The 57,671-nt window shown below is 43.1% G+C and carries 51 protein-coding genes (2 of these 51 cut by a window edge); 16 read left to right on the forward strand and 35 right to left on the reverse strand.

The window, feature by feature from the left end:
- Positions 1 to 1,397, forward strand: the 3' portion of a protein-coding gene (locus L2W36_RS08555; RefSeq protein ID WP_236109812.1) for a calcium-binding protein. Its footprint begins 1,087 nt before the window's first position; 1,397 of the gene's 2,484 nt are visible here — the last part of the coding sequence; the start codon falls outside the window, past its left edge; it ends in the stop codon at positions 1,395 to 1,397.
- A 69-nt stretch (positions 1,398 to 1,466) separates the two neighbouring features.
- Here the strand turns inward: L2W36_RS08555 and L2W36_RS08560 are convergent, their stop codons facing one another.
- From L2W36_RS08560 to L2W36_RS08570, 3 genes are all read right to left on the reverse strand, one after another.
- Complete coding sequence (locus L2W36_RS08560) at positions 1,467 to 2,102, reverse strand: SanA/YdcF family protein (RefSeq protein WP_236109882.1); 636 nt, start codon at positions 2,100 to 2,102, stop codon at positions 1,467 to 1,469.
- A gap of 71 nt (positions 2,103 to 2,173) precedes the next feature.
- A complete protein-coding gene (locus tag L2W36_RS08565) occupies positions 2,174 to 2,497 on the reverse strand; it encodes a DUF3392 domain-containing protein (protein WP_006070787.1) in 324 nt (107 codons plus the stop codon).
- A gap of 99 nt (positions 2,498 to 2,596) precedes the next feature.
- Complete coding sequence (locus L2W36_RS08570) at positions 2,597 to 4,285, reverse strand: NAD-dependent malic enzyme (RefSeq protein WP_236109813.1); 1,689 nt, start codon at positions 4,283 to 4,285, stop codon at positions 2,597 to 2,599.
- 192 nt (positions 4,286 to 4,477) lie between these two features.
- Between L2W36_RS08570 and L2W36_RS08575 the strand changes: the two genes are divergently transcribed.
- Positions 4,478 to 6,832 carry a DEAD/DEAH box helicase gene (locus L2W36_RS08575; RefSeq protein WP_236109814.1) on the forward strand — a complete coding sequence of 785 codons (2,355 nt, stop codon included), beginning with the start codon at positions 4,478 to 4,480 and terminating at the stop codon, positions 6,830 to 6,832.
- Positions 6,833 to 7,073: 241 nt separating this feature from the next.
- On the forward strand, positions 7,074 to 7,460 hold the full coding sequence (locus L2W36_RS08580; RefSeq protein WP_006070783.1) for a hypothetical protein: 387 nt from the start codon (positions 7,074 to 7,076) through the stop codon (positions 7,458 to 7,460).
- A gap of 71 nt (positions 7,461 to 7,531) precedes the next feature.
- Here L2W36_RS08580 and L2W36_RS08585 read toward each other — a convergent pair whose 3' ends face one another.
- From L2W36_RS08585 to L2W36_RS08610, 6 genes are all read right to left on the reverse strand, one after another.
- Positions 7,532 to 8,638: a phosphoribosylaminoimidazolesuccinocarboxamide synthase gene (locus tag L2W36_RS08585; protein ID WP_006070782.1), complete on the reverse strand. Its 1,107-nt coding sequence runs from the start codon at positions 8,636 to 8,638 to the stop codon at positions 7,532 to 7,534.
- A 245-nt stretch (positions 8,639 to 8,883) separates the two neighbouring features.
- A complete protein-coding gene (locus L2W36_RS08590; protein ID WP_088877478.1) occupies positions 8,884 to 9,294 on the reverse strand; it encodes a hypothetical protein in 411 nt (136 codons plus the stop codon).
- Between the two features lie 286 nt (positions 9,295 to 9,580).
- Positions 9,581 to 9,769, reverse strand: coding sequence for a hypothetical protein (locus L2W36_RS08595; protein ID WP_006070780.1), 189 nt, complete (start codon positions 9,767 to 9,769; stop codon positions 9,581 to 9,583).
- Positions 9,770 to 9,908: 139 nt separating this feature from the next.
- Positions 9,909 to 10,943 carry a J domain-containing protein gene (locus L2W36_RS08600; RefSeq protein ID WP_124939809.1) on the reverse strand — a complete coding sequence of 345 codons (1,035 nt, stop codon included), beginning with the start codon at positions 10,941 to 10,943 and terminating at the stop codon, positions 9,909 to 9,911.
- A 30-nt stretch (positions 10,944 to 10,973) separates the two neighbouring features.
- Entirely contained in the window at positions 10,974 to 11,657 is a 684-nt protein-coding gene (locus L2W36_RS08605) for a DUF2786 domain-containing protein (RefSeq protein ID WP_006070778.1), read from the reverse strand.
- Between the two features lie 139 nt (positions 11,658 to 11,796).
- Positions 11,797 to 12,471, reverse strand: a complete 675-nt coding sequence (locus L2W36_RS08610; protein WP_006070777.1) for a DUF3334 family protein — start codon at positions 12,469 to 12,471, stop codon at positions 11,797 to 11,799.
- A gap of 285 nt (positions 12,472 to 12,756) precedes the next feature.
- Here L2W36_RS08610 and ydiJ point away from each other — a divergent pair, with 285 nt between their 5' ends.
- From ydiJ to L2W36_RS08625, 3 genes are read left to right on the forward strand one after another with little or no spacing between them, the layout of a single operon-like run.
- Entirely contained in the window at positions 12,757 to 15,795 is a 3,039-nt protein-coding gene (ydiJ, locus tag L2W36_RS08615; RefSeq protein WP_236109815.1) for a D-2-hydroxyglutarate dehydrogenase YdiJ, read from the forward strand.
- A 54-nt stretch (positions 15,796 to 15,849) separates the two neighbouring features.
- Positions 15,850 to 16,314, forward strand: coding sequence for a methyltransferase family protein (locus tag L2W36_RS08620; protein ID WP_006070775.1), 465 nt, complete (start codon positions 15,850 to 15,852; stop codon positions 16,312 to 16,314).
- 46 nt (positions 16,315 to 16,360) lie between these two features.
- On the forward strand, positions 16,361 to 16,891 hold the full coding sequence (locus L2W36_RS08625; RefSeq protein ID WP_236109816.1) for a hypothetical protein: 531 nt from the start codon (positions 16,361 to 16,363) through the stop codon (positions 16,889 to 16,891).
- A 74-nt stretch (positions 16,892 to 16,965) separates the two neighbouring features.
- Here the strand turns inward: L2W36_RS08625 and L2W36_RS08630 are convergent, their stop codons facing one another.
- The 24 genes from L2W36_RS08630 to L2W36_RS08745 form a co-directional block, all read right to left on the reverse strand.
- Positions 16,966 to 17,691 carry a DUF3581 domain-containing protein gene (locus L2W36_RS08630; protein WP_236109817.1) on the reverse strand — a complete coding sequence of 242 codons (726 nt, stop codon included), beginning with the start codon at positions 17,689 to 17,691 and terminating at the stop codon, positions 16,966 to 16,968.
- A gap of 52 nt (positions 17,692 to 17,743) precedes the next feature.
- Positions 17,744 to 18,520, reverse strand: a complete 777-nt coding sequence (locus tag L2W36_RS08635) for a protein kinase domain-containing protein (RefSeq protein ID WP_236109818.1) — start codon at positions 18,518 to 18,520, stop codon at positions 17,744 to 17,746.
- Between the two features lie 2 nt (positions 18,521 to 18,522).
- Positions 18,523 to 21,918: a type VI secretion system membrane subunit TssM gene (gene tssM / locus L2W36_RS08640; RefSeq protein WP_236109819.1), complete on the reverse strand. Its 3,396-nt coding sequence runs from the start codon at positions 21,916 to 21,918 to the stop codon at positions 18,523 to 18,525.
- Positions 21,919 to 21,953: 35 nt separating this feature from the next.
- Positions 21,954 to 23,132 (reverse strand): type IVB secretion system protein IcmH/DotU, encoded by a 1,179-nt coding sequence (gene icmH, locus L2W36_RS08645; protein WP_006070770.1) that lies wholly within the window; start codon positions 23,130 to 23,132, stop codon positions 21,954 to 21,956.
- A gap of 3 nt (positions 23,133 to 23,135) precedes the next feature.
- Positions 23,136 to 24,467, reverse strand: coding sequence for a type VI secretion system baseplate subunit TssK (gene tssK, locus L2W36_RS08650; RefSeq protein ID WP_124939804.1), 1,332 nt, complete (start codon positions 24,465 to 24,467; stop codon positions 23,136 to 23,138).
- A 23-nt stretch (positions 24,468 to 24,490) separates the two neighbouring features.
- Entirely contained in the window at positions 24,491 to 24,982 is a 492-nt protein-coding gene (tssJ, locus tag L2W36_RS08655; protein ID WP_236109820.1) for a type VI secretion system lipoprotein TssJ, read from the reverse strand.
- A complete protein-coding gene (locus L2W36_RS08660) occupies positions 24,982 to 25,929 on the reverse strand; it encodes an FHA domain-containing protein (protein WP_006070767.1) in 948 nt (315 codons plus the stop codon). The genes tssJ and L2W36_RS08660 overlap by 1 nt, the downstream gene beginning before the upstream one ends.
- Positions 25,930 to 25,931: 2 nt before the next feature.
- Positions 25,932 to 26,672 carry an ABC transporter substrate-binding protein gene (locus L2W36_RS08665; RefSeq protein WP_412104859.1) on the reverse strand — a complete coding sequence of 247 codons (741 nt, stop codon included), beginning with the start codon at positions 26,670 to 26,672 and terminating at the stop codon, positions 25,932 to 25,934.
- Complete coding sequence (locus tag L2W36_RS08670; protein WP_006070765.1) at positions 26,653 to 27,696, reverse strand: ABC transporter substrate-binding protein; 1,044 nt, start codon at positions 27,694 to 27,696, stop codon at positions 26,653 to 26,655. The genes L2W36_RS08665 and L2W36_RS08670 overlap by 20 nt, the downstream gene beginning before the upstream one ends.
- The gene (locus L2W36_RS08675) at positions 27,693 to 30,284 is read right to left on the reverse strand and encodes an MFS transporter (RefSeq protein WP_236109821.1); all 2,592 of its coding nucleotides are present in this window, start codon (positions 30,282 to 30,284) and stop codon (positions 27,693 to 27,695) included. Before L2W36_RS08675 ends, L2W36_RS08670 begins: the two co-directional genes overlap by 4 nt.
- 16 nt (positions 30,285 to 30,300) lie before the next feature.
- Entirely contained in the window at positions 30,301 to 32,907 is a 2,607-nt protein-coding gene (gene tssH / locus L2W36_RS08680) for a type VI secretion system ATPase TssH (protein ID WP_236109822.1), read from the reverse strand.
- A gap of 44 nt (positions 32,908 to 32,951) precedes the next feature.
- Positions 32,952 to 33,908, reverse strand: coding sequence for a type VI secretion system baseplate subunit TssG (locus tag L2W36_RS08685; protein ID WP_236109823.1), 957 nt, complete (start codon positions 33,906 to 33,908; stop codon positions 32,952 to 32,954).
- Positions 33,899 to 35,659, reverse strand: a complete 1,761-nt coding sequence (gene tssF, locus L2W36_RS08690) for a type VI secretion system baseplate subunit TssF (RefSeq protein WP_236109824.1) — start codon at positions 35,657 to 35,659, stop codon at positions 33,899 to 33,901. The genes L2W36_RS08685 and tssF overlap by 10 nt, the downstream gene beginning before the upstream one ends.
- Positions 35,652 to 36,068: a type VI secretion system baseplate subunit TssE gene (gene tssE, locus L2W36_RS08695; RefSeq protein ID WP_031495885.1), complete on the reverse strand. Its 417-nt coding sequence runs from the start codon at positions 36,066 to 36,068 to the stop codon at positions 35,652 to 35,654. Before tssE ends, tssF begins: the two co-directional genes overlap by 8 nt.
- Entirely contained in the window at positions 36,065 to 37,462 is a 1,398-nt protein-coding gene (locus tag L2W36_RS08700; RefSeq protein ID WP_236109825.1) for a type VI secretion system contractile sheath domain-containing protein, read from the reverse strand. The genes tssE and L2W36_RS08700 overlap by 4 nt, the downstream gene beginning before the upstream one ends.
- Before the next feature lie 56 nt (positions 37,463 to 37,518).
- The gene (tssC, locus tag L2W36_RS08705) at positions 37,519 to 38,997 is read right to left on the reverse strand and encodes a type VI secretion system contractile sheath large subunit (RefSeq protein ID WP_006070758.1); all 1,479 of its coding nucleotides are present in this window, start codon (positions 38,995 to 38,997) and stop codon (positions 37,519 to 37,521) included.
- Positions 38,994 to 39,500 (reverse strand): type VI secretion system contractile sheath small subunit, encoded by a 507-nt coding sequence (gene tssB / locus L2W36_RS08710; RefSeq protein ID WP_006070757.1) that lies wholly within the window; start codon positions 39,498 to 39,500, stop codon positions 38,994 to 38,996. The genes tssC and tssB overlap by 4 nt, the downstream gene beginning before the upstream one ends.
- 19 nt (positions 39,501 to 39,519) lie before the next feature.
- Complete coding sequence (locus tag L2W36_RS08715; RefSeq protein WP_006070756.1) at positions 39,520 to 40,041, reverse strand: type VI secretion system tube protein Hcp; 522 nt, start codon at positions 40,039 to 40,041, stop codon at positions 39,520 to 39,522.
- Between the two features lie 32 nt (positions 40,042 to 40,073).
- Entirely contained in the window at positions 40,074 to 41,453 is a 1,380-nt protein-coding gene (locus L2W36_RS08720; RefSeq protein ID WP_236109826.1) for a type VI secretion system protein TssA, read from the reverse strand.
- A gap of 226 nt (positions 41,454 to 41,679) precedes the next feature.
- Positions 41,680 to 41,982, reverse strand: a complete 303-nt coding sequence (locus tag L2W36_RS08725) for a PAAR domain-containing protein (RefSeq protein WP_038230304.1) — start codon at positions 41,980 to 41,982, stop codon at positions 41,680 to 41,682.
- Positions 41,979 to 42,563 (reverse strand): DUF6931 family protein, encoded by a 585-nt coding sequence (locus tag L2W36_RS08730; protein WP_006070753.1) that lies wholly within the window; start codon positions 42,561 to 42,563, stop codon positions 41,979 to 41,981. Before L2W36_RS08730 ends, L2W36_RS08725 begins: the two co-directional genes overlap by 4 nt.
- Positions 42,563 to 44,554, reverse strand: a complete 1,992-nt coding sequence (locus tag L2W36_RS08735) for a type VI secretion system Vgr family protein (RefSeq protein WP_236109827.1) — start codon at positions 44,552 to 44,554, stop codon at positions 42,563 to 42,565. Before L2W36_RS08735 ends, L2W36_RS08730 begins: the two co-directional genes overlap by 1 nt.
- 144 nt (positions 44,555 to 44,698) lie before the next feature.
- The gene (locus L2W36_RS08740; RefSeq protein WP_006070751.1) at positions 44,699 to 45,907 is read right to left on the reverse strand and encodes an MFS transporter; all 1,209 of its coding nucleotides are present in this window, start codon (positions 45,905 to 45,907) and stop codon (positions 44,699 to 44,701) included.
- Between the two features lie 173 nt (positions 45,908 to 46,080).
- Positions 46,081 to 46,611, reverse strand: coding sequence for a cytochrome b (locus L2W36_RS08745; protein WP_006070750.1), 531 nt, complete (start codon positions 46,609 to 46,611; stop codon positions 46,081 to 46,083).
- 252 nt (positions 46,612 to 46,863) lie between these two features.
- Here L2W36_RS08745 and L2W36_RS08750 point away from each other — a divergent pair, with 252 nt between their 5' ends.
- Together L2W36_RS08750 and L2W36_RS08755 are read left to right on the forward strand one after the other, a co-directional pair.
- Positions 46,864 to 47,886: a zinc-binding alcohol dehydrogenase family protein gene (locus L2W36_RS08750; protein WP_236109828.1), complete on the forward strand. Its 1,023-nt coding sequence runs from the start codon at positions 46,864 to 46,866 to the stop codon at positions 47,884 to 47,886.
- Positions 47,887 to 47,983: 97 nt separating this feature from the next.
- Positions 47,984 to 48,907, forward strand: a complete 924-nt coding sequence (locus L2W36_RS08755; RefSeq protein ID WP_236109829.1) for a LysR family transcriptional regulator — start codon at positions 47,984 to 47,986, stop codon at positions 48,905 to 48,907.
- A gap of 44 nt (positions 48,908 to 48,951) precedes the next feature.
- On the opposite strand, the gene nfsB is transcribed toward L2W36_RS08755, so the two are convergent.
- Entirely contained in the window at positions 48,952 to 49,605 is a 654-nt protein-coding gene (gene nfsB / locus L2W36_RS08760) for an oxygen-insensitive NAD(P)H nitroreductase (protein ID WP_236109830.1), read from the reverse strand.
- A 195-nt stretch (positions 49,606 to 49,800) separates the two neighbouring features.
- Between nfsB and L2W36_RS08765 the strand changes: the two genes are divergently transcribed.
- The 6 genes from L2W36_RS08765 to L2W36_RS08785 all read left to right on the forward strand — a co-directional run bounded on the left by L2W36_RS08765 (position 49,801) and on the right by L2W36_RS08785 (position 55,211).
- Positions 49,801 to 50,172 (forward strand): DUF333 domain-containing protein, encoded by a 372-nt coding sequence (locus L2W36_RS08765; RefSeq protein WP_236109831.1) that lies wholly within the window; start codon positions 49,801 to 49,803, stop codon positions 50,170 to 50,172.
- A gap of 33 nt (positions 50,173 to 50,205) precedes the next feature.
- Complete coding sequence (locus L2W36_RS08770; protein WP_236109832.1) at positions 50,206 to 51,384, forward strand: alpha/beta fold hydrolase; 1,179 nt, start codon at positions 50,206 to 50,208, stop codon at positions 51,382 to 51,384.
- 249 nt (positions 51,385 to 51,633) lie between these two features.
- Positions 51,634 to 51,708: a tryptophanase leader peptide gene (tnaC, locus tag L2W36_RS27485; RefSeq protein ID WP_081411542.1), complete on the forward strand. Its 75-nt coding sequence runs from the start codon at positions 51,634 to 51,636 to the stop codon at positions 51,706 to 51,708.
- A gap of 240 nt (positions 51,709 to 51,948) precedes the next feature.
- On the forward strand, positions 51,949 to 53,409 hold the full coding sequence (gene tnaA, locus L2W36_RS08775) for a tryptophanase (RefSeq protein ID WP_006070744.1): 1,461 nt from the start codon (positions 51,949 to 51,951) through the stop codon (positions 53,407 to 53,409).
- Positions 53,410 to 53,528: 119 nt separating this feature from the next.
- On the forward strand, positions 53,529 to 54,743 hold the full coding sequence (locus L2W36_RS08780) for an aromatic amino acid transporter (protein WP_236109883.1): 1,215 nt from the start codon (positions 53,529 to 53,531) through the stop codon (positions 54,741 to 54,743).
- A gap of 81 nt (positions 54,744 to 54,824) precedes the next feature.
- On the forward strand, positions 54,825 to 55,211 hold the full coding sequence (locus L2W36_RS08785) for a RidA family protein (RefSeq protein ID WP_031494818.1): 387 nt from the start codon (positions 54,825 to 54,827) through the stop codon (positions 55,209 to 55,211).
- Positions 55,212 to 55,329: 118 nt separating this feature from the next.
- On the opposite strand, the gene L2W36_RS08790 is transcribed toward L2W36_RS08785, so the two are convergent.
- A complete protein-coding gene (locus L2W36_RS08790) occupies positions 55,330 to 55,551 on the reverse strand; it encodes a hypothetical protein (protein ID WP_006070741.1) in 222 nt (73 codons plus the stop codon).
- 241 nt (positions 55,552 to 55,792) lie between these two features.
- On the opposite strand from L2W36_RS08790, the gene L2W36_RS08795 reads away from it, so the two are divergent.
- Together L2W36_RS08795 and L2W36_RS08800 are read left to right on the forward strand one after the other, a co-directional pair.
- Complete coding sequence (locus tag L2W36_RS08795) at positions 55,793 to 56,566, forward strand: siderophore-interacting protein (RefSeq protein WP_206379139.1); 774 nt, start codon at positions 55,793 to 55,795, stop codon at positions 56,564 to 56,566.
- 328 nt (positions 56,567 to 56,894) lie between these two features.
- A protein-coding gene (locus tag L2W36_RS08800) for a glyceraldehyde-3-phosphate dehydrogenase (protein WP_006070739.1) crosses the window boundary here: on the forward strand, positions 56,895 to 57,671 show its 5' portion. It continues 681 nt past the right edge of the window; the window shows 777 of its 1,458 coding nt (coding positions 1–777); the start codon lies at positions 56,895 to 56,897; its stop codon lies beyond the right edge, outside the window.

Below are 57,671 nucleotides of genomic sequence, written 5' to 3' on the forward strand. Positions count from 1 at the left end.
TAGATGGTGGGGAAGGTGTCGATAAGGCCATATTTAGTGGTTCGGTATTGGACTACAACTATTTACACCAATCTGGCGGTAATACCGAGGTTAGAGATTTAGTTGGTGGACGGGACGGTAATGATTTCGTCAAGAATACAGAAACTTTTGCTTTTGCTGACGGTGAGTTTGCATTCTTACGCGGTCATAATGCGGGTGATAATCTAACCGCTGGTAATGTGGATACACTATTAGTTGGATTTACCGGTGATGATACCTTAAATGGTGGTGGCGGTGATGATGTCCTACTAGGAGACAATGGAGTTGGCTTTACTTATCAAGGTGGTAACGATGTTTTAAATGGCGGGGAAGGTGATGATCTTCTTCATGGTGGCGCCGGAAATGACTCTCTGAATGGTGGTACGGGTGTGGATACTGCTGTATTTAGTGGCTCGTACAAGGAGTACCATTTCCAAAATCGTCTGACCGTAACTGATACGGTTGCTGGGCGCGATGGTAAAGATCAGCTTCAAGATGTTGAAAAAGTAACCTTTACGGAAGGAACGTACACATTAGTTACTGGACATAATGCCTACGACAATTTGAAGGGTGAAGATGACGTTGATTCCATGCTAATTGGCACACATGGTCATGATGATTTAACTGGTGGATCTGGTAATGATGTTTTATTCGGCGACAATGGTGTTGGATTCACCTATCAAGGTGGTGATGATACGTTAGATGGCGGTGCGGGAAGTGACTATATTCATGCTGGGTCTGGTGATGATACGATCTACGCAGATAAGAAAGCTCCCGCGCACTTGGCGGTCAATGCCGAGGATGACGTGATTATTGGTGCTGACGGTATCGATACTCTTATCTACAACGAAACATACAAAAACGCGGATTCTATCCGTGTGGATGTCAGTGGTGATGAAGATATTTTCAATGTAGATACAATGCTCTCTGGAAATGTAACATCCACAGACATTGTGTCTGGTATTGAAGTACTCCACGCTACTCGTGGAGATGACGTTATTGATTTATCTGGCTATGTAACTGGAACAGGAGTAGGCGTCACGATTCATGCAGGAAAAGGTGATGATACTGTAACAGGTACTAAAGCAAATGATGAAATATATACGAGTCAAGGGAATGATACGATTTATGCTTCACTTGGTAACGATATTATCAAAGATTCAAACAACAATAATTCAGGTAACGATCATGATGTCATTATTTACGAGGGTTTTGAAATCGTTGATGTAGCGGTACAGAATGTTGCATATCAAACTTGGAATGTTCTATTTCAAGATATAGAAGGCAATGTATTTACGGATGTAATTTCTCATATAGAAGAGATTAAAGATGTGAATGGCTCACGCTACCTAGAGGACGGATTTGATCTACTAGCATAGTCTACCAACTATGCATTAAGCTGTACGCTAATGGATTGTGAATCAGTCCATTAGCGTTTATTTGAACTGCTATTGTATAGAAGATTTTTCGTCAAAAATCGGCTCCTTCGGCCCCAAAAACTTCGGTTGAGTATTCATAATATACAAATCCAAAAACGCCTTAGTTCTGGCAAATACTTCCCTTAATCTTACTGAAAACCCTGACTTGGATGTCGGTCCAGACACCGCTAAACATGTCGCATTAATATCGTATGATTGTGCGATAAACAGAGCTCGTTCACAGTGAAACTTCTGCGTGATGATTAAGAAGTCATCGGTATCAAAGATCTTTTTGGCACGAACAATCGAATCTAGCGTTCTAAATCCGGCGTAGTCCAAGTGGATAGCTGGCTCAGGAACTTCTGCTCTCAACAAGTCTCGTTTCATTGTCCATGGTTCATTGTATGAACGGTGAGCGTTATCGCCACTGAGTAGGAAATGAGACACTTTACCTTCGTTGTAAAGGTCAATCGCCGCCTCAATGCGATGGGAGTAGTACTCGTTGAGAGTTCGACCTAGATACTTACTCGTGCCAAGAACGACTGCGACCTGAACATTATCAATATCGTCGATAGAGGTGAGAATCCGGTCTTCGGCTTGCCAACTCACCCAACGGTCAATGGACGCGATGAAGACGACGAACAAAACAAGTGTATAACAAGCGATACGAAGTGCTCTCTTTAAGAAAGAAAGCACGGTGCTGGATAACAACGTTTCCTTGTTAAATCTAAAGGTCACTAAATCTGACGATTCCTTTGAGCCCAAATACCTATACTCACAAAGCTTAGAACCACGATGGCGAACATCAAGCCTGGTTCTGTATTAACTAATACGTTCTTTAACAATGGGGTGGCTTTAATAATGATCAACCCATAGCCAAATGCATTGAGTAGTATAAAGCAGACCGTCCGAATTACGAAATTTGTATCTCGTAATGCGTTCCTTAAGAGGCGGTTGATATCCGCACCTAGTACGACAAGAGAACATGCGATTAGTGCCGTAGAAACTTCAAAAAGATAAGGAGCAATAAAGCGTCCTCCCGGAGCGAAAATATCGAGCATGTCAATGTCCTTGCTGCAGTATAACGATAGAAATGAGCTGACTATTAAACAAAAAAAAGGCTCTTGTAAACAAGAGCCTAAATGTGATGTCGATTCAGATTAGAATGCTGAACGTTTGTATTTACGGTAAACCGGCTGCCAGAAGTTGTCGTCAATAGCTTCACGCAGAGTTTCATCTGAGCGTTCTTTCGCCACTCCTTGTTCAATGGCTTTTTTCGCCACGGCGTAAGCAATTTTCTTAGACACTAAATGAATCTCTTCAAGTGGCGGTAACAGTTGACCTGCTCCTTTCTGTGCAAGAGGAGAACACTCTGCGAGCGCACGACTTGATTCCATCAACATTTCGTCTGTAACGCGTGATGCTTGCGCTGCAAGTACGCCTAGACCAATACCAGGGAAGATGTAGCTGTTGTTACATTGCGCGATAGGGTAGGTTTTACCTTCGACAACTACAGGGTCGAATGGGCTGCCTGTTGCAACCAGTGCCTGGCCATTTGTCCAACGTAAGATGTCATTTGGTGTTGCTTCAACACGGCTAGTTGGGTTCGATAGCGGGAATACGATTGGACGGTCGCAATGTTGATGCATCTCTTGGATGATCTCCTTGCTGAATAGACCAGGCGCACCTGACACACCAATAAGAACCGTAGGTTTACCATTACGAATAACATCATGTAATGAGAAGCCTGAGTTCTCCGATGTCCATTCTTTGGTTTGTTCGTGTTTTTGTACCAGACGTTGTTGGAAGTCGAGTAGGTTAGGCATGCCTTCTTGTAGAAGTCCCCAACGGTCAACCATGAATACTTGAGAGCGCGCTTGCGCATCACTGATGCCTTCAGACACCATCTGCGCGATGATCGCTTCAGCAATACCACAACCTGCAGAACCTGCACCTAAGAAGGTAACTCGCTGTTCAGAAAGCTTGCTACCTGCTGCTTTACATGCTGCAAGTAGAGAGCCTACGGTCACCGCTGCGGTGCCTTGAATATCATCGTTGAAACAGCAAATACGATCCTTATAACGTTCAAGTAATGGCATTGCATTTTTCTGTGCAAAGTCTTCAAACTGAACAAGTGCATCTGGCCAGCGACGTTGAACCGCTTGAATAAAGTCTTCTACAAACGCTCGGTATTCATCACCAGTAATTCGCGGATGGCGCCAGCCCATGTACATTGGATCAGCAAGTCGTTGTGGATTATTCGTACCAACATCAAGAACAATAGGCAGTGTATAAGCTGGGCTGATACCACCACACGCTGTGTACAATGCCAGTTTACCGATAGGAATGCCCATACCACCAATCCCTTGGTCGCCCAGTCCTAGAATACGCTCGCCATCGGTTACAACGATTACTTTTACGTTGTGGTTACGTGCATTGTTTAGCAAATCGTCAATACGATCACGATTTGGGTAAGAAATGAAAAGACCACGACCACGGCGATAGATGTTGGAGAAGTTCTCACACGCTGCGCCTACAGTCGGCGTGTAGATAATCGGCATCATTTCAGAGATATGATTTTGTACTAAGCGATAAAACAAAGTTTCGTTAGTATCTTGGATGTTGCGCAGATAAATGTGTTTATCCATATCGCTTTCAAAGCTGGTGTATTGCTTGTAAGCGCGATCTACTTGTTCTTGAATTGTTTCTGTTGTTTCAGGTAGAAGCCCTTCAAGGTTAAAGGACATTCTTTCTTCAGCAGAAAATGCACTGCCTTTGTTCAAAAGTGGGGTACTGAGAAGTGCAGGGCCCGCGTACGGGATATAGAGCGGTCTTTTGTTGTTGTTCATTCGGTTACCTGTCTAGGAACAGTCATTTGGGATTGGGAACAATTTGCGGGTTAATTTAACACAATTAGACATTCTAAGCGATGACGAAATGTTAACTATTTGTATTCGGTTTGCGGTAAAAAGCGAAGTGAGTCGAATGTTAATCCTGCTATGGGTATACTCCTTCACAATGACCTTGAATAGCAAAGCAAAATGACACTCTTACCTATTGATTCTATTGAACAAGAATTTAAACAAGCCCTGAAACAATCACACCTTATCGTTGAAGCTGAAACGGGTTCAGGAAAATCGACGAGATTGCCTCTTTGGTCGATGGAGCAAGGACGGGTACTGGTGGTAGAGCCGAGACGAATTGCCTGTACGTCGCTGGCACACTTCGTGGCGCATGGACTTGGTGAAAAGGTTGGAGAAAGCGTTGGTTATGCAATCAAGCTTGAAAACTGTTATACCGAGGCGTCAAACGTGGTGTTTGTCACGCCAGGTGTCGCCTTGAGGTGGTATGCCGAAGACTGCCTGAAGAATTTTGATGTGGTTATTGTGGATGAATTTCATGAACGACGTTGGGACACCGACTTACTGGTTTCGATGTTAAAGCGCAATCAAACTCATAAAACAGTAATTACTTCGGCTACCATTGAAGGTCAAAAGCTAGCTGACTACTTTGATGCCGAGCGCTTGGTCGCACAAGGAAGAGTGTTTGATGTGGCAGTTCAGCACCATCGAAACGACAGTCGACAACTGCCTGATGCAAGGCATCTAGAAACACGTGTTAAAAGTGCGATTGAGCCATTGTTAGACGAGCTTGCAGCAGATATCTTGGTGTTTGTTCCCGGGCGAAAGGAAATTCAGCAGGTAGTATCCTCGCTAAAACCCCTTGCGGAGCAGTATGACCTTATTCTAGCGCCGCTGCATGCTTCTGTGACTGAGCAACAGCGTTCTGTTGCAATGTCAGTTCAAGATAAGCGCAAGGTCGTGATTGCAACAAATGTTGCGGAAACCTCTTTGACGATTCCTAATATCGCGGTTGTTGTGGATTCAGGACTAGAAAGAAGAAATGTACAGCGTAACGGACAAACCACGTTAATGCTGGCTCATATTTCTAAGGCGAGTGCTGCTCAGCGTTCTGGCCGAGCAGGACGAATAATGGCAGGAACATGTATCCGTCTTTATGGTGAGCATGCTGCTCTTGATCTGGTCACCCCACCAGAACTTCAACGTGAATCTATTGTCGAGCCTATGTTGGCTGCTGCGACATGTGGGTTAGCGCTTAACGATCTCGAATTCATTGATGCGATACCTGATAAATCACTTCAAGCCGCCAAAGAGCAGTTATTACAACTTGGTGCGATAGATGATATTGGCATTACTGAGCATGGAAAAAAGCTATACCCATTACCGATTGATACTATTTACGCTGATTTGGTCACTAAGATGCCTTCACGAGCGCTGAAGGAGGCTATGATTGACCTAACGGCTGCACTATGTGCGACAGGTAAACTGTTTCAAATCACCAGTAATGAAGAGCTATTGATCAAGCTGGACCTAGAAGAGCCGTTAGGTTGTGACGCAAGTATTCTTATTGGCCTAGTAAGAGGCAAGCAGTACACAGGCTTGACGGTCGACCAAGATTGTTTGCGTGAAGCACAAGGGTTATCGGAGCAGATGCGTAGTGTATTTGAATTGCCGAGTCTGGAAGTGGCTTCTAGATATCAACGTGATGAATTGATAAAGCAAATTATCCAAGCGAACAACGCCTTGCTGTATGTGAGAAGAGAGCGGCGACGTGACGCTTTTGGTAATGGTTTTGTCGAAGTGCTGTTAGGGAGACAGAATCGAATTAAACCGAAAACAGAAGCAGGGCTGGTATTAGCCACTCATAGCTTACCTGGCCGAGGCGTTAAACAGACGATGACACTGGCCACATTACTTTTACCTGTGGACATCACTCAGCTCAAAGAACTTAATGTTGGGGAATGGGTGAGCGGAGAAACTATCGAGACCGACGAGGGTCTTCAGCATTGTGAACATTTGATGTATGCAGGTCGCAAACTGGCGGAGCGCAGGATTGCGCCTAAAGGCAATGTCGCTTTGAAAGCCATCGCCAAATCGATCATTGAAGGAGCTATCTTTCCCACGTTGGCAGAACAGCTTACCGAACGTATGCTGCATTGGAGGCTGTATGTTGAACTGGGTCTATCTGACCAAACCGGTCCAGTAGAAGAAGTATCATTGGAGTCTTGGATAGCTGAACAACTGTCAATGCTCGGTGTAAGTTCATTTGAAGATCTTGAGCTTATTGATGAGCGAGATTTTGTGTTTAACGGCGTTCCAGATTGGGAGTATTCAGATTTTGCAGCTAAGTACCCATTGGTCATTCAGTTAAGTGGTCTGCGTTTAACTGTCGAGTATTTTGGCAAAGGCAAGCTTATACACGTCCACTTCCATTCAGGCTCTCGAAAAGACGATCCTAAACGCAAAGAACTGCCTGCTTGGTCTGGATGGAAAGTAAAGTACAAGAAGGCGAGTCGCGTGTTAGATCTTCGTTGAGTTTGTGATGTTTTACTCAACAAAAGATGGATGAATGCTGCTATTGATAGATGTGCCATACATAGTTAACCAAGTGGCATTGTGGTGATGTACTTTTGTTCACATTATGTTGCTATTTGGATTTTTATATCACCTTTTGATGTCTAAGTAGGGTATAAAAGATGATTTTTATATATCCTATTGCTATATAAGAAAGTTTGAATAATAGTAGTTGCATAGCATTCTGTAATTGGGAGTGGTTATGTGTGACAAGAAAACATCGCCGGTAGAATTTGATTACACCAGTTTCCTCGGTGCATCTTGTAGTAAAAAATGGACGTTCCTTGAAGCGCTGACTTCTGTAGCGCCAGTGTTTGGTGAAGCGTGGAAAGAGAGCACAAAAAATCAGAATATTGATCCAGATAGCCGTCTTTGGGAGAAAGCGCTGAGTGCATTATCGAGTCGACGAAGTGATGAGTCGAATTTGGTCGCGCTGATGAAAATCGCTCGCAAAGAAAATATCGCTTGTCTTAAGGTTGTTATGCCTTACTCACTAGAATCTGAACAGATTCAGCTTATTCAAGATAAAGGTAACGTGAAAATTGTCGTGATACCTAACGAAGATATATTAATCGCTGAATTTCACTAGATCACGTTGTGCCATGTAACCAAAAAGGGAGCTTTAAGCTCCCTTTTTTGATGTGCGCAGCGACTAGGAACCTAGTCTGCGATGAGGTCGTAGTTGGTACGAAGTATGTCTATAATTTCTTGCTTTGGATTGCTGCTTAATTCAATCTTGCGACCAGTAATTTTCTCTGCGATACCAACATATGTTTTGGAAACATCCATAAGCGCAGATAGGGGAAGTTCGTTGTCGGCTGCAAGTGCTTCACGCTCTGGCATACGCTCTTTGTTTAAAAGGATATCAGGATCAGGGAAGTGGTTTAGCAGGAACTGGCGGAAGCCTTCTTTTGAGTTCTCAACAATATCGCCTTCTTGATACGCTTTAGTATCCCAAATGCGGGAAGAATCCGGTGTTCCAACCTCGTCCATATAGATGAGCTTTTCTTCGCCTTTTGAATCGGTAACGTAGCCGAATTCAAATTTGGTATCAACAAACGTTTGATCGATAGCTTCCAAAGCGTCACTGATGACGGAGAAGCCTTCTTTAAGAAGTTTTTCATAGCCATCAATGTCGGCTGCGTTCGTAAAATTAAACGCTGCAAAGTTGTCGCTAATGTTGTCGCGTGTGATGTTTACATCATCTGCTTCAGGGACTCCAGGGATACCACGTAAGATACCTTTTGTTGAAGGAGTAATTAGAACGTCATCCAGTTTAGAGTCTTTCTTTAAGCCTTCAGGTAAAGTGATACCGCAGAATTCGCGCTCACCCTTCTCATAAGCACGCCACATAGAACCGGTAATGTATTGGCGACAGATAGCTTCGATCATTACAGGTTTTGCTTTTTGAACGATCCAGACAAATGGATGAGGAATATCTAGAATGTGGCTATCCGCTAAACCATTATCCTTAAACAATTGGAACCAGTGATTAGAAATCGCGTTGAGTGCGGCGCCTTTGCCAGGAACGCCCCTTAAGTTACCTTCACCTCGCCAGATACAATCAAAGGCAGAAATGCGATCACTGATAACCATAATGGCTAACGGTGCATCTTCTGCAACATCGTAGCCTTTGTCTTTGATTAGGCGGCGGCTATCCTCTTCGGTCAACCAATAAACCGAACGAACCTTGCCGCTATGAACAGGCTTATCAGTGCGGATTGGTAGATCATCGTTTACAGCTAGAACTTGATCAGCGAGACTCATGGAGACATTCCTATCTAATGTTGTGTCGTAAAAAGTGCGACGATTATGGGGAGTGGTAATACTCTTTGCTGCACGCATCATACCAGAACTATTCTATGCTGCCAGAAAAATAGCAAACGTTTGCGCAATTTTTATATAAGTTGCCTAAAGAGAGGATAAAAAATACGGTAAGTACTATTGAACAAGTACTTACCGTCATAAAAAAGGGATTACATGATTAACTTAACGAGTGGTCGGAATTTGGATTAATGTAAATAACTGTCTTTACCAAGAAAGATGACTTCGCATTGATAGTCAGCGGCCAATTCTTGAAGTTGATTTTGTTCTGTTAGAGAGAACTCACCATTTGCGATAACAGCACACGCGTTACCTGAGCGAATGGCTTTTTTGACAACCTGATACTGCGATAAATGCAATGAAGCCTTCATCTGAACCATATGGTTACCTAGTTTATGAAAATGCATGATTTGTCCCACTGAAGGTCGAGGACATTCTGCTGTCAACAAAATCCACTGTGGCTTAGAAGCCAATTGCGAAACCTTTTCAAGTACATCATCCTGAATTCGACGAAGCTGTTGTGACGTTCCTTGATCATCAAAAACTCGGTATTGGTTTGGGACATTGTATTGTGAGTGAATTGTATTGTTGAGCAACATAACCCTGTTCCTTTATACATGCTGTATGTGTATACAGTAGTTTTTGAGCATGAAAAGATCAAGCACTTTTTGCATAAAAAAACGACAAAAAAACCTAAGTTGTTGATATTTAATTATTAAAATTTAGAATGGAATGGGCGGCAATCTCATACTTTTTTGTTTTATACAGGTATGAGCTAACAACTACTGTATAAGAACACTGTATAGAGCAATGGTTTTTTACTGGGTGACAATAGATAAGGATATTGAGAAACAAAAACGCCTCTCTAAGAGAGGCGCGGTTCCTTTAGGATTGAGCTGACGATCGGTTTCTAAATTCGATTTCTGCTTGATTGAACTGCTTAACGTCCATAATGGCGAAACTCAGACACTTTTCACATGAGTGGTGACATAGACCGTCTATATACTCATGCTTGGTCACAAAACTTGGCGTTTGGCACCAATCACAGAAACCTTCGATAGTGAATGTATGCATTTTTACTCCCCACCCTTATTTGTACGGGTGTTATTATCGGGACGTATTATGACATAAAATTGCATGCAATGTTAAATAAATGTTTCTTAATTTGTTTCAAATGTTTTTCAAGATCGCGATTTTCTGAGAAATTGGTATATCAATGGATCTTTTGTGTGGCTTTTAGATGCTCCACGATGGCTTTGAAAGCAAGGTTTAATTGCCTCATTTCATCATCACTACCTTGAGCATCAGGGTGATAAATACGACACAACTGCTTATAGCGTGCTTTTACTTGCTTTGGTGTTAAGTTGTTAATTTGTCCTTGAGTGAAGCCAAAACGAAGGTAAGCATCATTAAGTGCAGAAGTGGTTGAACTAGATGCTGTGGATGATGCTCTTTTCTGAAGATTTGCGGCGTTCTTAAGTTGTAATTTGAGCTTAGTGATCAGGTCTTGTTGTTGAGAGAGCCTTGTTTTCATCTCTTGAATTGATGAGCGGCGGTGTTGGCTTGCTGTATTGAATTTCTTGAAAAACATCAATGCAGCGAAGCAAGCGCTCAATAGAATTGAGATATAGATTAGGTGTAATGACCAGTTTATGCTTGGGGTAGTTGGTACTGAGTTAGATGTTGTTAGGCTCGTCTGTGTACTTGTGACAGATTGCTCTTGCTGCTTAAGCGCTGCAATTTGCTTTAACTGATGAGCATCGAATTGTTTTTTCAAAGCGAGCGCGTATTCGGCGTCAAACTCGGTTGATTGGGTTCTTGCGAGATCATACCAAAGCACGGCTTGATCTTCGTTGGCAATGTCGATATTAAAATCGCGGTAAAGCCGAGCGATTTTTCCATAAGTAGAAGGGTCGCCTTCAGCGGCGAGCTTCGTATAGAGCAAAACGGCTTTTGCAGGATTGGATTTTATACCGCGTCCATATTCTAGTGCTTGTGCGTAATTATAGGTTGCCGCGCGATGTCCGTTTTCGCTCGCTTGTTGATACCAGTGAGCTGCTAAACTGAGATCTCTGCGAACACCTTCACCAGTCTCATATGCCAGTCCTAGACGGTACTGAGCTTCAGCATTGTTAAGTTGTGCCTGTTGTTCAAGCTGCGCAATGGAGGCGAGAGAGGAGAATGAAAGTAACAGAGCGATAAAAACAAACAGTAACTTGGAGCATGTCTTTGCCAAGTTGATCCTCATATTTATCGCTCTCCTTGTTGTGTGGTCTTTCTATTTCAGCATCTTTGGTGCTTGAGCGCCGTCTATCGGACGATTAACCGATACTTTTCGACCTTTTTTCAGCCCAACTTCGTAGTCAGCGGTGATATTTTTCATCGCTTCTCTTAGCTGCTGTTTGAATGTCTCTCTATCGATGTTTTTGAACTCTTTATCGATATAGTTATTAATTTTATTTGCCGATTCATCATCAGGGGCAATAACAGGCAGTTTTTCTAGCGCGCCTTCTATCCACCCGGAGACAAATGAATTAACACGTTTTGTCACTTCTGTATTTGAAGTACCAGAACCTGCGAAGCTATTTCTAAACTGACCCGTTTGCTCATTCATCTCACGATAAATGATATCAAAAGCAAAAGCTGCAAAGATGGCACGGTCAGCTTCGCCGATAAACTCAACTCGCTTTAGACCTTTATGGTTGAGTAAAACAGCTTCGACGCCAAATTTGGTATTGATGCCCCGGATCACCCGCAGCAGTGTAGAACTTATCGTTGTAGGCAGTAAGTGCGTCGATTGTGTTTTACCCATCTTAATAAACTCAATATCGTCCTTGTCTAGGCCGTATTTGAGCATGAGGCGGTGTGCCATTTTTATGGCATTGGCTGCTTCATTGACGTTCGCTGAGTTACCTAATTCTAAGCACTTAGCAATCTTTTTGAGGGCTTTCTGTTTATCCATCGACAATCTGAGTTCTCTGTACCGCGAAAGAAAAAGGGCACTATTTTAACGATTTTCAGCTAAAAGGGGAAGGGCAGAAGATGTAGGGTGGGACTCAGAGCGGTAACCCGAGTCCCAAGAGAATCTGTAGAGCCGCCGCTTAAATACCTAGTTCATCGAGCAAATCTTGATTGTCGTTTTCTGGTTTGGTGTCTGTACGCTGTTTTTTGGCTGCGATGGCTTGCTCAATAATGGTATCTGGGCACTCATCTGGTTGAATCTCAAACTCTTCCATTTGAATAAACTCGGTTTTGTCCATAGCAAACTCAAGATAAAAAATATTGTTATTAGCTGTAGAGAAGGTAACTCGACGGGCTTGAGGTCGTTCTAAGTTTGTGTCGACTGACAGAACCACTTGCTTGTTGATCGACAACATTTTCGGTTGGTTTTGGGTAATGTTGGTCTGTAGTTCTTTGCGAACTTTATTGGTGAAGTCGCCAACAAGCTGATTCATGAGTTCGCCGAGGACATCGCCAACTTCATCTGCATTGTGGTGAATTGCGAGCTCTTCCTCAGGCATACCCATGTGACGCATATAATTACTGTAAACTTCAAGTGCTGCTTGTGAAGTGAAATTAATAACCACTAAACCCGAGAAACCGCCATCAAAGAGGACGAAGCAGCCAAAGTCAGGTTTTAACGTGGTTTTGGTGATTTTCTGAACCATTGCTGAGTATGTCACACTTGATTGTGTCGCAGAGGTCAAAACAGTTGAAACGGACTGGCAGAGTTTTAACAGAATATCTTCGGTGGTGATTACTTTGGTTTTTTTCATTATTGATTACTTCGTTTAATCATTTCTTCCGTGGTTAAAGGAGTGTGTCACGAAGCAAACCTCTTGAAAAGGCATAAACCATAGTCAATCGCTATGACTTTCCGATTTGATCACATTTTTAATTGTTGTAAAGTGTCCAATACCTATAAAATCTATTCGGTTTCAGCTACGTACAATAATTAAAACGCGTTTATTTAAACGACCATGCGACTAAGTAGGTGAACTTTTTATTTTACATACACTCCTTTGCTGAGCGGATCAGCAGAATTAGGGGCAGGAAGCTAAATGTTACCAAGATTACACTCTCAAACCGACATTAACCCCACCGTACTGGTTTATCTGAAACAGCTTGAGGCTGAAGGGTTTACCGGGGATATCGAAACTCAATATTCGAGTCGCCTTGCCGTTGCAACGGACAACAGCGTTTACCAAAAATTGCCGCAAGCGGTAGTGCATCCAAAAACAACGGCAGATGTACAGCTTATAGGTAAACTTGCTAATCAAGAAAAATTCGCGGCTATTGCGTTTTCTCCGAGAGGCGGCGGTACAGGGACTAACGGACAGTCCTTGACGTCAGGCATTGTTGTCGATTTATCCCGACATATGAACCAGGTCCTTGAGATTAATGAACAAGAAGGGTGGGTAAGAGTTCAAACTGGTATTGTAAAGGATGCGCTAAATGATGCCGTGCGTCCTTATGGTTTCTTCTTTTCCCCAGATCTTTCTACCAGTAATCGCGCGACGCTGGGTGGAATGGTCAATACCGATGCGTCCGGTCAGGGCTCATTAAAGTACGGTAAGACATCGGATCACGTGCTATCTCTGCAAGCGGTGTTTGCTGACGGTTCACTTTTGGAAAGTGACGGTTCATTGAATCAGCTAGAGCAAGACAGTTTCGCTGCCAATGCATTACAGATTGCTGAACAGGTATGTAAGCAAAACCGAGTACTGATTGACGAAAAGTTTCCACCATTAAATCGCTTCTTAACCGGCTATGATCTAAAAAACGCTTATGACCCAAAGACAGAGAGTTTCAATGCTACGCGAATTCTCTGTGGTGCAGAAGGTTCACTGGCCTTTATCACTGAAGCTAAGCTGAATCTTACGCCGATCCCTAAAGCTCGTACTCTCATCAACGTCAAGTACAACAGTTTTGATGCTGCATTGAGAAATGCTCCCTTCATGGTTGAAGCAAATGCATTATCTGTGGAAACAGTTGATTCACGCGTATTGAATCTGGCCAAGCAGGATATTGTTTGGCATACAGTGAGCGACCTTATTAGTGATGTGCCAGGCAAAGAAATGCAGGGTATCAATATGGTTGAGTACGCGGGGCAAGATGAAGAAGAAGTGACTCAAGCGGTAGCGGCTTTAACTAAGAGTCTAGATGAGAAACTGAAGACAGAGCAGGACGGTATCATTGGTTACCAAGTGACCAGTGACGTTGCTAGTCTTGGACGCATTTACAATATGCGAAAGAAAGCTGTTGGCCTCTTGGGTGCCGTGAAAGGCAGCGCGAAACCTATTGCGTTTGCAGAGGATACTTGTGTGCCCCCGGAGAACTTGGCTGACTTTATTGCCGAGTTTCGCGATTTACTCGATGGACACGGGTTGAACTATGGCATGTTTGGTCACGTGGATGCAGGTGTGCTTCATGTAAGACCTGCACTTGATATGTGCGACCCCGAACAAGAGTCGTTAATGCATCAAATCTCAGATGAAGTCGTCAAGCTTGTCGCCAAGTACGGCGGCCTTATGTGGGGGGAGCACGGTAAAGGTTTCCGTTCTGAATATGGCCCTGATTTCTTCGGTGAGCAACTGTTTAATGAACTCAGACGCATTAAAGCCGCGTGTGACCCGTTGAACAAAATGAATCCCGGTAAGATATGTACTCCGTTAGAGAGTACGGATGAGCTCGTTAAAGTCTCGGATACCAAGCGAGGAACATACGACAGACAGATCCCGATTGAAGTTCGTGATAGTTTTGCCCAAGCAATGGAATGTAACGGTAATGGTCTGTGCTTTAACTATGACACCGCTTCACCTATGTGCCCTTCGATGAAAGTAACCGCAGACCGACGTCATTCACCAAAGGGTAGGGCTGGCTTAGTGCGCGAGTGGTTAAGACAGCTATCGGAACAGGGCTTCGATGTTCTTGAGTTAGAGACCAATATTAATCGCTCAAATAGTGCGAAAGGGTTAATTGAGAAGTGGCGGAACACGTTTAATAAACGTCATGAATATGATTTTTCCCACGAAGTATATGACGCCATGAATGGCTGCCTCGCTTGCAAAGCGTGTGCTAGCCAATGTCCAATAAAGGTTGATGTACCAAGCTTCAGAGCTCGATTCCTAAACCTTTATTACTCGAGATATCAAAGACCTGCTAAAGATTATCTAGTGGCAAATATCGAGACACTATTGCCATATATGGCCAAATTCCCCAAGGTGGTCAATTTTGGATTGAACCAGAGAGTTGTTCAGACGCTCACCGAGAAAACAGTTGGCTACATTGACGCGCCGCTTCTTTCTGTTCCTACTCTCAAACAACGTTTGAAGTCGCAACCTGTTGCTCAGTTTAGCCTGGAGCAGTTACAGGCCATTCCTGCGGGTCAACGCAGTGACTATGTATGCATCGTCCAAGATCCTTTTACTAGTTTCTACGATGCTGAAGTGGTCGAAGATTTTGCCAAACTAATACTCAAAATGGGTAAGAAACCGGTGTTGTTACCTTTTAAGCCCAATGGCAAAGCAGCTCACATTAAAGGGTTTTTAAGTCAGTTTGCAAAAGGGGCAAAATCAACGGCGGATTTCTTAACACAGGTGTCTCAGTTGAATATTCCATTGGTTGGAGTCGATCCCGCCCTAGTGTTGTGCTACCGCGATGAATATGTAGAGATTCTTAAAGAGGAACGTGGGACATTTAATGTGTTAACCGCTCATGAGTGGCTCATGCCTCTGGTACAAGATAAAGACGCTCTTGAGATGGTGGATGAAGCAGATTGGTATTTGTTTGCACATTGTACAGAGAAAACCAAGATGCCTAATGCGGAAAAAGAGTGGGGCGCTATTTTCCATCATTTCGGCGGTCGACTAACAACAGTACCTGTAGGCTGTTGTGGTATGGCAGGAACGTTTGGGCATGAATCAGACAAGTTGCAAATGTCGAAAGATATTTATGGCTTAAGTTGGCAGCCAAATCTAGACAAGTTGCCAAAAGAGCGCTGCCTAGTCACAGGTTATTCGTGTCGAAGTCAGGTAAAAAGGTTTGAAGATGTGAAGGTCAAGCATCCTGTACAGGCTCTGCTACAACTACTGAACTAACTTTATGAAGCGCCCCAGATTGGGGCGCTTCTATTATTGATAAAGGAATAATCAATGAAAGCGCTTGAACTAAAAATCCCCCCAGTACTGCTGTTTATCCTGTTTGCCGTTTCGATGTATGCACTAGCTGCTATTGATAACGGTTGGCTATATATGCATATTCCACTTAAGTCGATTTGGGTTACAGCACTGTTTGTTTTTAGTGGTTACATGGGTATTTCAGGCGTGCTTGAGTTTAAGAAGGCTAAAACAACGGTTGACCCGACTAAGCCGACTAAAGCAAGCAGTGTGGTTGACACTGGTATTTTTTCGAAAACTCGAAACCCGATGTATGTTGCTTTATTTACGTTGTTATTGTCTTGGGGCTTCTGGTTAGAAGATGGGTTGAGCCTGTTCTTGTCGATGTTTTTTATACCGTATATGAACCGTTTTCAGATTAAACCCGAGGAGCGGGCGTTGGAAAAAATATTTGGTGATGATTATCTTTCGTATAAAGCGAAAGTAAGGCGTTGGATATAGAGTTGCAAATGATATTTATTTGCAATTGATTCTAATTTGCATTTAAATGGTTGTCGGTATTGTGGACTGGAACTATTTAGCGATGAATATTGAGGCGTGTTGGAATCGTTTTTTAAAAGCAGAACAATTAGTAGAACAAGGTCATTGGCCAGAGGCTTACCATCTTTTTGATGAAGTTTTGCACCACCTTCCTCAACATATTTATGCTGCTCTTGATGATGCAAGTATAAAGCCTTGCCAGTTTGCCTGCATGTTGACCGGTTTTTATGACGCGGCGGTATCACAGTCTGCTATTTTTAATCAATTAGGTAAGCAACACCAAGCGTTTGGTGTACTAAACAATGCTCATGCTACCTTTCAATTCCTTTCAATTGAACAAACTTCCCTGATACATAGTGTCAGAGAAGTATTGGACAAACAAAGCAATGCACTGCTCGACAAAATCGCTAAGTTTTGTTGCTGCCAAAGAAACGCCACTTGGATGCTAGAACTCGAGCATGTGCAGAAAGCACATTACTATTTCGATAGCTTAAAGCAATACCGAGATATTCAATCGGCTTCTATAACGCTCAACTAGTGAAAAATGCGTGCATAACAAACCAAAAAGCCTCGACATAAGTCGAGGCTTTGAATGTTCATTTTTACTTTTGATTAGGCCGCGTTGTTAAACTGCTCGAGAAAATAGGTCTTTCTTTCGTTGAAACGTGATACTAGGTCATCAACGGCATCGTTGTCATAAGGTTTAAGACCACTTGCAACCATTCGCTTAATGCCTTTGCCCACAACAATCCCATCTTCTTTAAACGCAAAGTTCAACGTAACCACACCGCGCTTACCCTCTACATCAAAAGTCGCGCCAGTAAACTCGACTTCAGGATGGGTGAGGTTCAGGTGTTCAAATTCCACTTCCATGCTCTCGTAAATAACTAGAGGGCGCTGGCAGTTAATCATCATCTGTTGCTCTTGCATGAGCGGAACCATGATGTGAGGGAAATTCATACCAGAGAACTGAACGTAGTTAGTGACTACGTGTTCGATAAACTCTTGGTTGTGGCTTATCTCACCATCGTGAGTCATCTGAAGGTATTCTTTGCCAGTTTGATCGACAACAGTACTTTCTGTTTCGCCCTTTTCTACAACGTTTAGAGCTACGCCATCGCTGACCATTCCTGAGAAATCAAAGCGCATTTTCTGACTGATTCCTTCTTTTTGCAGTAATACTGCAAACAGTAGATCGCCAGGAACACAGAAACGCTTGTTGTCTTCGTCATGGATAGGGTTAAAGTCGCCCGCTACTTTTTTCGCAAAGTGGCTTGCTTGTTGGCGTGTGAACTCGAATTGTTCGTTGTTAGTAGAAACGTAAGGAGCTAGAAACATAATACTCTTAGATTAAACTCAATTGTCACGAATTATATATGAGTAATCGGCTTTAATGGTCCATCCAGTATGTGATATGACACGAATTTTGCTTTTCTTTCTGAAACTCAGCTAGTGTGTGAGTAATAATTCTCTGATAACTGGTCCGGCAGTGTGAAAAAAACGTCAACTTTTTGCTTGTTTGATGCTGAGTGATATCTAAGCCCTCGTAAGGATGTGCACGATGAGTGGCACAGTAACTGATAGCTAAGGCATACCAATCCAATATAGGCTCTATGTTACCGACCGCGTCTATTTGCTGTGGTGGAGAGTATGACGGTGAGTAGTGGCGAAAAGGCAGTGTTTTCAATGAACTGCCAATTTTAATAGCCATTGAAAGATCAATTAGCGTAGCGTGTCCATCAGGTCCAATGACGATATTACTGGGCTTGATATCACCGTGTACGTAACCAGCACGATGTAAAGCTAGGATTTGCTGTTCAATATCATGATGCCAACTTACAGGTGGTGTATTGCTTCGCGCGAGTTGACTCAATGTTTCACCTTCTATCCAAGTATTTAGGAGTAAATGAGTCTCATCTAAAGAGGTCAGAGACTGCCGCGGTGACACATCTAGTGGGGAAATGAGCGCAGTTAGTTCGGCTTCAAGTTGTAGCTGTTTTTTAGCGGTTATGCCTCGACCTAAACGGCCTCTCAAATGACCGAACTTTGTTGAGTGGCACTCAAAAACATGGTCTGAATGCCATTCAATATTTTCAGGTTGAACTTCAAGGACTGATGCTATGAGTGATAGCCCTTGTTGATCATGTCTAAACTCAATTCGAAACATCGTTAGATATTTTCAGGTAACTTAAATTGAGTAAAAAAATCGGGTGTAAATGGGTTTACTTGACCTTGCGTCTTCACCGAAAGACGAATTTGCTCGCCTTTGTTGCCAATGGAAATCTCCGCGCCTTGATTATCCGCCTTAACCAATTGTGAGTTGATCAGCTTAAACCAATTCCAATTACCACTGAAATTGGATTGGGATAACGATGTTACGCTGTCTTTAAGTTCAATATTAAGGTTATCCTCTGCCTGTTGCTCTCCATCCCAACTGATGGACTTCCACAGGGTTGGCCCATGTCGGTAGGTGAACAGTGGTTGATCGCTATAAATCATAAATTCTGTCGCTTTTGGACTCATTGTTAAGGCTTTCATTTGGAACTTAACCGAAACATTGTCTGGTGATGCCAGAAATAGCGCGCTGCGTATTTGATTAGCAACATCAACCATATCCCAGACTTCCGGTGTGATCTCTAACCCAGAACGCGGAAGCAGCCCTGGAAGGTAAGGACTTCCTTCAGTGCCTTGTAAGAATGAGTTTAAGTATTTTTTATTGAAAGCCTCAAAAGCACCACTCGAAGAAAAGAACGCTTTTACATCAGCAACACTTGCGTCAGTTTCTGCATTTTTGCTGAATGGGTAGTAACTGGCTAAGCTCGACTGGAATGTGGTTAGTACTGAGTTTTTCCACTGCAGGTTCAAATGCTGATGCGCCAGTGATAACACAGCATCATTGCTAAGTTGAGTAATCGCATCAGACAAATTCTTAGTCATAGTGGGTTGAGTTGAGGCGATGAGTTGTATAGCGGCTATCGGGTTGGAACTTTGTAATGGCTTTGCTAACGTGTCATAGGCGAGTTTGCGAGCATCCTCAGCTTGATAAAAAGTATCAAGATAAGCTTTCGCGGCTTTGACTGCAGCTAGCCATTGGTCTACTGGTTTTGGTGCATCGTTTACCGAACTGACATAGCTATGAAAGTCGGAAAAACTGACATTAATCAGTCTCATTGCCTCCATTTGGTCTTGGTCAATCGGTGTCTGTTCTTTTTCGGCCGCTTTCTCGTCTTTCGCTGGTTCTACTGGCTCTATGTTTATCGTCGTATATTTACTGATCGTATTATAATAATTTTGGATCGGGTTATCTCCCGCGTTGGTCAATAATGTCAGAAGGCGACTGAGTTCAGTATCATCTTTAACCGGATTGACGACGATGTTATTGGTGAAGTCTTTCCAATAGTTGATGTAATCATTTTTATAGAGTTGGCGTAGGTCTCTACTAATCCGATACATTTCCAATGCGCTCGGTGCTTCGCCAGCAACACCCGCGTAGGCTGATAAAGCTTCCTTGATAATAGGGGAATCTACGGAAAGATCTAACTCGGTAAATCCACTCGGGGTAAAGATATGGGGAACAAGATAGCCTACAAAGCCAGAAGAGAATGAGTAGACTTGAGAGTAGTTGCTACCAAGCTCTGAGCGAATATCTATTCGATTGGCGTATTTAGTTTGGCTCTTAATATGTTGATAAAGCAGCGTTTCAATACCTGTTTGATTAATGACTTTACGAGCCAGTTGCTCTAAATCAGTATTAGATTCTTCAGGTATCAAATGATTGGCGAAGGCATCATCAAGTAAACTGGTCAATTGATTGAGAGTACTCGTTGTACCTACTCCTTGATCCTCCAGAGATTGAACAAAATAGGCTCTTAGTTCCTCTGTATTGTTCTTGTTAGGAGTAAATAGCAGACGATAACTATTGAGTAATGAAAGTGTTGTCGCTTGCTCTTCAAGATTAACGTATACGAACAAGTCATTGGCCAAAGACTTTTCTAAAGACGGCATCAACACGGCTTGTAATTCAGTGATATAGGCTAGTTCAACCTCTGGCTTAATAGTGTAAGAAGGCATGAACGGTAACACGTACCAAGGTTCTGGCTTATTATAAAGTTCGTAGATCTTACGGAGTGAATAAAGGTTAGGAATATTGTCTGCAAGATTTTCCACGTCATAAGGTGACGCGGTTATTGCTTCTTTGTAGCGTTCCAGAAGAGCATCAGCGCGAGCTTCCCGCAGGCTTTGGAAGTCGAAATCCAATTTGATGATTGCAAGTATTGCAATTAATAATAAGGCGCACAGAAGCGTATAAGTGGTTTGCATGGTCAGCAACCAGTTTTCTTTCTTCTTATTTACTCCCACAAGCATATGTTCAGGGATTAAAGCATGAGTCATAAGATGCTGGGCAAAAAGTACTTGCTTAACTGGCTGACTAGATTTTGGATGATAGAACTCGTGACCTAAGTCGTTGCTGATTGTTGCGGCAAGTGCATCGACGTTCTTACTGTCACTTCCTTCATGAGTGAAGAAAAAGCCACGGAACATCAAGCCATCACCCAGTTGATTGACGCCAAATATACGGTTTAATTGTAGCCACAAGTTTTGTTTTAACAGTCCAAATTGAAGTGGAGCCGCAGCGATAGACTTGCGGTAGTCTAGGTTGAGCTGCCCTGAGAGGGCACTTGTCATATTGGCAATCAGTTGACCTATCAAGGCGTCATAAGCGTGATCATACCAGTCTGCGTCAATACCACCGTGTTCTCTAAATGGCATCATAGAGCCAAATGCGTCTTCACGCCTTGCGTCTTCAAAACCAGAGAAGTATTGGCAGAAGTCACTGATGCTGCTGCTGTGAGTGATAATGCTGTACACCGGAATAGACAAACCAAAGGTTCGATTCAATCGCGTTAAATCGGCTTTTATCTGATCCGCTCTCATTTTTATGGCTTCTTTTTGCCCTAGTAATGCGTCAGCATTGGTTGCTAGCAGTAACCCGTTAAGGGCCTGTCTAGGACGCCATTTTTTCAAGCAGTTGTAGAGTGTCTTGAGGTATTCCGGGTGTTGGTCCTCTCCTTGGCTAACCGATATAACCAAAGAGTGTTCGCTGAGCCAGAAAAGAATAGGGAACTCGATATCATTGCCAAACTCGTCTACTTGGTAAGCTTCATAGCCCATTTGAGTAATGACATTGAAATCGTTTTGCGGTTTGTCACTGAACCAAAGATAGACGGGCAAATCATAACGACTCTGTAGTCTCTTGTTTGTTTTCTGAACTTTAAGAACGTTTTGAAAGTGCTTTTGTAGCAACTGACATCGTCTAGCAATAAGCTCTTTCTTTTTATTCTCATCAGGGTCGTTAAGTTTATTGTTCTTTCGGCTCAACCAATAGATGAAGAAACCGAGGATGCCAGATAGAATGATGCAAAAAGCAATCGCTATGACGAGGTAGGCCTTAAGTGCTGGCGTAAACCACACAGTTACCAACAGTAATATACAAAGCAAAAATCCGGAGGAAATACCGCTGATTAATGGCTTCGCTGTTGTCTTCTGTTTTTTTCCATCTGCCATGTCTATTTTCTTCCCTGAAAACTGTCTTTAGATCGTTATTGTTGTTTGTTTGTCTTGATCACAATTGAATCGATATTTTGATTATCTTTGAGCCATTTCTGGGTTTCAATCGCTTGTGAACGATCATCAACATCGACTACTACTCTAAAATACTGTTTGTAACTATCGACTCGGGGCTCGTACTTGCTAGCGCTCAAACGCTCGATAAACAGCTGTGCATTTTGTTCATTCGAGAAGGTAGCGAGCTGAACTAACCAGAGTTTAGAGTCACTATTAATTGGAGAGGCGGCAACACGTGGACTCTGTTGAGCTTCTACTCGGCTTCCTCTAATAGGAGGGGACGAAAGGTCGCTATCGCTCGAAATAAACACAATATCGTTAACTTGTCCGGACAGAATATATCGCTGGCTGAAATCTGGCAGATAAGTAAAATCTCGAGAGCGTTGTGGTAGAGTTTTACTGTACCAGAAGTAGGTGAGGGCTAGCGTTGAGCCGATAAGTGTAGCGAACAGTAAGCTGATAACGGCATAGCGCTTTTTGCGGCTAGGACGACGAACTTTAGGGTGAGTCACGCGAGTTTGGCAATGAATGCGAGTTGATTGGCGGTATTGACTTAATATTTGTTCTAGCTGGTGGATAAAGCGTTTAAGCTGCTCAGAACCTTGTGAGTGATACTGCCCTTTGAATCCAATACTCAAGAAAAGATAGATGATCTCGATAAGGTCGATCATTTTATTGGGTTGTCTCGCAGCCTTATCTGCTACGGAGAAGAACAGCTCCCCACCATTTCTCATTCCAAACAGCTCACTGAGAAGTGTTTTGTTTTCCCAACCGCGTTTTTCCCCCCAGTCGGTGTAGACGATAAATTCGTCAAGAACTACGGCAAATAAGAAGCACAACTTATCAATGACAGCTACGGGATAATTGAGGTGACTCCCCTTATCCTTGAGGTCACTAATCCTCGCTACCAATTGTTCTCTTAACTCGGCGATATCGTCTGGTTCGGGAATACTGTCGATTTTTAATGTCACCGCCAAGAGCTCAGCACTGATATTGATAAGCTGATTTTCTGATTTGTCGAAGTGCTTAAGAAACTCCATTTGTGTAGCATCTGGTGTTCGAAATACCGCAGGCTTATCAGAATTAACTTCTGATAGTTTCTTTTTTGGGTCTTGTTCCCAAATGACGGTCTCTTCATCCAAATAGTCGAGCATGGATTACCTCAGCGCATATAAGTGTACTTCAAGATCAGGCACACGAGTATCGACGTGAAGTGCCAAGGCATCCCTCATAGTTAGCATCTCTTGCCACATAGGGTCTGAAGTATTGAGTTCAAAATAGGTAGTACCTTGAACCGGTTTAAGTTCGCTTGGTGCAACAGGAAGAGCTGTGAGGCTGATACCCGAGAGAGAGTTGCGAACCAATTCAACAATACGGGTATTACTGCTTAATTTCGCCGCTGCTATGAAGGTGTCACTGAGTTCACCTGCTGACAATGAAGAGGTCACACTGAGTACAAAGCGTCTTGATTGGACAGATAATGGGTCTTTAATAATGGTTCGGAGTAGTCGGCGTTTCTCAAATAGTGCAGTATCCCAAGTAAACTCTATTACTGAGTCTTGTTGAACAAGCGTCAAGAGGTTACGTAAATCGGCAAAAAGTGGACTGAAGTTACTGTACAACTTATCGACTTTTAGCGCGCTAGCTTCTGGAGCGAGTTCAGGGCTCAATGCCATTAACTCAGCTCGAAAACGATTGAGGTGCACGTACAAGTCATAAGTGCTATATCGCTCATTTTGTGATGTCAAATCAAACCAAGGCATCCAACTATTCAAAGTCTGTAGCCATAGGTAGTCAAGCATTAACGACTGGTCACTTTTTTGACTTTGACCTGCTTGAATGCGCTTAAACAAGTTCTGCGTCCGACTGACCAATAAGGCGTGAGTTTCTTTAACTTTATCCGTCAAATAACGTGAAGCTCCGTAGTGAAGGCACGCAGCGATAAATGCTCGGTCTAAAATGACCTCGCCAGCCTCAGTACATTCAAGTATACGAGCAACAGGAATCAATGAGTGACCTGAGTGATCATCGTGGTCAGAGAGAAGTTGAACGTTTAATCTTGCGACATCTACTTCAAGGCTGGTGTTTTCATGAGTCGCTGAGTCAAATACATTGATGGACTTGGTGACATAACGGCTTGTCCCACTCTCATCCTCACAATAATCGTTATTGCCCTGCAGAGCTAAAGGTAGAGCAAGATATATAGTGTTATCGACAGTACCAACAGGGATATTTATGGCGACTTCTTTGACGGTGTTAAACTGAGTGCCGTCGGGGAAAATCCCAGAGCATTGGGTGATGGCTAACTTTCCAATCTTTAACAGGTCTGTGTTAATAGAGAGCTCCGTCAAACCAAAAAATGGGGCAAAATGAGAGAGTGTGTCGACGTTTTGTCTGACATAGTTTTGGACAAATCTATCCTGCTGTTGAAAATGTTGAGGGGCAATAAACATGCCTTCTTTCCATACTACTTTCTTATGCGCGTCCACGAAAAATCCTTTTTATCGTTCTATCAGAATATCTGCCACCAACTAGACTCAGGAGCGACGATGTCAAGCTCTACATTAAGTCCAGATAGTCTAAGCGCGATGCTACTTTCACCATCAGTGGGTACAGCAGTTACTGCTTTTCCATTGCTTTCACGGTAGTTGGCATACTCCACTAATGCGGCGATGTACTGGGTATTTTTGTTGATATCTAGTGAGATAGTTTGGTTACTATCAGGCATCACTGACGGTAAAACTTGTTTGACCACCAGGCTACTTCCTAACGCTTGGAGGTCGGTGTTATACAGAGTAATAAAACTGCTTTGTTCGAAGCTCTCTTTACTTGCGAGTTGATATAATCTGACCACGACAGGGTTGGCCGAGTCAGATTGATATATGTTAATGGTATCGTCCGCATTAACAGTCATGCTATAGGCCGTGGTCACTGGGACAGGGTCGGAAGAACATGCTGTAATGCTGAGTACAAACAAAGCGGTCGCTAGCATTGAAAACCGCATCAGTCTTCTCCTCCACGCTGCATATTTTCGATAAACAGCGCCTTAAATTGGCGGCGAAAATCGCCATTTTTCTGTCTGCGCTCAAAGGTCTTTCTATAAATGCGCCAGTAACGCTTTTCTTTGTTAACAAACAGGCTGTTGCCTACATATTCATTAAACTGAGACTCCAGTTGCTCAGGGCAGAACTCATCTAAAAATTGTTCTATGGTCTGTTCCAAGGCAGTAAAAAGTTGGTCGTGTTGAAATGATGGGTTTTGCAACAGGCTTTGGTTTTCTTTTGATAGCGCTATGAGCTGCTGTAACGAGGAGGTGATGTCATCGTTTTCTCTATTCATAGGAACGAATTCAATGGTCGAAGAGGGCGCTGATTCTTCGCTAAAGTTGACGTGTTGGACGTTGTTTATTGGCTCTTCAAATCGAGAAATCTCTTCCTGTTCAAACCCGTCAAAAGGATCCGATGAAAATGGGTCATCGGCCAGTACGTTTTGGGTAGAAAAATCGTTGGTCATAGGGTCGACTTGTATTGAACTGAGTGTGCTGGTTTCAAGAAAATCAACATCATCGCTGGCGTCGATGTTGAAACTAAGGGTATCAACATCGACTTCCTTATTGACCACAGCCGCTTTCGAAGCCGTCAATGTGCTGACGAGAAGGCTGTAATCTGCTATTGCAATGATATCGCCATCGCTAATAGGTAGCTGAAGTCCACCTTGTACCGATTTATCATTGAGATTAATGCCATTGCGACTTAGGTCTTGAATAAAGTAACCGTCACTGGTGAGAGTGATGGCAGCATGTTTACGCGATATTCGACTGGAGTGATCTGGCAGAACTACATCACAATCTGGGCTGCGGCCAATCACACCACCTTCCTCTGGAAGGTGGACAATTCGGGACGCGACGGCTTCCTGCTCCGGAATTGACACTAAATGAATACTAATGGCCATGGTTACCCCTTACACTTTTCCACTGCGCGATTAAAGCTTGTTAAGAACCCAGAGTATTCGTTGAGGAATCGATTTGAAAAGTAGACTCCCATCTTTTTTGTTTCCATATGCTGTGAGCGAAAGTAGTCTTTGGACAATCCAGCTACGTCTAACTCATTTTCAAAAACCAGTTGGTCTTCAAGTGCAATGTCGATTTCACGTTGTTTTAACAGCTTTAATAAAACTTTAGCATCTCTTGGCTGCTTCACTACGTTAAATCCCTGTCTTTTAAGCCAAAACCACTTGTTTGACCCAAATTTTGCAGAAAATTTGAGGTTGAGTTTATTTAATTCGGTGATCTTGGGATCGACACCAGCCCCGAAGTACCAGTTAATCTTCTGTTCGGCGATAGGGGTTGAAACTGCTGCATACTCATTTCGCTCCAGAGTTTCGGTCGCGACAAAAAAACCATGCTGATTGCCATTTTGGACTCGCATTTGGGCATCAGACCAACTGGTCATAGTAAATTGGTATGGTTGACCCATTGAACCAAGTGCGCACTTCACTGTAGTAATCGCAACACCTTTCATCTCGGCGTGTTCATAATATTGATAGGGAGGCCAGTCTTGGGTTGTTAACATCAACCTAGATGGACCTATCGTATTAGCCGTAGCACCATATGTAACTATGGTGCTAGCGAGCAACAAAGTACATCGCCTTGAAAATGATAGATAACTTGTCTTGTTATGGGGTTTCAAGAACATCCTTATTCCTTACTAACTCTGAAATTTTCAACATAGAAACGGGAGGGAAATACCCAATTAGATTTGCGGTATCGGCATTAACGATATAGGAAAACTGTTGGAGCGTTTCAATGGGTATATCTCCAGCAAAAGTGTCTTCGGTGAGTATTTGCTGTGCTTTAAAGGCCGCAAATTGACCAGCATAATAATAGCGGCTAACAACACCAACAAGCGCACCGCTATTGCGTATTGGTGATTCTGTGGCTGAGAAAGTAGGTAGCCCCGCACTATGAACAATATCAGTAATTACTTTAGCATTCGATATCAGTAGCGAGTCTGCCGGTAGGTACACTAAATCCACGTCGTCGTTCTTCATTTCGACGACCAAAGATTGAATATTGGCCTTTTCTATTCCGTTAGTCGTTTTCTGGACTGGGTAGCGTTTGACGTTAATACCGTTTTGTGTCGCGACGGCCAGTAAAGTGTTCGCGGCTATTTGCGAATTGTTTTCTAAAGGGTTAAACAAAATACCAACAGTACGGATGTCTCCCAGTTCTTTGATGACGTTAAGCTGCACTTCATAGGGGACAATATGGCTAACCCCAGTATAGTTTTGGGCTCTTTGTGAACTATCCACACTATCTACTATTTTTGAGCCAATAGGGTCGCTCACAATATTAAAAACAACCGGTATTTCACCGCTACTATTAAACTTTGTAGGGGCATTAGTGCTACCCAAAAGTGACAAGGTAATGGTGGTCCCAAAGGTATAAACAAGATCAGGTCTAAGACCTTCAAGGGAGTCGATGTGCTTTGCTAAAGTTTCTCGGTTCTTATCCGCATCCAAAATAGTGATTCGGACGCTATCATTCTTATTCATTTCATCAACAAACCCTTGCTCTGCTTGAGTCACTCCTCGCCAAAGCAGCATGACGACATGTTTGGAGTCCTGCAAGTTAGAGTTAGGACTATCTTCATTTGCCGAGACTATCGACGTCAGCAGCAAAGTTACGATTAAGACGATGGATTGAAGCGATTTAATCATGCGGAAGCTCCTTCAACGTCACTAAATATTTTGTCTTTCTTTTGCCAAAAGTAATACACCAATACAAGGCTTATAGTGCTGACAAATAGCAGTCCGCCTAGGATCATTACGGTGTTAATAAACCCATAAATGCCAAGCAATGCTCCAGTTAAAATAGGGCCTGTCACATTACCGATCCTCTCTGTAAGTCTAAAAATACCAATCGCTTTTCCCCGTTCACTGGTGGAGACTTTCATTAGACTCATCACCAAAGGGATCTGTGGTGAAATACCGATGCTGTGAGCTACACCAACAACGAGAACAACAACTAGCAATCCAAGGGTACCATTAAAGTAATAGATGTTGAGCAAAGCAAATGAGGACAACAGTCCGCCAATCACTACGAAGACAAGTTTGTTTTTAAATCTGTCTATCCATATCGCGGTTAAGGGCGAGATAACCACAATGGCTAACCCATAGATCATCAAAATACGTCCGGACATGGCATTGCTCTCGCCAAGATGCTGCAGATAAACGGGGCATAAATAATAGAGAAAGCCGGTAAGAACTACTTTGGCTGGAATAGCGCTGCAAAAGCTTATAAGAGCAAAGTGTTTATTGCTCAATAGATCACTGAAGTCGGATAGCTTAATTGGCACTGAAGACTGGTTATTGTCGCCTTGTTCGAAGAAGCGCCAAACTAACAACACGCCAACGATGCTGATCCCCGAAGCTAAGAAGAAGGTGCCACTATATCCAATACGGTCAGCAAGCAAGCCTCCTATAGCTGCTCCGCACAAGGAGCCCGAGAAGAACGAAGACAAGAACGTCGCCATACCTTTGGTTCTATTTGAATTGTCGGTATAGTCACTGACAAAACCTTGTGCTGAAATAAACACTAATCCATAGCCTAATGCGGTAATCGTTCTGCTGAGAAGCATCGCAGATAATGTATTGCACAAACTGGTGGAAACCATGCCAACTGTGATAACCAAACCACCGATAATTAGCGCCTGACGTCGTCCCAATTTATCTGACCAGTATCCTGCAAAGGGTAGAGAAATCGCCCAGACCAACATGAATAACGAGATAGGAAAACTCGCTTGCATACTTAATGGTATCCAAGAGACATCCATCACTAAGGTCGAGACATAGTTGGGAAAGAAAGAGAGAGATGCCGCCTCGGCAAAGACAAACAAAAATAAGGGCAGGCGGACAAAACGATAGTTCTGATGTTCAATTATCGATGTTTGTGAGGTGTTTTCTGTTAGAGTTGTTCGGTTGATTTTTGCAAGCAGCGAGCTGATTTCATCGCGGCTTGTGACCTTAGCTGTTGTGTCTGTAAAGCCTTTACTGAGCCGAGCAACTAACTGTTTTAATTGGTGCCACGGTGACATGATCATATAGTTACAAAGGAAAAGAATCACTTCAGTAACGACTAGCAAAGAGGCAACCAATATGGATAACATATCGAGCAAGTTCTCTTTAAGGAGAGTGGCAACGAGATTCTTGTCCGATGATATGGTTAAGGCGATGGTGTCGTGGTTATTGAGTGGAAATAAATGGGTGTTGAGTTGCAACTCATCGAATTGAGCACCAGCGTTCACTAATGTTTGTGATTCTTGGACGATAGAAATCGCGATAATGTCGTTGTGATTGACCAGATAGTTGGCTAGTTCACTATCAAGACCACGTAGATTAGCGACATCAAAGCCACTAGCGATGAGGTAATCTAGTAATTGAACGAGGGAGTAGGCAATAATGGAGGCTTTTTCGTTTAATTCTTGTTGATAGATATCCGCGAAGTAGTCCATCATTTGTAATGAAGTCATAAAGTTGGCAACAAAAGTGGTGGTGAATGCCAACACCAGAATCAACATCGTGGTGTGTCTTTGTCTGAATTTTTGCCAACGGGTTAAATGCTGTTGGTTGCCTTCCATAATTTGGCTTGCAAGCTCAAATTTACATCCTGCAATTTCTAGCGACGACAAGCATTGATCGACCTCGGAGGTTCGGCGCAACATGTGCTTTGTGATGCCGTGAATGAAAATTAAATTACACAGTGTCGCAATAGCGATCCAAATTACAGCGTAGAAAGCACTTTTTGAAATGAGCCCACTGCGCAACGAGCCTAAATGTTCGAGGGAGTAAGTGAGTGAGATCTCGCCGTCCAACTGACCGAATGCATTGTAAATAGGTGTGCGTAGCTGTTTAGTTTGGCTCTCTGCGATAGAGATCTCAGCGTGGTTGGCAAAGTAGAGTCGCTCAGTTTGTCTATCGGTAACTTCAAGAGCGATTAGGCCAGAAACGCTGGCTAAATGACGTTCCAATAGAGACTGTACATTGCTGATGCCATGCAAAGGAACACCGAAGGTAATAGCATTGTTTATATCGGACAAGGTTTCTTGCATCACCACCTTATATTTGGAGTCAGTCGTCTCAGTTAAACGCTTATCAAAATTTAGGTAGTTTAGGCTGGCGGTCAGGAAAATAGACAGTGACAAGACGACAAAAATAGCGAAAGAAAGCTTGAAGCTAAGCCCCGGTAACATACCGCGAGACTTGCTGTTTACGTTTTCATCCTGAATATCCGTTTTTTGTCGACTCATCACTATCGCCTTTTTGCTAGCTAATACTCAAAGAGAAACCATTTTTGTCATCACCGGAGACCTCTACATGATTTATGGCTTCTTGTCTGCTCAAGCGATTAATACACTCTTCAGCTAACTTGGGCATGAGCGAGCGATTAATGATCTGCTCTACTGCGCGACCGCCAGTTGTTGGGTCGTTGTTTTTCTCCACAACGTAGTTAATGAACGACTCATCCCATCGGAATGATGCTTGGTATTGCTCAGCCAGTTTTTTCTTAATACGATTCAGTGATATTTCGGTTATCTTGCCTAACTCACTATCGTTAAGTGGGTAGTAAGGCACAATGGTCGTACGGCCTAAAAATGCAGGTTTAAAGTAACGTTGAAGGTCAGGTCGAATCATTTCTAACAGCGTGCTGTTATCAAGCTGGGATTCAGCTTCGTCACAAGCATCGCAAATAGCTTGGTCAGCCGCATTTGAGGTCATGATAATAATGGTATTTTTAAAATCGACACTGCGGCCTTCACTGTCCTTGATATGTCCTTTATCGAAGATTTGATAAAAGAGATCGTGGACACCAGGATGTGCTTTCTCCATCTCATCAAGTAACAGAACAGAGTAGGGGTTGCGTCTAATCGCTTCGGTTAATACACCGCCTTCACCAAAGCCCACGTAGCCCGCCGGACTACCGAGCAACATTGATATTTTATGTTCTTCTTTAAACTCCGTCATGTTAATGATGGTCATGTCGTTGCTACCACCATAGAGCTGTTCTGCAAGTGCCATAGCGGTTTCAGTCTTACCAACACCACTTGGGCCGCACATCAAGAATACGCCGATAGGTTTACGGTTATCCGTCAAGCCAGCTCTGGAAATACGAATTGCTTTAGCGAGCTCTTGTTTTGCCACATTCTGCCCAATCACTCGTTTATCGAGCTCGGTTTCCAGAGTAAGCAGCTTATTAATTTCATCACTCAACATGCTTCCGACGGGAATTCCGGTCCAGTTTGCAATCACTTCAGCGATCGTTCCTTCATCAACTAATGCGTGAACCAGAGGCGTCTCTCCTTGTAACTCTGCCAATTCATCTCTCAGCTTGTTCAGTTCTTCAGTCATTTGCTCAGGGTTTTCGGTTTCTTCGCTCGCATTGCTGATATCAGATTGTATTGCTTTAATTTTATCAACTAGCTCAACTTCTTGATTCCACTGGCTATTCAAGGCATCGAGTTTGTTTTGTTTTTGCTCTTTTTGCTGTGTGACTTCTGCAATATCGGCTTCATTGCCACCGAAGAGCGCTTGCTCTTTAGCCAATGCCATCAATTCGTTTTCTTGATAACGAATCATTTGCTCTAAAGACTCGATAATTTCTGGCTTTGCGCCTTGGGTTAAGGCAATTCGAGCACTTGCAGTGTCGAGCAAGCTAATGGCTTTGTCTGGAAGTTGTCTTGATGGTAAATAGCGTATTGACAGATTAACGGCGGCTGCAATGGCTGATTCGGTAATGAAGGCACCATGATGTCCTTGAAGTGAGTCGGCAACCCCTCTTAGCATCTGCATTGCGTCTTCTGCGTTTGGTTCTTCAATGGTGACAACTTGGAATCTTCGGGTTAAAGCAGGATCTTTCTCAAAGTACTTTTTGTATTCCGCCCACGTTGTTGCTGCGATGGTTTTGAATTCTCCACGAGCCAGGGCCGGTTTCAGCAGATTAGCAGCGTCATTTTGTCCGGCTGCACCGCCAGCACCAATTAACGTGTGTGCTTCATCGATAAAGACGATAATGGGCTCCTCGGAGCTTTTAACTTCGTTAATGACATCTTTTAGTCGGTTTTCAAATTCACCCTTAACGCTTGCTCCTGCTTGGAGGAGCCCAAGGTCGAGAGAGTGAATTTGAACACCTTGAATCGCCGCTGGCACCTCGCCAGTTGCAATTCGAAGCGCTAAGCCTTCAACCACTGCGGTTTTACCGACGCCAGGTTCTCCTACGAAAATAGGGTTGTTTTGTCTCTTACGGCACAAAATATCAATAGCTTTGCGCACTTCACTGTTGCGTCCAGAAATGGGGTCGATCTTGCCATCTTGAGCTTGTTGGGTCAGGTTGATAGTGTACTTTGAGAGTGCATCGCCACCGCTAGACGACTCACCACCTGTGCTGGTGCCAGGGGAGGTGGTAGAAGTCGACGCACCACTTTTTCGAATAAGACCTTGTAAAGATTCAGTGGAAACGTCTTTCAAACTCTCAAGTTTCAAAGTGGAAACACCCATTACGTTTTGTTGAAGCATGGACTGAATAAGGTGCAGACTGATTATTTCACCATGTCCGTAGTTTACTGAGGCAATCATCCACGCATCTTTAATCAATTCAGTGAGCTCATGGCTTAGTGTTGGTTGTCCTTCACTTCCCTTGAGAAGACGCGTGATTTTATCTGTGAGTTCACTAACCAAAGCATCTTGAGCAATGTTTTGAGAACGACAGAGATTTTCTAGACCTTTGTCTTTCTGCGAGATGAGCTGCAAAATCCAATGCTCTACTTCGATAGCAGGCACCCCTTGGTTCATTGCTGCTCCAGCCGATACTTCTAGAGCCTGCTTTAACTCGGGTGAGAGTTTGCTAACTAAATTAGTGAGTGTTACTTGTGCCATGTATAAATTCCCTTTTTTGATATCCCTAGAGTCCTAAAGCTAGATCAGCGTAGCCTTATTCGTACCTTGGATTGTGGAAAACGCTCAGGAGCTAAGCAGTCGACTTCTCCCAGTTTCGCAGAGCTTAAAGCGTTGGAGCTAAGAACTGGTGCATTTAGATGCTGCCTAAGAATGAGTAGATAGATCGTTACTGGAGTATCATCTTTAAGATAATGTTGAACCGTTGACTTCACATCGTTTGCTAATCTTGAATCCCGTTTGAGCTGTTCGACTTCGCGTCTATTCTGAGGCTCGATATAAACTTTAATGCTGGCACTAGGTACATCACAGCGACTTCCTATTAATAAACCGTGTCCTAATTTATTGTTTTTCCGAGACCTAACAGATTTACCAATATTGCTAGTTGCGGCTTCAGGTAGCTTTCGAGTCTCATATGGGGTGACTTGTACCGATATCTTTAGTTCGTAGTAGTCGTTTAATAGTTGCTCTAACGTACGAATGTTTCGGCTATTTTGACCGAGCAGCATGGTATATTGAATCAAATGACGATTGCTATTTTCCAATCCTGACAAATGATAAAGCGTGTTACTTAACTTATTGTTTTGCTCATTTTGAAGCAATAACCAAGCGCGTGTCTCTTGTTTGTAAGTAAGCTCAAATTGACGTTGGTTGAAGACATCAAGAAAGGCTTTTAATCCTTCGTCTTCCTGATGTAGTGCTTCAAGCAATTCTTCATAGATGTAATCAGGGATGACACCATATACACCGGACAAAGCCGTCTTTGCGATAGATAAACGTATTTGTCTATTGGTGACTTCTATCTGACTAATGTCATTTAAATCTCCACTGGGAATGACTTCTGATTCTAGTTTCAATCGAGTCCGGTTCTGAGGGTTGTCAGAACAATACGATTGAAGAACACGAATAGCTTGAGCAAACTCAAAATCATCGGGCTGATTGCAGAGACTGTTCATAGGTGAACTAGACAGGTTTAAAGACATAGCTGGTTCCCGTGAACTTTCGCGAAACAGAGGCCGCTTTGCGGCTTACCATATAGATTGACACTAAGTTGTATATAGCGGTCAAAGCTGCAGAATTGTTTGAAAAACTCGTTCATGACTATTGAGAACGAGTGATAGGGCATCTCAGAGTTGAGCTCTACCGTGATTTCTGTACCCGGGACAAATACATTTTTATTGTGAACTCGCAGGGTAGAGACTTGCGTTTGGAATTTCACATTGTTGATGGTGTTAATTTCATCGAGGTTTTTGGCATCATGAGCGAATAGCTTAAAAATTCCTTTTAGCATGGATGCGGGATCATCGCTTTGCAGCAAGGAGTTAAAGTTACATGTTAAAAGCCCAATCAGCTGGCTTAATGACTTTTCACTATTTTGTACATCTTGCGGCGCGGATGGCGGGTACATCAGGGTCATGACTCCGGGGAGATCAATGCTCTCTCGGCATTCAAGCTCACCAGACGCACTACAGGCCAGTTTGTCATTGCAGCACAATAAACGTGCAATTAGCGTGGCATTTTCCGATTGATAAAGAGACTCTGAAACGACGACTTCAAACTGTCGCTCTAAGTTCATTTTCGCTTCCCAATAGGCAGTACTTGTACCGTGTGTCTTTTTGCTGTGTTTGTATTTGTCCCCTAGAACAGGCACCAGTTCGACATCTCCGTATGCAGTGATTTGTTTGACTGATTGGATCTTGATGATGTCGATGACAGAGTCATTGCCACTGTTAGGTTGAATAGGATAAGCGAGGCGACGCCCATCGACAGTAATCGGTTCGCTTATGTGCTCGAAAGTATTAATTACGGGCACAACATTTAGACGAATGACGTCGGTATCAAATAAACGCAAAAACTCAGAAGGAATGTCATTCAGGAAGATATTCAAAGTACATTGATGGTCATTAACTTTGCTAATAGCGCTAGCGAAATTTCTTATAATGAAAAACTGTCGCTTTTCTTTGAATAAGAAAAACTCTCTTATGATTTGAAAGCCATCAAACTGATTACCTTTTGCGGGTAAAAACTTAAAATCAGGATCGCCGACACGGCTCTGTAGTTGCACGCCACTCAACTCTGCAATTGTGTTGTTTTCATGATCTGACAGAGAGATAGCGAGACAGTTCGAGAGCAGAAGTTCTACTAATAAGTCTGCGTTGTTAGCAAAACCTTTTACAAAGAAGTTTAAGTCAGAACAAGCTAGCGAGGAAAAGTAGACACCTTCATCTCCCGTTGATAATTGAATCTGAAGCGCAGCATTGGCCAGTTCCGCCTCTTCTGGCTTATGGACTGAGAACGGTGCAGTGGTTGCTGAAATATCTGTTATGCTGAATGGGTTGATCGCTAAGTTATCAACCGTTTGAAACAAGCACTCTTGCTCCCCAATCATATTTGAAAATTGACTACCCAATGGAATATTCGCGCTCTCTGTAATACCATCCGGTGCATTCAATTCTGCGTAACCAATACTTGGAACTCGTTGATTGATGGAAGGGTATATCACGTCTATCAAGCTATCGATAACTTGCGAATATTGGGTCTCCAATGCCATTTCTGTTTTAGCGTTGAGCAAGGCAACACCGTCCAGCAAACGCGCGAGGCTGGGATCTTCGATTTGCCCCTGATGCATATCGAGTAATGAGGCAATATGAGAGTGCTCCTCGGCATAGAACCCTAAGGAACGCTTTACTAAAGCTAACTCTCTTTCATAATATCGAAGCAAAGGATCAGTCATATTCTTCCTCTGATATCTTGGCACTGAAGTCACCAAGCGCTATTTTCGAGTCAAAGACGAGGGTTTGTTCTCCGTCCTGAGATAGATGCTTGGCTACAATGGTAAATTGAATACAGTTTTGACCTTCCCGGCGTTCTAACATCTCCACAGAAACATCGGATAATCGCGGCTCATATGTGGTAAGCCATGTTTCTATTTTTCTTGCTAACTGTGTTTGGTCGAGGTTGGCGGTCAGCAGCTGAACATCAGTAATACCGAAGGTAAAGCTAGAACGTCTGACCTCAGAAAGACTGTTTTCGACAGCAATTAACGGTGCTTCAGACTCTAGTAATCGAGTCAGATGGTAGCGAATATCGTCAATCTCATCGTCTTGGCGAGATGATTGAATAAAAGCATTGTAGAAACTCACTGGCTGACCTCCCCAAGCTCCGTAGTTAACACCACTTCACCGTTAAAATGGTCGAACTGATATTGGGGAACCATTCGTAACGTGCAAGAGAAATGGCCGGGAAGGGACTCTATCTCGTTAACGGCAATGTGTGCTTTGCTGAGAGGATATTTTGCCAAGGTCTCTTCATTGGCGTAGTTCACATTACTGGAGAATTTCTCAATCCAGTTTCGTAGAAACTGTTCACATTCTCGCGCATCACTGAAGTTACCAATCATTTCACGCACTTGAACTTTGAGAAAATGGGCGACACGGCAGCACATCAGTGTCGTTTGTAGTTGAGCCAAAACTTTGTCGTTATCGCTATCTGATGGTGCCCACACTGAATTGTTACCAGAGAAGTAGAGCTTGCCTGTTAGTGCGTTTCTTGCGAGAGAGATGAAACCTTGATTGGAATAAAAGCTAGCGATTCTACCAAATAAATAACTGTCACATTCGCTGTAAGTAAGCTCAGATGTTTTGTGTTTCCATGCCAGAAGAGCCCCTTGTTCTTTATCACTCCAACGAGCTTTTAGGAAGCCAAACCAACCGATACGATGGTGTTCCTTCATTACCGTAGATAGGAAAGCAATATTGGCATATCCCCAAAGCGTGTCGCCTTTTTCTTGATAAAGGAATCCACAGCGATGATCTTTGTACGGTTGACGCAATTTGATACGTGGCATCGCTAAGCCAAGAAAACGAGCACTAGGTTGCTTGCGCAGAGCTTGCCAAGCTGTGTAATCTGGGCCGTTTAAGACCTTTTCTATTCTTTGTGTATTGGAAAGCCAATCGGCGCCCGAGTCGGCAAAAAAAAGTGAATCAGGAGAAGCTAGCATGGTACATAAAGTTTGTTCACCCAGTTGACCAATTAGACCCAGTGTATAGATGTCGTCAAATTCGCTATTGAGGTCTAGGTCCATGGAAATAGGGTGTGTGAAGGCGATACAACCAAAGGGTTGTCCACCTAGCGTATTAAGTTCTTTATTGCCAATGGTATTGAACAAAAAAGTTTGTTTGATGGAATATGATTGATTGAGGTCGTTTGATACCTCTTCCCAGCTCATATCAAGAATTTTGAGTTTGGTTCTTTGCCTGCTGACTGGTTGTGTTGCTAGGTAAAGCGCTTGACGCCAACTAGCCTCTAGAGCTTGAAAGTCGTCATTGTGCAGAATGAGATCCATTTGTTTGGAAAGGTGCTCATCTAAGACAAGAATGAGTTGAGTAATTTGCGCAATAATACTCTCTGCTGAATAAGTAGAGTATTGGTGTTCTTTTTTTGCTAGTTCGACCATCATTGCGAGTGCGTCAAACAAGTATGAATCTTGTTTGGGGTCGAGCGCGTTAAATTGTTTTTGCCAGTCTGTACTAAACATCTACATCAACTACCGCAGCATTTAGCCGCAACCACAAGGGTTGCGGCTTATCACAATTAACCAGGAATCTTCGCAACCATGCGAACAGAGGTGGTAAGTTCTTCGAGTTGAAGCCATGGTCTTAGGTGTGCAATCGCAGAGTAAGCCCCAGGTTTACCCGGCTGTTCAACCACTTCAATACGAGACTCTGCCAGTGGCGTACGAGCTCGAGAATCGTTACCAATCGCGCCGGCGTTGGTGTATTGGTCGATCCAAAGTTGAAGTTCACGTTGAATATCGGGTGCTTCAATGTTTGAACCCAAACGATCACGTCCCATTACTTTCAAATAATGGGCAATTCGACCACTTGCCATGATGTATGGCAGTCGTGCGGAGATAGCAGCGTTAGCCGTAGCATCCGGATCGGTATAGGTTTTCGGTTTTTGGGTAGTTTGCCCGCCGATAAAAACGCCATAGTTGGTGTTCTTGTAATGAACTAGAGGAAGGAAACCAAGGTCGCTGAGTTCTTTCTCTCGTTCGTCGGTGAGATTCACTTCTGTTGGACATTGCTGGACTAAATCGCCAGCCTCAGTCTTGTACGTTAGGTTAGGTAGGTTTTCTACTTTACCGCCGTTATCAAGACCTCGAATAGCAGTACACCAGCCATATGCAGTGAATGCTTGAGTCATCTTAAGACCTAGATCATACGCCGCATTAGACCAGACAAGTTCATCGTTATTCTTCGGATTCGGATTACCATCCATATCCACATCCAGCTCTTCATAAGCAAAGACGTCTGTGCTTAGCCCTTTTTGTCCATATGGCAAGCGTGCCATAGTACGAGGAAGCGTCAGAGTGACATAACGCGCATCATCACTTTCCCTAAACGAGTTCCAAGCCGCGTATGCAGGAGAGTCAAAGCCTGCTGCAACAGGTTTGCCTTCTTCAAATGTAGAGAAGTCATTGAACTCAAACATTTGCGCATTGGCTGCGGCAATGAATGGAGCGTGGCACGCTGCAGCTACTTCGCCCATGTAACGAAGAAGTGCTACATCTTCATCTTTTGCGCTGAACTCATAGTCACCTATGAATGTGCCGTAGGGCTCACCACCTGCTGTACCGTATTCATCTTGATACAGGGCGTTGAAGAGAGGACTGCGGTCGATCGCTGGTGCATCTTCAAATTGTTCGAGCAATTCATCTTGTGAGAAATCAACCATTTTGATTTTCAATGAACGCCCAGTGTCGCTCTCTTTGACGAGTTTTTGAAGACCACGCCAAGAACCTTCAAGCTTTTGAAAGTCGTCTTGTTGCATCACCGCCGAAAGCTGCTTTGACAGCTTCTTGTCGATTTCGCCGATGGCGCTTTCAATAGTTTTAGTTAAGTTTTTATCCCACGTTACGGTGCCTGAAAGTGCCTGTTCAGCAAGTACTGAAAACAGCTCTTTAGTTGTATCCGCAGGAGTTTGTGTTGTGGCTTCAATCGCTCTGTCAAGGAAACTCAGTGAGCCTTCCTCAGCGGACGGTTGGCCTTGTACGTCTGATTCAGTGCTCATTCTTCTGCTCCTTTCTGTTCAATACCAAGTTCTTGAGATAAGGCGTTGATGGTGTCTGCACTTTGCAACACTTCTTTCAATAGCTTCTCTAGATCACGAGAGCGATCAGCCTTAGAAAGTAGTACCTTCAACTGATTGCGAGTCTCTACGAGCTTTTTTAAGGGCTCGACTTGGTCAATGATGGCTTCAGGCTCAAAGTCCTTCATTGAATTAAACTTAAGGCTTGCTTCAAATTGACTATCATCTTCGGCAAGAACATTGTCTACTTTCATGGATAACTCAGGACCAACGCGTTTCATAACATGATCGAAGTTATCTTTGTCTAGGTTATAGAATGTGCGATCTTCAACATCTTCTTTGTCTTGTTTATGACCAGAATAATCACCGATTACACCCACAACAAAAGGCAGCTCTTTTGTTTCAACTGCTCCATTGGTTTCTACATCATATGTGATGCTAACGCGGTTCTTACTTACGCGTTTGTGCTGAGAATTTAGTGCCACAACATCTCTCCTTGATTAATTAGCTAGCGGTTGAAGTGACTTTCGCTTCAGTTGCATCAAAGCCGACTTCTGGGCCTTTCTCGATTTTTCCGCCTTCTCCCTCGATATAGTAAGCTTTTGAAATCTCGGTGTAGGTAAGCGCAAAGCTCTCACTTGGTAATGAACCGTTTGTTCCAGTCATTGTGTAGTTAGACATACGTGCGTTTTTCAGCGTTAAGATAAGGTATGGATCAGCACCAGAACCTTCGCGATTTGGTTTAGTCATCACCACTTCAATGGTTTTACCTTCAGCACCTGGTGCATATAAGAAAGTTGTAAGGTAAGGTGAGGCACCATCACAGCCACGGCCAATAGTGATTTCCCCTAGAGCTACCATACCTTGGTCAGCATTGTTGGCATTACCAACATCAATACCTACGCCACGAACGGCGCTCCAAGAAACATTATCAATGGCAAAGAACCCATCTTTACCACCAATTTTCTCAACGGTTGCTGCACCTTTAGGTTTGGTTCCGTCAATTCTCATAAAAATAGAAGCCATCAGTTTTCTCCTTCGCGTATCGCGTTAAACCGTTACCATTCAAAATCAGAAACGTCTGAATTTGCGGTAGCTTGAGTTACTTCATTGTTGTTGGATTGGTTTGAGGCCGAGGATTCGGCATCATTCGAGTTGCTAGTAGGAGACTCTGTGTACTGCTGAGAGTGACCACCAGACTGAGTTGATAGTGAACTGTTTTCCATGTTTATAGGGGCGTCATTCATTCCAATCAGTGAATCGATTTGATTAAGTGCATTGGAATTATTTCCTACCAGAATTTTCATCAGTTCTGGTAAGGGTAGTTGTCCCCAAACAATTGCCCGTTCAAGTAGGTAACTAGTTGGGTTATGTGGTTCAGTCTGCTTAAAGAAGTCCGCCAGAGTTCTCAATTGATTATAAGCGGCGTCTCTTGTGAGAGGCTGTGTAGAGATAGTTGAAACTGTCGCTGAAATAGGGGGTGTAGATTCTGGTGCTTTATTAGGCGTCGCATCGGGAATACTAACGGTATCTGGATTAGAACTGACCGAGTCTATATTATCGTGAGCGTCTGACTGCTCAGAGCTATCTGGTTGAGATTGAGCCTCGCCAGAAGCTGCTTCAGTGTTCATATCGTCTAAAGGCCACTGACTATATTGGTTACCGATTAATGTTCGCAGTGCCGTTAAATGGCTTTCGAAGATTTCACGGACGAATTTAAAGCTGAGCGCTTGGACGCCATGGCTTTGACAACGTTCTGCAAGTACAGTTTCTACCTGATTTACCTGCTCTACCAATTGCCCTAAGCTGAGAATCAAGTCGGTACATTCAAGGCTAAAAGCGTCGTTAGCTTCGTTTTGCAGATCACTCAATGTGCCGCTGCGTTCTGCTTGGAAATAGCGAGAATAAGTGATGTTGCCAACAAGAGGAATGAACTGTGTTGGCATAAAGAGCGCGGAGGCCTCGGGTGCGTCACCGATGAACTGCGATAACGGTTTGATGCGAAACTCCACCAGTTCTTTTTGTTTTCCAGACTCATCCGTCGCCTTGACCTTGTTGTCAGGCAGTGTTGGATGCAAGGTATCCCAGAAGTTGTCAATGTAGTTTTGAAGAAGCTTAAAACCTTCAATCAGCTTCGGTATAGGTTCTCGGTCAAATGACAAGCTAGTTATGTACCAGCTCCAAAGTTCCGTATCTTTTGTTTTCGAACCGAGTGCTTCGTTGAGCTGTTCTCTAAACTGCTGCCAGTTTTGATCATTGAGTTCAGACTTTTCTTCGTCAGCAAATGCATCTGGGGCTTCTAACATTTGTCTAAAGGATGAAAGGGCGGTGTTATATCCATTTCTGATCGCTCTATATTCGCCGCGATCAAGCTTTAAGTATTGTCCACTGGGAGCGTCTTCCGATAGAGCGCCTGATAGGTCATCGAAACTGTACATACCATTCCTTGGTTTATTTCATTTATGCATATCAAAGCAATTAACAAAACCATTTACTTTTTAAAGTGTCAATAGCTTAACAACATGATTACATTGCTTTAATATTAGAAGCGTTTTTCAGAAAGTCTCGGAAATTTGTGAAATTTCGTCATTTTTTTATTTTTCGGTAGGAATATTGGAACGACGTCACACGCGAACGCTAATTAACTATAATAAAATTAGGGGTTTATCCCCCTATTAGGACTGTGGGCATTCCCGCAACAATGGTACCTCCGTGTGCTGTTGTGTCACCTAATCTCGCTGCTGGCCGATTGCAAATAAGCACTGTCGCACTGCCCTTAATTATGCTGTCCGGTGGCCCTACGCATGTGCACATGTCTCCCATGACTGACGCAGGCATGTTCCCGATTAAAACGGTTGGTACTCCTGGCCCAATAATAGGCCCTCCTACGTGCGGAATAGGGGGCACTGCAGGTGTTTGCATTGGGCAGACATGCATGTCTGTTGAACGAGCTGCTGGCAAAGTCATAACTTTCCTAAGCCTCCATGAGCTATATTGAGAGCGACTGCGATGGATTGTTGATAATAGTCGGCATGCTTGTCCCATTCAGGTATCGCAGCGGCGGTGTTAATGGCCCCAGCGCAGGCTTTGGCGTATAGCTTGGGGTCGGGGAGTACACTGGGGAGTTCAGGTGACACAATACTACCAGCACCGTTCCAAAATACAGCTTGTGCTAACCATGATGGTGCGCACTTTAACTCTAATCGAGTTGCATAGAGTTCGCAGCGCCGCCTTCCCTCTTCACTTGGTTCAAATACCCATTGTTTGCAGCTTGCAAGGCAAGTCTGTTGTGTTTTGTTCCAGTCCGGCATCCGAATCTCAAGGCATAAGTAAGCCCAAAGGATGGCTTCCCTTACCGGTAAAGCGTGTGCAAGAAATTGAACCAGATCGAAATAGAGCTCTTTCTCTTGCAATGTCGCTATAAAATCTTCAATGCTCTGTGACTGAGCTAGTATCTCAGTGAGATCCTCTGAAGCACTAAACAATGGCGTGATTTGCTCAGGGTTTACGTAGGGTATCTTTCGATACTGAAGTTGTTGAGTCATCATTAATTTACCTTCACTATAGCGCCTTTGACTTCAGACATGACAGCACCGTTAATGGATGCTTTCAGGTTTGACTTGAGATCGGCTGAGAGCTTTCCTTGAGCGGTTAAAGTCGTCTGGGCGTCTAATGTCAAGCTCGCCCCTTTTATAGTTCCACTTCCTGAGGCGTCTACCGTTACAGACGCAGCGGATAATTTGGCAGACGTTGAGCCTTTGGCATCCAACGTCATGCCCTGAAGTTTTAGTGCGTTAGAGGCTTTAATTTCGATTGCACTAGATTCAATCTTGATAGAGGAAGAGCTGATGGTGATTTTGCTTGAGCCTACTTTTAGCTCTAGAGAGTCTTCGCCCTCAATGCTGACGGTCTTGGCTTTGCCGCTAAACGCTTTAGCAACGCTCATCGTCATCGCATCCTCAGCGGTATAGGTAATAGCTTTGGTCGCTTTATAGGCGACTTCACCTTTGATGGTCGTGGTGACGTTGTTTTCTACTTCTAAGGTAAAGTCCTTAGCGGCATGTTGATAAAACAGTTCGTTATCTTTTTTATCATCGAAGTACCACTCATTACTCTGACCTTTAAGCATGGTTTTAATACCAGTTTGAGTAGAGTTTGCTGTCTTATATGGAGGAGCATTCTGACTATTGTATACCGAGCCAGTAATAATTGGCTTATCCGCGTCGCCATTAATGAAAGTGACAAGCACTTCTTGGCCAACTCGTGGGATAAACTGTGTCCCGTAACCTTTCCCCGCCATTAGTTGAGCAACGCGAACATAGCAACTGGTATCATCGCCGCTCGTTTCGTTGTCCCACAAAAATCGGATTTTTACTCTCCCTTGGTCATCCTGACTAATATCACCACTTGTTTTTCCTGCAACTACGGCGTTGTGAACGCCTTGAATTGAAGGTTTGTCAATGACGGTTGGCAAATAGGGAGTGGAATTGGGCACTACAGTGATTTGAGTTTGGCAATTCGATTGACCGCTTGACTGGCCATCATATTGAACGGTTTGCGAGACTACTAAGTATTCACCCAACTGTGTATTGTCTGTGTGACTGGCTAGTGAAAAGTATTGCCCCACATAAAATGCGTCTACATCACTGGATGCCTGTATTGTACTGTACTGGCTTTCTATCGCTTCCACACGACGTTTGACCAGAGTGGACAGATCGGTCATGTCTCCAGAAACGCTATCGTTAGAAAAATGTGTTGCGGCTAGTTTAGTGTTATTGGCGATTTTATTGCTCGATTTACTTGCTTTACTGGAGAGCAACTTAGATTGACTGTAGTCGTAATCAGTGAGCTCCAAACTCGTTCCGTGAAACTGAAGGTCAGAATGCCAAGATTGAATGAGTGGGTTGCTACCAGAGGGTAGGTTAGCCATATCGAACTTATTGATATCCGCTTTGCTGTATGGTTTCTCCGCGTCTTGTAAGATCAGTTTATGGCTGCTTGATGTGTGTTCAAAGTGAAATTGAATTCCTTCTTGAGCAAGCAACCGACAGACAAAGTCATAATCCGTTTCATTGAACTGTATGCAGTACTCACGTTTGGTACTTGGTAGAGATTTGGCTGTAAATAGGCTTGAGAAACCGGCATCACTAAACACAGAAGAAACGATATCTTTGGTTGATTGGTTTTGGAAAACACGGCTTTTCTTAGAAAAGTTAAGTAACCATAGCCAAGGCCGTAAAGTGATGTTGTAAAACGCATATTGCTGAGTTTCATCGAAACCCGTGCAAACGATCTTTGCGATGTAGCCATGAAAGCTACGCACTAGGCTTTGTGAGCCTGACTCAAAAGTATAGCGATTAAGCGTCATTGTCTGACCGAGTTGATCAGAGGCAGAGAGCCCTTTTGCGACCAGTTGTAGATTGATCTCAAAAGGTTCAAAGAACCGCTCTTGAATTGTCGCATGAGTTACTAGGTACTCATTGTTCTTATAATCTTTGGCAGTGAACTCACTGGTCGATGCCAAGTATAGATCGGCCATTCTGTCTTCCTTGAACTAAGCCTTTGATAATATTCTAAGATTAGCACTAGATACTAAACAGTATAGGCAGTTAAGGAAGAATGTGAGCAATATCAAAGCACAGTATCGAGTTACTGTGCTTTGGGAGTGTAGCGGAAAGGGGCTTTAAGAGGCAGAAATGGTACGTCGGTTTTTCTGGGTAGACAGGGTGAGTAATCCTATACACAAGAGCGCAATGATAATCCCGATTAATGACAAGGTGAATACTGATGCGTAGCCGAATTTATCAATGGATAAGCCAGCAAGCATTGCGCCGACACCAAAACCGCCTGCCATACATAACATCAAAAGACCCTGAGTTAACGCTGGAGAATTGGGACTCAAACGACCTGCGATGGATGGAATGATCATGTCATTCCAAGACATTGCTTGCATGAGTAACACTAACAGTGCGATAGGCACGAAAGCCTGAACATCATTTCCAGCGGTTAACCAAAATAGAGTGCCGACTATTAAATAAATCACTTGAGCGGCATACCAAACTTTAAATGGCCCGCTTCTTTGCATCCATCTTCCGGCCGATTCGAGCATAAAAATGCTGATAATGGCAGAGATAGCCATACCAAGTGCGGAGTTGCCGATATTGACTTGATAAACTTCTTTGATTAGCAAAGGACCAAGTTCCATCAGGTTAGAAGAGAGAAACATTGAGAAGAAGACTGCCAACAAAAAGAGAAACCAAGGTGCTGCACCTTGTTGTGAAGTGGTTTCATTACCTAATTTCTTCTCAGCACCCTCAAAGTAGGATTTATCCGTTTCAATGGATGGAGGAGGGCAAACAGAAACCAAACAAAGCACGATGATGACCAAAGACATAAGTATAAGCAGCTGATCGTCACTTGGCACATTGTAGAAGTCAGCAATAGAAATAAGTAAACCAGTCACAACAACACCAAAGAACTGACATTGATATAAGCTGGCTAGACCCCGGCCTTCATCATTTTGGTTTTTGCTAGACGCGATTACAAAGGTCGGATTCAGTACTAACAATGCGACACTACCAATGCCTATCAGAATACCTACTGTCCAGTAGATCGCTGCGGTTGTCTCAGCGAAGTAAAGAATTAACAGAGCAATAAAATGAATAAACAAGGCCATTCGTTGTAGTAGACGATGACAACAATAACGATCGGCCATCCCACCAATCAACGGTGCTAATAAACCGGCACCTCCAATGAGTGCCATGACTTGGCCTAGTAGTGCGCCACTAGATGTTCTTTCAATGATGATTGGGTTGAGAAGAATCGCAATACCAACCCATTGGACAATACCAAGAGAAGCTTGTGCGAAATGCCACAGTCGAATGCCATTCATGAGTGAGAACCTCTATTAATAATTTACTCATGAATTTTCAAGGAATTGGAAAGAGAAACAAGTAACATACTCCCCGTTACCTTCTCACAATCGAATAATTACGCCCCGTCTTCTAATGACATCAAATGATGAAAGACCAAAAAGTGGTGCTTTCATCATTTGAAATTATGTTTTTAGCTTCTGCCTAACATACGTGAGAGTGTGCCATCTTTATCAACGAGTTGGTGTTTTAGGGCTGCCAGAACGTGCAATACAAGTATAGCGATTACAATGTTCACCGATGAGAAGTGAATGGTAGAGCTAATTTGTTGTAGCCATTCGATTTTCTCTCCTGCTGAGATAAGACTTATGCCAAAAAACTCGACCGAACGTCCTCCTCCGATACTCATAGTGATTCCAGATAGCGGCATCATTATTGTAGCTAAAAGCAAAAACCAGTGAACAAAGTGGGCAGATTTCTCTTGCCACGCAGGTAGCTGTTTGATGGAACCGATCATGCCTTCTTTCAGGCGCCAAACTAGCCTGATTGAAGCTGCAAACATCACAAGTACTCCGAGTGATTTATGAAGATTCCTTAGCTCATTTTTGTCTGGGCCATTGGCCATATCGCCGAGATAAAGTCCTATGGCAAGCGTCGCTATAAAGAAAACAGCAGTTAGCCAATGAAACACCATGGTAGGTTTACTAAGTTTGTTGTTGAGCATATTAGTCCATATTTTTGTTGTGGGCTTATGGCGATAATTATTCCTTATGCTCTTTTTTTGTTCTAGATGCATATGTGTAAAGTTAAGTAAAGATAAGAATACTTATCATCTGGAGTTTTGAGCTTGTTAGATACATCGGTTTTTATTTGAAAGTGTTTCAAGTCTTTGGTGGTTTTTAGCTTCCTTCTCTCAACCTATAGTTAAGTCATTGAGCAAGAACACTTGCAGCTAGACACTATAGAGGAACACGTTATGACAACAATGATTAAAGCAATCGGTTTTAGTGAATCAAAAACTATCGATGATGAAAACAGCTTGTATGAGTTTGAAATGGCTATGCCTGAAATCGGCGAATTTGACCTACTTGTAAAAGTTGCGGCCATTTCCGTTAACCCTGCAGATGCAAAAATACGTGTTCGTTCAGCAGTGAATAAAACATTAGAAAGTCCACGTGTTCTGGGTTTTGATGCTGTGGGAGAAGTGGTATCAGTGGGCAGTAAGGTTACCAGCTTCACTGAGGGCGATCGAGTGTACTATGCTGGTGATGTCACTCGCCCAGGCACCAATGCACAATATCATGCTGTTGATTCTAGAATTGTCGCGAGAGCTCCAAAAGGACTCACTGACGCAGAAGCGGCTGTAGTCCCGTTGACTGCATTAACGGGATGGGAGGCTCTGTTTGATCGTCTTCGTGTAGACCCGTCAGAGCGTAAAACGCTATTAATTATCGGTGGTGCTGGTGGTGTCGGCTCTATTACTACTCAAATTGCAAAACAGCTCACTAACCTAACGGTTATTGCGACAGCATCACGCCCAGAGACCGAAGCTTGGGTAAAAGAGATGGGCGCAGACTATGTGGCCAATCATGGAAACTTGGTCGAATCTGTTCATGACTTAGGGTTTGAGACGGTAGATTATATTTTCAATGTCGCTGACACGGTTGGTCATTGGGATGCGATGGCAGAACTCATTGCACCTCAAGGTATGATCGGTTCAATCGTTGAGTTTGATAGCGGTATTGATCTTAGTAAGCTTCAAGGTAAGTCAGTCGGTTTTGTTTGGGAGCTTATGTTCACACGCTCAATATACAAAACACAGGATATGTACAAACAAGGTGATATCTTAAAACAAGTCGCTAATCTTATTGACTCTGGACGAATTCAATCAACCTTGACCAAAGAGATCAATGGCTTCAATGCAGAGTCATTAAAGCAAGGGCACCGATTGATGGAAAGTGGCGCTATGATCGGTAAGCTTGCCATCAACTTTGATTAAACAATCAGCATGTTAGTTAAAAATACCTCTTCTTTTATGAGTCGAGGTATTTTTTGTATATGATGGAAAAGATTGTAGTGAATATGGTGAAAGTAACATGAAAGCACTGAACGAACTGACTTTGTTTGCCGAAACGGCCAAACAAGGTAGTTTTTCTAAAGTAGCGAATCAAATGGATATGACGCCTGCTGCCGTTAGTGCATCAATAAAGCGTTTAGAAGAGCAAGTTGGCTTCCCGCTGTTTGTTCGAACAACACGAAGATTGAGCTTAACTGGAGAGGGAGAACTATTCCTAGCCAAAGTTAATTGTGCTCTTGCAACTTTGAATGAAGGTGTCGAGGAGATCGCAAATGCTCGTGGCGCGCTAACAGGTAACATTTATGTGTCTGCACCGTCTGACTTTGGGCGAAACTTACTGCTTGATTGGATTAATGAGTTCACTGACTTACATGAAAACGTCACGGTTCGTCTTGAGTTATCTGATCAGTTGGTGGATATGTATAGCAAACCAATTGATGTTGCTATTCGATATGGGGAACTTCCAGATTCCAATATGGTGGCAATACCGTTATGTCCGCAGAATGTTCGAGTGCTTTGTGCTAGCCCAGACTACATTCGTCATCACTCTCCAGTGCTACACCCAAACGATTTGAATCAACATAACTGCATCAGCTTTATGGTGGCGGGCTCAGTACATAACCACTGGCCATTATCCTACGATTCTCAACAAGTTGTTGTAGAGACCAAAGGAGCGATATCAGCTAATGATGGTGATGTCGTGAGGCGTTTAGGGTTAAAAGGCAGAGGAATCGTCAATAAGTCGTTAATCGACGCTAGTCAGGACATTATTGAGGGGAAGCTGAGAAAAGTTCTGCCTGACTGGCAAGGTGAGTCAGTGCCGCTTTATATGGTATGTGCTGATAAGAGGCAGTTAAGACCAATTATTCGAGCATTCCAAAAGTTCTTGAAAGAGAAGTGTCAAAGTCAGTTTGACAAGGTTAGTGACATTTTAAATAACTAGCCCTAATCATATAAGGCTAGTTATTGTTTACCTCGTTTAAATAGTTAACATTCACTGAATAGGTAGTCTGAGCTGTGTCTCGACTTAGGCAGTTTTGCATTGAAGTCCTGCTCACTATGTTTTCCGAGCGGTACGATAACCGAACTACGGTATCCTTGTGCTGCCAAGTTGAATTCTTTATCAAGAACAGTGCTGTCAAACCCTTCGATAGGTACGGCATCAATACCCAGAGTCGAAGCGCCAAGTAGGAGCGTACCTACATTAAGGTACACTTGCTTCTCCATCCAATGCTGAGCATCTTTCAAATCGGAGCGATGCATATCAACGAAGTAGTGTCGGCCATTCTGTTGTCCTAGTTTTGCATCTGGAGTAGCAAAGCGGCCGTCCTTCTCTTCATTTTCTAGCAACAACTGTAAGTAGTTGTCATCAATTTCTGTTCTTGTACAGAATACGATGACATGAGAAGCGTTAAGCACTTTGGGAGTATTGAAACTGTAGCGGTCTTGTGTGGCAGTCGCAACACGCTGTTTGGCCTCGTCAGTACTGGCAATGATAAAGTGCCATGGTTGAGAGTTCACACTGGATGGACTAAATCGGAGGAGTGTTTTAATCGCATCTACCTGCTGGGAAGATAGCTTAAAAGATGGGTCGAATACTTTGGTTGAATAGCGGTTTTTAGCGTTGTCAGCAATGTTCATAAACGTGTCTCTACTTAACGGGTGTTAGCCCGAGGATAGCGAAACCAGCCGCAAGTAAAAACACTGTGGAATTTGATGCAGTTTCAAATATTCTTTGAAGATACTAGAACTTAGATTACCCACACAATATGCGGAAAAGGTTGAAGTTTGATTAGATTCATCTAACTTTATCTAAGGTAAGTAAGAGGAAATGATATGAAAAAGAATAGCTTAAAATACCTTGCTGGTCTTATTGCGGTATCTACGCTGGCATTAGCTGGATGCTCAAACAGCGACCAGGCTAACAAAGAGCAACCTATCGGGATGGCTAATCCTGCCGCAGTATATTGTGAAGAGCATGGTTCTTATGACCTTCAAACTGGTCAATGTACGTTAAAGTCGGGTGAGGCTGTTGATGCTTGGGATTATTATCGAGAAAATCATAAGGAAATGCCAAACGAGGCGGCGAGATATTGTGAATCGACAGGTGGCGTCTATATGCAAGATTCGAGCAAATGTGCGCTCCCAGACGGTAAAGTTATGGATGCAGAAAGCTACTTCAGAGATCATCAATCTACGAGCAGCTAAGTTCGTATTGCTGCCAACAACAAGGACGGTATAGTGCAAAAGAGTAAAGTAACAGGTTTTTTCGTTTTCATCATTGCACTCGTCACGGTTGGTTGTAGTAATCAGATTATCCAACAAGAGCCCGAAATGTATACCAGTTCGGGCTCTATTGCTCCTTATACACAATCTAGTTTTGAAGAATATGTCGATGAGACTAGAGCTTGGCTTGATGAGACTAGAGTATTTCATGGAGCCGGTTACCAAGTCGAAATGGATGTTGTTAGCCCTTACAGGTTGCTACCTGATAATCCTAATGGGGAAGGTATATTACTGGTCCATGGACTGGGAGACTCGCCTTACTCCTTTGTCGACATTGCACCTTACTTAGCAAAACATGGTTATTTAGTTCATGTCATGCTGTTACCGGGTCACGGTTCTCGACCGGCTGATCTCATGAATCCAACCAATGAAGACTGGCGTTTGGCGGTGGAACATCAAGTAAACTTGCTGCGTGATGATGTCGACAAAATATGGTTAGGCGGTTTTTCAACAGGCACCAATTTGGTGACTGAATACGCTTTAGCTCATCCTAAAGCAATTCAAGGGCTTGTGCTATTTTCGCCAGCGTTTGCGCCAAAAGACCCACTCGTTTCAATGGCGAGTTTTGCGCGTCATTTTGTCGACTGGGTAAGTATCGAGCAAGAGCAGAACTTTACCCGTTATGATTCATTGGCAATGAATGGGGCAGCGTTGTATTACCAAACTGCAATTGATGTTCAAGACGCGCTAAAGGAAAAACCTTTTGAATTGCCAGCGCTGCTGTTAGTGACCGAAACGGATGAGTTGATAAATTCCAAGGTTATCTACGACCTCTTTAAAACACGATTTAGTAACGAGAATAGTTCACTTATTTGGTTCGGTGAACAGAACTACTCAGATCCGCGCTTCGTGCAATTTAGTATGAAATTGCCAGATTCCAACATACAGAGTGGTTCACACATTTCTGTCTTGTATCGCGACGATAATATCTTGTATGGACGTAGAGGGTGGATGAGACAATGCGGTGGCTCTCAAGAAGGAGAGGTCTATATGGTCGACTGCGCTAAGATGCCAACTTTGTCTTACTCAGCTTGGGGATTGTTTAATGAAGATACCATCAGCGCGAGATTGAGTTGGAATCCTTACTTTGAACCTATGATGGTACGAGTTATCGAATTTATGACTCAAAAATAGTGATATTTATAGATTTATTTTTATTAATGGCTCGAAGTGTTTTTATTAACTAGTACGCTGTGTTGATCGTCGTCAAAAATAAACTTTATTAAACAGCCGTATATCCTGCATAATCAACTTTTTTGTTAGCGACTTCTCAAATTATATTCTATAGTGATGACATATACGGTTAATTATAGATAATTAACTTAGTTACTTTGGAATATACCTCACTCAGCAAGGTATTGAACATCTCAAGTAGGTAAACAAATGGAAAAGTTCAACATCACAAGTATCTGGATTACTCTAGATTACAAAATCGCTTTCTTCTTCCCTTCGAGATAACCCTGTCTCTCGCACTGTCCAGTGCGCATAGCCTATGTGCAGCTATCCCTAATGAATCAATATGCAAGAACGTGCATTATTGTCGTAATGGTTTAAGTATGTTCATAGATTAAATATAGAAACAAAACTAAATCGTATCTGGATATATATTCTGGATAGGGTTCTCTTTAATTATATTTCTTGTCTTGCTGTTGGTTAATTAAATATTAGATAAGAAATGAATATATTAGGTAAATTAAAATGGAAAACTTCAAACATCTACCAGAACCGTTCCGTATTCGCGTTGTTGAGCCAGTAAAACGTACTACGCGTGAGTACCGTGAAGAAGCAATTATTAAAGCGGGTATGAACCCATTCCTACTAGATAGTGAAGATGTATTTATTGATCTACTAACAGACAGTGGTACAGGTTCAATTACTCAAGATATGCAAGCAGCAATGCTACGCGGTGATGAAGCATACAGTGGTAGCCGCAGCTATTACGCTTTAGCTAACGCAGTAAAAGACATCTTTGGTTATGAACTGACCATTCCGACTCACCAAGGTCGTGGTGCTGAACAGATCTACATCCCAGTACTAATTAAAAAGCGTGAAAAAGAGAAAGGTTTGGACCGTTCAAAGATGGTAGCACTGTCTAACTACTTCTTTGATACTACACAAGGTCACACTCAAGTGAACTGCTGCGTAGCTAAGAACGTTTATACAAAAGACGCGTTTGATACAGCAGTAAATGCAGACTTTAAAGGTAACTTTGACTTAGAGAAGCTAGAAGAAGCTATCATTGAAGCTGGCCCAGCTAACGTACCTTACATCGTAAGTACAATCACGTGTAACTCTGCGGGTGGTCAACCAGTCTCTATCGCGAACTTAAAAGCGGTATATGAAATCGCACAAAAATACGATATTCCGGTAATTATGGACTCTGCTCGCTATGCTGAAAATGCATACTTTGTCCAGCAGCGTGAACCTGGATATAAAGATTGGACTATCGAAGAGATCACTCGTGAGTCTTACAAGTATGCTGATGGCCTAGCAATGTCTGCGAAGAAAGACGCAATGGTTCAAATGGGCGGCTTATTGTGCTTCAAAGATGAATCTTTCATGGATGTATATACTGACTGTCGTACTCTATGTGTGGTTCAAGAAGGTTTCCCTACATACGGTGGCCTAGAAGGTGGCGCAATGGAGCGTCTAGCAGTAGGTCTGTACGACGGTATGCGTCAAGACTGGTTAGAGTACCGCATTAATCAAATCCAATACCTAGTCGATGGCCTAGAAGCGATAGGCGTCGTCTGTCAGCAAGCGGGTGGTCATGCTGCGTTCGTTGATGCAGGTAAATTGCTACCTCATATTCCAGCAGACCAATTCCCTGCACACGCTCTTGCTTGTGAGCTTTATAAAGTAGCTGGCATTCGTGCAGTGGAAATCGGTTCACTACTTCTAGGTCGTGATCCTGCAACTGGCAAACAGCATCCATGTCCAGCTGAATTGCTTCGCTTAACAATTCCACGTGCTACTTATACTCAAACGCATATGGATTACGTTATTGAAGCATTTGAGAAAGTGAAAGAGAACGCGCATAAAGTGAAAGGATTGGATTTCACTTATGAGCCTGAAGTTTTACGTCACTTTACTGCTCGATTAAAAGAAGTTGAACCCGTAGTTAATCCAGCAGAAGCGAAAGTGCTCGAAGAAGCATAACCACTTCAGAGCGCAGTCATTTGGCTGCGCTCTTTTTCTCTAGCAATACAAAAAATAAAAGCAGAGAAGTAGGGGGAGTCTCCCTAATCTAATAACGTGAATTTGATGAGAACAGAATGATGAAAAAGAATCCGTCTCTGATAGGTGGTGCCTGTATTATAGCGAGTGTCTGTGTAGGCGCTGGTATGTTGGGACTACCAAGTGCAGGTGCTGGCGCCTGGACTATTTGGTCGATGTTGGCCATCGCAATAACTATGGTGGTCATGACAATTTCTGGTTGGATGCTATTGGAAGCATTCAAACACTACGAATTAAAAGTGTCTTTTGACACAGTTACAAAGGACTTATTAGGCGATAAGATTAATCTTATTAACAACATTACAGTGTATTTCGTGGGTGGTATTTTACTCTACGCCTACATCACTTCTTCAGGACTCATATTACAGGATGTACTCGGTCTTAATGTTAAAATCGCATCCGTTCTTTTTGTCTTGATTTTTTCTGCGTTTGTTTGGCATTCAACCCGTGCGGTAGACCGAATTTCGGTTGTGCTAATTGCTTTCATGATTCTAAGCTTTGTGTTTGGTGTATCGGGCTTGGCTGTGAAAGTAAATATGGCGGTACTTTTCGATACCATTAGTGAAGAGAATGCTTATGCGCCATACGCCATGGCAATGTTGCCTGTAGCACTGACCTCATTTGGATACCATCACTCAGTGTCTTCAATGCGCGCTTATTACGGTGAAGAGACAAAAGCCAAATACGCCATTCTAGGCGGTACTGTTATCGCACTTAGTCTTTATTTCCTATGGCTATTTAGTATTTTCGGCAATCTTCCTAGAGCAAACTTCGGCCCAGTTATCGAGCAGGGTGGTAATGTAGATGCATTGCTAAAAGCTCTTGGCTCAGTAATTGAGTCAGATAAAGTCGCGAACGCAATCAATACTTTCTCAATGGCAGCAATTTTGTCTTCATTTATTGGTGTTGGTCTGGGTGTTTTTGATTTCCTTGCAGACTTCTTTAAGTTCGAAGATACAAAACAAGGTCGCACCAAAACATGGCTCGTTACCTTCCTACCGCCACTTGTTATGTCTCTACTATTCCCATTTGGTTTCGTGATCGCTATTGGCTACGCGGGTGCTGCGGCAACGGTATGGGCATGTATCATCCCGGCATTATTGGCGAAGAAAACACGCGAAGTGCATGCAGGCGCTGATGGATTTAAAGCACCTGGTGGTCAGGTGATGATTACTCTAGTGATTACTTTTGGTGTCCTGACTGCGGTGTTCCACATCCTTTCTATGATGGGTCTGTTGCCGACATTTGTTGGCTAAACCTTAAACAACTATTCGCAGCTAGCTTGTGCTTGCAAAAGACGAGCTAGCTTAACCAGATAAAAACAAGAGGAGACAACTATGACTGCAATAGCTACAAATAACGCACCAGCTGCTATTGGCCCTTATGTTCAAGGCGTTACATTTGGTGATATGGTTATTACTTCAGGGCAGTTGCCAATTGACCCCGAAACTAAGGCAATGGTTGAAGATGTGGCAGAGCAGGCAACTCAGTCATTAACCAATGCATTAGCGATCGTCAAGGAAGCTGGCTTGGAAGCAAGTAATATTGTAAAAACGACAGTGTTTGTCAAAGACCTCAACGATTTTGCTTTAGTCAATGCAGCTTATGAAGCGTTCTTTAACGCTCACAATGCTCCTTTCCCCGCAAGATCTTGTGTAGAAGTCGCGCGTCTTCCTATGGATGCAAAAGTAGAGATCGAGGTAATAGCGGTTAGAAAAGGCTAGTGATGTAAGAAATAAGTTCTGGGGGCGCCGCTAGATTATGGCGCCTCATAGTGAGCTTTTCTGCTCAGTCCCAAGTTTTCAGATTAGATTAATCATGTGGTTGAGTGAAGCGAATATGTTATTTGCTCTGCCAAGTTTTACTGATCCATCCCCCTATGCTCTCATCAAAGTAATTTCCACTGAATTCTTGTTTATATTCAACGACATTATCCGCTTGTGGCCTTTCATCTAATAGATGGTTGATGTAGACCGCCATAGGATCATCGAACTGGTCGCGGCGTTTTTTCTCAGCTACTTCCTTGATGATTTGCATGCGATATGCCTTGCTCATTTTCTTCATGTTTTACCTCCTTTGCCGTGAGCGGTTTATCAAACATAGGAGTAAATTTGAAGCTGGTCAAATAATGAGCAGTGTTTTATGGCATTCCATATGAAATGATGTTATCCGCGAAATTTGGGAGGTGTTCGAGCTTATGAAACTTATTAGTTAAAGATCGTAAAGTGTAAAGCAACGAAAATAGAGCGTAACAATTGGAATTGTTATGATAGACTTAAATGAAAACAATAATCATTAAGAGAAAATCATGAAAAAGCCACGTCCTAAGACTCTCAAAGTCACTAAAGTGCATCCACTTTCTCCTAACATGCTACGTATTTCTTTTTATTCAGAAGAACTGAAGGCCTTTCCATCGGATAGTGTTGGTGGCTATATTAAGTTCTTGTTTAATGAATATGGTGGTACAGATATCACCGGGCTTTCGGAAGATAATCGCCCCAAGTTACGTACCTATACCATAAGAAGCCTTAATGTCGAGTCAGGTGAAATGGATGTCGATTTCGTCACTCATATTACTGAAGACAAGTTGTGTGGATTTGGTGCACGCTGGGCAAGTTCTGCGAAAGAGGGCGATATGATATCCATCATGGGGCCAGGAACTCTTCAAGATGTTGATACTAGTAAAGACTGGTTTTTCTTCAATGCTGACATGACTTCTTTACCAGCGTTGGCGGTTAAGCTAAAAATGCTCCCAAGCGAGGCAAAAGGATATGCTGTGATTCAAATAGAAGACAGTGCGGATGAACAAATATTGGAGGTCCCAGAGGGCATCAGACTGATTTGGACCACTGACTCTCTGTCTAAAACATCAGAGGACTTAGATTGGTTAACAGGTTCACCTTTCGTTTGGTGTGCTTGTGAGTTTGATGAAATGAGAGCACTTCGCCGTTATTTCCGCAACGAAAAAGAAATTCCAAGACAAGACATCTATATCAGTAGCTATTGGAAGCGAGGGGTGGCAGAAGATGGTCACAAAGTGATTAAAAAGCAAGATCACGAAGAGTTTGAGTCCAACTAGCCACCATATTCCCTAGTGACGCGTTAATGAGAGGAATGGTGTTGAGTTAGCCATTCCTTTTCTTGATTGAATGCGAAAAATAAGCTCGACCTAAGTCAGGTTCTTTTACGACTAAGGTTGGTATCATATCCTGCATTAATTCTACTTAAGTCACACTTTTCCTTATATATTCTGTCAATTATTTTTCCTAGCAGATTAAGTCTCTGTTTGTTACACTTCCGCGCATAAAAAATAACAACACAATTACATCCCCCAAACAGCTCCTTATTTCTTGTACCCTACATTCAAGAGTAACGAGCCTTTAACTTATAGAGGTCCCCCAGTTACTATGAGTAATAGCAACATCTCGCAAACTGAAATTCACCAGAATCAGTGGCAACTAAACCAAACACTCGCTGAGTCCATGCTACCTATCTTAGGTCGACTGTACAGAGAGAAGGGCGTTGAAATACTGTTGTTCGGCAAAACTCTCGTCAATGCAACGACCATCGACATTATTAAAACTCATCGCGTATCACGACACTATTCTCCTCAAGCCATCAACATTGTTCAAACTGCTCCTCTCATCGAAAAACTGTCTCAATTAAACCTGTCTCCATGCTGCATCGATATCGGCCAACTAGCTCAACAGTATTGGGCGAATAACGATAATGAACAAAACATCGATGATTTCTTAATGACAGCGCTAGTTGAGAGTATAGAAAGCAATGGGGCACTTGAGTCTCGTGATGTTGTCTTATATGGCTTTGGTCGTATTGGTCGTCTACTAACTCGTATCTTGGTCGAGAAAAGTGGCCCAGGTTACCCACTGACTCTTAGAGCGATTGTAGTTCGTGGAGGTCGTGAAGGTGACTTACAAAAACGTGCTAGCCTTTTGCGTCGTGACTCCGTGCATGGCCAGTTCAATGGCAGCATAGTAGTTGATGAAGAGAATAAAGCGCTGATTGTTAACGGTAATTATATTCAAATTATCTATGCCAACAGCCCTGCTGACGTGGACTATACCGAATACGGAATCAACAATGCACTGGTTGTTGATAATACTGGCGTTTGGCGTGATGCTGAAGGTTTAGGTCAGCACGTAGCGTGCAATGGCGCAAATAAA

It is taken from the genome of Vibrio sp. McD22-P3 (assembly GCF_021568915.1).
In the GTDB taxonomy this organism is placed as follows: Bacteria; Pseudomonadota; Gammaproteobacteria; order Enterobacterales; family Vibrionaceae; genus Vibrio; species Vibrio mediterranei.

What these genes read in the sequence shown, in the direction of transcription:
- L2W36_RS08565 (WP_006070787.1), bottom strand. Translation starts at nt 2,497, where the DNA reads ATGCTCGATATTTTCGCTCCGGGAGGACGCTTTATTGCTCCTTATCTT.
- L2W36_RS08570 (WP_236109813.1), bottom strand. Translation starts at nt 4,285, where the DNA reads ATGAACAACAACAAAAGACCGCTCTATATCCCGTACGCGGGCCCTGCA.
- L2W36_RS08575 (WP_236109814.1), top strand. Translation starts at nt 4,478, where the DNA reads ATGACACTCTTACCTATTGATTCTATTGAACAAGAATTTAAACAAGCC.
- L2W36_RS08580 (WP_006070783.1), top strand. Translation starts at nt 7,074, where the DNA reads ATGTGTGACAAGAAAACATCGCCGGTAGAATTTGATTACACCAGTTTC.
- L2W36_RS08585 (WP_006070782.1), bottom strand. Translation starts at nt 8,638, where the DNA reads ATGAGTCTCGCTGATCAAGTTCTAGCTGTAAACGATGATCTACCAATC.
- L2W36_RS08590 (WP_088877478.1), bottom strand. Translation starts at nt 9,294, where the DNA reads ATGTTGCTCAACAATACAATTCACTCACAATACAATGTCCCAAACCAA.
- L2W36_RS08595 (WP_006070780.1), bottom strand. Translation starts at nt 9,769, where the DNA reads ATGCATACATTCACTATCGAAGGTTTCTGTGATTGGTGCCAAACGCCA.
- L2W36_RS08600 (WP_124939809.1), bottom strand. Translation starts at nt 10,943, where the DNA reads ATGAGGATCAACTTGGCAAAGACATGCTCCAAGTTACTGTTTGTTTTT.
- L2W36_RS08605 (WP_006070778.1), bottom strand. Translation starts at nt 11,657, where the DNA reads ATGGATAAACAGAAAGCCCTCAAAAAGATTGCTAAGTGCTTAGAATTA.
- L2W36_RS08610 (WP_006070777.1), bottom strand. Translation starts at nt 12,471, where the DNA reads ATGAAAAAAACCAAAGTAATCACCACCGAAGATATTCTGTTAAAACTC.
- ydiJ (WP_236109815.1), top strand. Translation starts at nt 12,757, where the DNA reads ATGTTACCAAGATTACACTCTCAAACCGACATTAACCCCACCGTACTG.
- L2W36_RS08620 (WP_006070775.1), top strand. Translation starts at nt 15,850, where the DNA reads ATGAAAGCGCTTGAACTAAAAATCCCCCCAGTACTGCTGTTTATCCTG.
- L2W36_RS08625 (WP_236109816.1), top strand. Translation starts at nt 16,361, where the DNA reads ATGGTTGTCGGTATTGTGGACTGGAACTATTTAGCGATGAATATTGAG.
- L2W36_RS08630 (WP_236109817.1), bottom strand. Translation starts at nt 17,691, where the DNA reads ATGTTTCTAGCTCCTTACGTTTCTACTAACAACGAACAATTCGAGTTC.
- L2W36_RS08635 (WP_236109818.1), bottom strand. Translation starts at nt 18,520, where the DNA reads ATGTTTCGAATTGAGTTTAGACATGATCAACAAGGGCTATCACTCATA.
- tssM (WP_236109819.1), bottom strand. Translation starts at nt 21,918, where the DNA reads ATGGCAGATGGAAAAAAACAGAAGACAACAGCGAAGCCATTAATCAGC.
- icmH (WP_006070770.1), bottom strand. Translation starts at nt 23,132, where the DNA reads ATGCTCGACTATTTGGATGAAGAGACCGTCATTTGGGAACAAGACCCA.
- tssJ (WP_236109820.1), bottom strand. Translation starts at nt 24,982, where the DNA reads ATGCGGTTTTCAATGCTAGCGACCGCTTTGTTTGTACTCAGCATTACA.
- L2W36_RS08660 (WP_006070767.1), bottom strand. Translation starts at nt 25,929, where the DNA reads ATGGCCATTAGTATTCATTTAGTGTCAATTCCGGAGCAGGAAGCCGTC.
- L2W36_RS08665 (WP_412104859.1), bottom strand. Translation starts at nt 26,672, where the DNA reads ATGTTCTTGAAACCCCATAACAAGACAAGTTATCTATCATTTTCAAGG.
- L2W36_RS08670 (WP_006070765.1), bottom strand. Translation starts at nt 27,696, where the DNA reads ATGATTAAATCGCTTCAATCCATCGTCTTAATCGTAACTTTGCTGCTG.
- L2W36_RS08675 (WP_236109821.1), bottom strand. Translation starts at nt 30,284, where the DNA reads ATGAGTCGACAAAAAACGGATATTCAGGATGAAAACGTAAACAGCAAG.
- tssH (WP_236109822.1), bottom strand. Translation starts at nt 32,907, where the DNA reads ATGGCACAAGTAACACTCACTAATTTAGTTAGCAAACTCTCACCCGAG.
- L2W36_RS08685 (WP_236109823.1), bottom strand. Translation starts at nt 33,908, where the DNA reads ATGTCTTTAAACCTGTCTAGTTCACCTATGAACAGTCTCTGCAATCAG.
- tssF (WP_236109824.1), bottom strand. Translation starts at nt 35,659, where the DNA reads ATGACTGATCCTTTGCTTCGATATTATGAAAGAGAGTTAGCTTTAGTA.
- L2W36_RS08700 (WP_236109825.1), bottom strand. Translation starts at nt 37,462, where the DNA reads ATGTTTAGTACAGACTGGCAAAAACAATTTAACGCGCTCGACCCCAAA.
- tssC (WP_006070758.1), bottom strand. Translation starts at nt 38,997, where the DNA reads ATGAGCACTGAATCAGACGTACAAGGCCAACCGTCCGCTGAGGAAGGC.
- L2W36_RS08715 (WP_006070756.1), bottom strand. Translation starts at nt 40,041, where the DNA reads ATGGCTTCTATTTTTATGAGAATTGACGGAACCAAACCTAAAGGTGCA.
- L2W36_RS08720 (WP_236109826.1), bottom strand. Translation starts at nt 41,453, where the DNA reads ATGTACAGTTTCGATGACCTATCAGGCGCTCTATCGGAAGACGCTCCC.
- L2W36_RS08725 (WP_038230304.1), bottom strand. Translation starts at nt 41,982, where the DNA reads ATGACTTTGCCAGCAGCTCGTTCAACAGACATGCATGTCTGCCCAATG.
- L2W36_RS08730 (WP_006070753.1), bottom strand. Translation starts at nt 42,563, where the DNA reads ATGATGACTCAACAACTTCAGTATCGAAAGATACCCTACGTAAACCCT.
- L2W36_RS08735 (WP_236109827.1), bottom strand. Translation starts at nt 44,554, where the DNA reads ATGGCCGATCTATACTTGGCATCGACCAGTGAGTTCACTGCCAAAGAT.
- L2W36_RS08740 (WP_006070751.1), bottom strand. Translation starts at nt 45,907, where the DNA reads ATGAATGGCATTCGACTGTGGCATTTCGCACAAGCTTCTCTTGGTATT.
- L2W36_RS08745 (WP_006070750.1), bottom strand. Translation starts at nt 46,611, where the DNA reads ATGCTCAACAACAAACTTAGTAAACCTACCATGGTGTTTCATTGGCTA.
- L2W36_RS08750 (WP_236109828.1), top strand. Translation starts at nt 46,864, where the DNA reads ATGACAACAATGATTAAAGCAATCGGTTTTAGTGAATCAAAAACTATC.
- L2W36_RS08755 (WP_236109829.1), top strand. Translation starts at nt 47,984, where the DNA reads ATGAAAGCACTGAACGAACTGACTTTGTTTGCCGAAACGGCCAAACAA.
- nfsB (WP_236109830.1), bottom strand. Translation starts at nt 49,605, where the DNA reads ATGAACATTGCTGACAACGCTAAAAACCGCTATTCAACCAAAGTATTC.
- L2W36_RS08765 (WP_236109831.1), top strand. Translation starts at nt 49,801, where the DNA reads ATGAAAAAGAATAGCTTAAAATACCTTGCTGGTCTTATTGCGGTATCT.
- tnaA (WP_006070744.1), top strand. Translation starts at nt 51,949, where the DNA reads ATGGAAAACTTCAAACATCTACCAGAACCGTTCCGTATTCGCGTTGTT.
- L2W36_RS08780 (WP_236109883.1), top strand. Translation starts at nt 53,529, where the DNA reads ATGAAAAAGAATCCGTCTCTGATAGGTGGTGCCTGTATTATAGCGAGT.
- L2W36_RS08785 (WP_031494818.1), top strand. Translation starts at nt 54,825, where the DNA reads ATGACTGCAATAGCTACAAATAACGCACCAGCTGCTATTGGCCCTTAT.
- L2W36_RS08790 (WP_006070741.1), bottom strand. Translation starts at nt 55,551, where the DNA reads ATGAAGAAAATGAGCAAGGCATATCGCATGCAAATCATCAAGGAAGTA.